The sequence below is a fragment of the Streptomyces hokutonensis genome (assembly GCF_042751305.1).
In the GTDB taxonomy this organism is placed as follows: Bacteria; Actinomycetota; Actinomycetes; order Streptomycetales; family Streptomycetaceae; genus Streptomyces; species Streptomyces hokutonensis_A.
Map to the genome: position 1 here is coordinate 1,130,379 of NZ_JBHYWD010000001.1, position 54,720 is coordinate 1,185,098.

General features: G+C 69.6%; 59 protein-coding genes and 4 pseudogenes (1 of these 63 cut by a window edge). 39 read left to right on the top strand and 24 right to left on the bottom strand.

Annotated elements, in window-relative coordinates; all coding sequences use genetic code 11:
- Positions 1-188: 188 nt before the first annotated feature.
- Together ACFXC1_RS05215 and ACFXC1_RS05220 are read right to left on the bottom strand one after the other, a co-directional pair.
- A complete protein-coding gene (locus tag ACFXC1_RS05215) occupies positions 189-1,196 on the bottom strand; it encodes a LacI family DNA-binding transcriptional regulator (protein WP_381238938.1) in 1,008 nt (335 codons plus the stop codon).
- 153 nt (positions 1,197-1,349) lie between these two features.
- Positions 1,350-2,603, bottom strand: coding sequence for an ROK family transcriptional regulator (locus ACFXC1_RS05220; protein WP_381238941.1), 1,254 nt, complete (start codon positions 2,601-2,603; stop codon positions 1,350-1,352).
- Between the two features lie 356 nt (positions 2,604-2,959).
- Between ACFXC1_RS05220 and ACFXC1_RS05225 the strand changes: the two genes are divergently transcribed.
- The 4 genes and pseudogenes from ACFXC1_RS05225 to ACFXC1_RS05240 all read left to right on the top strand — a co-directional run bounded on the left by ACFXC1_RS05225 (position 2,960) and on the right by ACFXC1_RS05240 (position 6,018).
- The gene (locus ACFXC1_RS05225; RefSeq protein WP_381238944.1) at positions 2,960-3,085 is read left to right on the top strand and encodes a hypothetical protein; all 126 of its coding nucleotides are present in this window, start codon (positions 2,960-2,962) and stop codon (positions 3,083-3,085) included.
- Positions 3,086-3,148: 63 nt separating this feature from the next.
- Positions 3,149-4,585 (top strand): carboxylesterase/lipase family protein, encoded by a 1,437-nt coding sequence (locus tag ACFXC1_RS05230; protein ID WP_381238946.1) that lies wholly within the window; start codon positions 3,149-3,151, stop codon positions 4,583-4,585.
- 192 nt (positions 4,586-4,777) lie between these two features.
- Positions 4,778-5,284 carry a hypothetical protein gene (locus tag ACFXC1_RS05235; RefSeq protein ID WP_381238949.1) on the top strand — a complete coding sequence of 169 codons (507 nt, stop codon included), beginning with the start codon at positions 4,778-4,780 and terminating at the stop codon, positions 5,282-5,284.
- Positions 5,285-5,391: 107 nt separating this feature from the next.
- Positions 5,392-6,018, top strand: a pseudogene (locus ACFXC1_RS05240) (transposase).
- 70 nt (positions 6,019-6,088) lie between these two features.
- On the opposite strand, the gene ACFXC1_RS05245 reads toward ACFXC1_RS05240, so the two are convergent.
- Complete coding sequence (locus ACFXC1_RS05245) at positions 6,089-6,397, bottom strand: MerR family DNA-binding transcriptional regulator (protein ID WP_381238952.1); 309 nt, start codon at positions 6,395-6,397, stop codon at positions 6,089-6,091.
- A gap of 91 nt (positions 6,398-6,488) precedes the next feature.
- Between ACFXC1_RS05245 and ACFXC1_RS05250 the strand changes: the two genes are divergently transcribed.
- Positions 6,489-7,199, top strand: a complete 711-nt coding sequence (locus tag ACFXC1_RS05250; RefSeq protein ID WP_381238954.1) for an SDR family oxidoreductase — start codon at positions 6,489-6,491, stop codon at positions 7,197-7,199.
- Positions 7,200-7,402: 203 nt separating this feature from the next.
- Here the strand turns inward: ACFXC1_RS05250 and ACFXC1_RS05255 are convergent, their stop codons facing one another.
- Positions 7,403-8,200 carry a HEAT repeat domain-containing protein gene (locus ACFXC1_RS05255; RefSeq protein WP_381238957.1) on the bottom strand — a complete coding sequence of 266 codons (798 nt, stop codon included), beginning with the start codon at positions 8,198-8,200 and terminating at the stop codon, positions 7,403-7,405.
- Complete coding sequence (locus ACFXC1_RS05260; protein WP_381238960.1) at positions 8,197-8,730, bottom strand: hypothetical protein; 534 nt, start codon at positions 8,728-8,730, stop codon at positions 8,197-8,199. Before ACFXC1_RS05260 ends, ACFXC1_RS05255 begins: the two co-directional genes overlap by 4 nt.
- Before the next feature lie 149 nt (positions 8,731-8,879).
- On the opposite strand from ACFXC1_RS05260, the gene ACFXC1_RS05265 reads away from it, so the two are divergent.
- Positions 8,880-9,797 carry an expansin EXLX1 family cellulose-binding protein gene (locus ACFXC1_RS05265; protein ID WP_381238962.1) on the top strand — a complete coding sequence of 306 codons (918 nt, stop codon included), beginning with the start codon at positions 8,880-8,882 and terminating at the stop codon, positions 9,795-9,797.
- Between the two features lie 12 nt (positions 9,798-9,809).
- Here ACFXC1_RS05265 and ACFXC1_RS05270 read toward each other — a convergent pair whose 3' ends face one another.
- From ACFXC1_RS05270 to ACFXC1_RS05280, 3 genes are read right to left on the bottom strand one after another with little or no spacing between them, the layout of a single operon-like run.
- Complete coding sequence (locus ACFXC1_RS05270; protein WP_381238965.1) at positions 9,810-10,460, bottom strand: hypothetical protein; 651 nt, start codon at positions 10,458-10,460, stop codon at positions 9,810-9,812.
- Positions 10,457-11,512 (bottom strand): rod shape-determining protein, encoded by a 1,056-nt coding sequence (locus ACFXC1_RS05275; protein WP_381238967.1) that lies wholly within the window; start codon positions 11,510-11,512, stop codon positions 10,457-10,459. Before ACFXC1_RS05275 ends, ACFXC1_RS05270 begins: the two co-directional genes overlap by 4 nt.
- Positions 11,513-11,547: 35 nt before the next feature.
- Positions 11,548-12,441, bottom strand: a complete 894-nt coding sequence (locus tag ACFXC1_RS05280) for a helix-turn-helix transcriptional regulator (protein WP_381238970.1) — start codon at positions 12,439-12,441, stop codon at positions 11,548-11,550.
- A gap of 96 nt (positions 12,442-12,537) precedes the next feature.
- Between ACFXC1_RS05280 and ACFXC1_RS05285 the strand changes: the two genes are divergently transcribed.
- Together ACFXC1_RS05285 and ACFXC1_RS05290 are read left to right on the top strand one after the other, a co-directional pair.
- On the top strand, positions 12,538-13,236 hold the full coding sequence (locus tag ACFXC1_RS05285; RefSeq protein WP_381238973.1) for an SDR family NAD(P)-dependent oxidoreductase: 699 nt from the start codon (positions 12,538-12,540) through the stop codon (positions 13,234-13,236).
- Positions 13,237-13,370: 134 nt separating this feature from the next.
- Positions 13,371-15,152, top strand: a complete 1,782-nt coding sequence (locus tag ACFXC1_RS05290; protein ID WP_381238976.1) for an FAD-binding dehydrogenase — start codon at positions 13,371-13,373, stop codon at positions 15,150-15,152.
- A 63-nt stretch (positions 15,153-15,215) separates the two neighbouring features.
- Here ACFXC1_RS05290 and ACFXC1_RS05295 read toward each other — a convergent pair whose 3' ends face one another.
- Positions 15,216-15,872: a maleylpyruvate isomerase N-terminal domain-containing protein gene (locus ACFXC1_RS05295; protein ID WP_381238979.1), complete on the bottom strand. Its 657-nt coding sequence runs from the start codon at positions 15,870-15,872 to the stop codon at positions 15,216-15,218.
- A gap of 37 nt (positions 15,873-15,909) precedes the next feature.
- On the opposite strand from ACFXC1_RS05295, the pseudogene ACFXC1_RS05300 reads away from it, so the two are divergent.
- The 3 genes and pseudogenes from ACFXC1_RS05300 to ACFXC1_RS05310 all read left to right on the top strand — a co-directional run.
- Positions 15,910-16,110 (top strand): annotated as a pseudogene (locus tag ACFXC1_RS05300) (hypothetical protein); the annotation flags it as partial.
- 49 nt (positions 16,111-16,159) lie between these two features.
- Positions 16,160-16,627: a MarR family winged helix-turn-helix transcriptional regulator gene (locus ACFXC1_RS05305; protein WP_381238982.1), complete on the top strand. Its 468-nt coding sequence runs from the start codon at positions 16,160-16,162 to the stop codon at positions 16,625-16,627.
- Positions 16,624-17,556 carry an NADP-dependent oxidoreductase gene (locus ACFXC1_RS05310; protein ID WP_381238985.1) on the top strand — a complete coding sequence of 311 codons (933 nt, stop codon included), beginning with the start codon at positions 16,624-16,626 and terminating at the stop codon, positions 17,554-17,556. The genes ACFXC1_RS05305 and ACFXC1_RS05310 overlap by 4 nt, the downstream gene beginning before the upstream one ends.
- An 18-nt stretch (positions 17,557-17,574) precedes the next feature.
- On the opposite strand, the gene ACFXC1_RS05315 is transcribed toward ACFXC1_RS05310, so the two are convergent.
- Positions 17,575-18,537 (bottom strand): GlxA family transcriptional regulator, encoded by a 963-nt coding sequence (locus tag ACFXC1_RS05315; RefSeq protein ID WP_381238988.1) that lies wholly within the window; start codon positions 18,535-18,537, stop codon positions 17,575-17,577.
- A gap of 115 nt (positions 18,538-18,652) precedes the next feature.
- Here ACFXC1_RS05315 and ACFXC1_RS05320 point away from each other — a divergent pair, with 115 nt between their 5' ends.
- Positions 18,653-18,946: a putative quinol monooxygenase gene (locus ACFXC1_RS05320; RefSeq protein WP_381238990.1), complete on the top strand. Its 294-nt coding sequence runs from the start codon at positions 18,653-18,655 to the stop codon at positions 18,944-18,946.
- A gap of 4 nt (positions 18,947-18,950) precedes the next feature.
- Here the strand turns inward: ACFXC1_RS05320 and eno are convergent, their stop codons facing one another.
- Positions 18,951-20,234, bottom strand: coding sequence for a phosphopyruvate hydratase (gene eno / locus ACFXC1_RS05325; protein WP_381238993.1), 1,284 nt, complete (start codon positions 20,232-20,234; stop codon positions 18,951-18,953).
- A 100-nt stretch (positions 20,235-20,334) separates the two neighbouring features.
- On the opposite strand from eno, the gene ACFXC1_RS05330 reads away from it, so the two are divergent.
- Positions 20,335-21,198, top strand: a complete 864-nt coding sequence (locus ACFXC1_RS05330) for a winged helix-turn-helix transcriptional regulator (protein ID WP_381238996.1) — start codon at positions 20,335-20,337, stop codon at positions 21,196-21,198.
- A gap of 6 nt (positions 21,199-21,204) precedes the next feature.
- On the opposite strand, the gene ACFXC1_RS05335 is transcribed toward ACFXC1_RS05330, so the two are convergent.
- Together ACFXC1_RS05335 and ACFXC1_RS05340 are read right to left on the bottom strand one after the other, a co-directional pair.
- Entirely contained in the window at positions 21,205-21,981 is a 777-nt protein-coding gene (locus ACFXC1_RS05335; RefSeq protein WP_381238998.1) for an SDR family oxidoreductase, read from the bottom strand.
- The gene (locus ACFXC1_RS05340; protein WP_381239001.1) at positions 21,978-22,781 is read right to left on the bottom strand and encodes a MerR family transcriptional regulator; all 804 of its coding nucleotides are present in this window, start codon (positions 22,779-22,781) and stop codon (positions 21,978-21,980) included. The genes ACFXC1_RS05335 and ACFXC1_RS05340 overlap by 4 nt, the downstream gene beginning before the upstream one ends.
- Positions 22,782-22,828: 47 nt before the next feature.
- Between ACFXC1_RS05340 and ACFXC1_RS05345 the strand changes: the two genes are divergently transcribed.
- The 6 genes and pseudogenes from ACFXC1_RS05345 to ACFXC1_RS05370 all read left to right on the top strand — a co-directional run bounded on the left by ACFXC1_RS05345 (position 22,829) and on the right by ACFXC1_RS05370 (position 25,722).
- The gene (locus ACFXC1_RS05345; protein WP_381239468.1) at positions 22,829-23,281 is read left to right on the top strand and encodes a DUF6194 family protein; all 453 of its coding nucleotides are present in this window, start codon (positions 22,829-22,831) and stop codon (positions 23,279-23,281) included.
- 73 nt (positions 23,282-23,354) lie between these two features.
- The gene (locus ACFXC1_RS05350) at positions 23,355-24,071 is read left to right on the top strand and encodes an alanyl-tRNA editing protein (RefSeq protein WP_381239004.1); all 717 of its coding nucleotides are present in this window, start codon (positions 23,355-23,357) and stop codon (positions 24,069-24,071) included.
- Positions 24,068-24,640: a helix-turn-helix domain-containing protein gene (locus ACFXC1_RS05355; RefSeq protein WP_381239007.1), complete on the top strand. Its 573-nt coding sequence runs from the start codon at positions 24,068-24,070 to the stop codon at positions 24,638-24,640. Before ACFXC1_RS05350 ends, ACFXC1_RS05355 begins: the two co-directional genes overlap by 4 nt.
- Positions 24,641-24,659: 19 nt before the next feature.
- Positions 24,660-24,854, top strand: a pseudogene (locus ACFXC1_RS05360) (low specificity L-threonine aldolase); the annotation flags it as partial.
- Between the two features lie 59 nt (positions 24,855-24,913).
- A pseudogene (locus tag ACFXC1_RS05365) lies at positions 24,914-25,336 on the top strand (beta-eliminating lyase-related protein); the annotation flags it as partial.
- A 143-nt stretch (positions 25,337-25,479) separates the two neighbouring features.
- The gene (locus ACFXC1_RS05370; RefSeq protein WP_381239496.1) at positions 25,480-25,722 is read left to right on the top strand and encodes a hypothetical protein; all 243 of its coding nucleotides are present in this window, start codon (positions 25,480-25,482) and stop codon (positions 25,720-25,722) included.
- Between the two features lie 47 nt (positions 25,723-25,769).
- Here the strand turns inward: ACFXC1_RS05370 and ACFXC1_RS05375 are convergent, their stop codons facing one another.
- Positions 25,770-27,167, bottom strand: coding sequence for a glutamate decarboxylase (locus ACFXC1_RS05375; protein WP_381239010.1), 1,398 nt, complete (start codon positions 27,165-27,167; stop codon positions 25,770-25,772).
- Between the two features lie 84 nt (positions 27,168-27,251).
- The gene (locus ACFXC1_RS05380) at positions 27,252-27,842 is read right to left on the bottom strand and encodes a CGNR zinc finger domain-containing protein (RefSeq protein WP_381239012.1); all 591 of its coding nucleotides are present in this window, start codon (positions 27,840-27,842) and stop codon (positions 27,252-27,254) included.
- 26 nt (positions 27,843-27,868) lie between these two features.
- Here ACFXC1_RS05380 and ACFXC1_RS05385 point away from each other — a divergent pair, with 26 nt between their 5' ends.
- From ACFXC1_RS05385 to ACFXC1_RS05400, 4 genes are all read left to right on the top strand, one after another.
- Positions 27,869-28,366, top strand: coding sequence for a GNAT family N-acetyltransferase (locus tag ACFXC1_RS05385; protein ID WP_381239014.1), 498 nt, complete (start codon positions 27,869-27,871; stop codon positions 28,364-28,366).
- A gap of 495 nt (positions 28,367-28,861) precedes the next feature.
- Positions 28,862-29,329, top strand: a complete 468-nt coding sequence (locus tag ACFXC1_RS05390) for a cupin domain-containing protein (protein ID WP_381239016.1) — start codon at positions 28,862-28,864, stop codon at positions 29,327-29,329.
- 51 nt (positions 29,330-29,380) lie between these two features.
- Positions 29,381-30,310 carry an alpha/beta hydrolase gene (locus ACFXC1_RS05395; RefSeq protein WP_381239018.1) on the top strand — a complete coding sequence of 310 codons (930 nt, stop codon included), beginning with the start codon at positions 29,381-29,383 and terminating at the stop codon, positions 30,308-30,310.
- A gap of 64 nt (positions 30,311-30,374) precedes the next feature.
- Entirely contained in the window at positions 30,375-31,244 is an 870-nt protein-coding gene (locus tag ACFXC1_RS05400) for a helix-turn-helix transcriptional regulator (protein ID WP_381239020.1), read from the top strand.
- Between the two features lie 13 nt (positions 31,245-31,257).
- On the opposite strand, the gene ACFXC1_RS05405 is transcribed toward ACFXC1_RS05400, so the two are convergent.
- Together ACFXC1_RS05405 and ACFXC1_RS05410 are read right to left on the bottom strand one after the other, a co-directional pair.
- On the bottom strand, positions 31,258-31,794 hold the full coding sequence (locus ACFXC1_RS05405) for a hypothetical protein (protein ID WP_381239022.1): 537 nt from the start codon (positions 31,792-31,794) through the stop codon (positions 31,258-31,260).
- 114 nt (positions 31,795-31,908) lie between these two features.
- The gene (locus ACFXC1_RS05410; RefSeq protein ID WP_381239024.1) at positions 31,909-32,490 is read right to left on the bottom strand and encodes a TetR/AcrR family transcriptional regulator; all 582 of its coding nucleotides are present in this window, start codon (positions 32,488-32,490) and stop codon (positions 31,909-31,911) included.
- 88 nt (positions 32,491-32,578) lie between these two features.
- Between ACFXC1_RS05410 and ACFXC1_RS05415 the strand changes: the two genes are divergently transcribed.
- The gene (locus ACFXC1_RS05415) at positions 32,579-33,070 is read left to right on the top strand and encodes an FBP domain-containing protein (RefSeq protein ID WP_381239026.1); all 492 of its coding nucleotides are present in this window, start codon (positions 32,579-32,581) and stop codon (positions 33,068-33,070) included.
- Here the strand turns inward: ACFXC1_RS05415 and ACFXC1_RS05420 are convergent.
- Entirely contained in the window at positions 33,048-33,299 is a 252-nt protein-coding gene (locus ACFXC1_RS05420) for a hypothetical protein (protein ID WP_381239027.1), read from the bottom strand. The two genes, ACFXC1_RS05415 and ACFXC1_RS05420, sit on opposite strands and share 23 nt — an antisense overlap.
- 224 nt (positions 33,300-33,523) lie before the next feature.
- On the opposite strand from ACFXC1_RS05420, the gene ACFXC1_RS05425 reads away from it, so the two are divergent.
- Genes ACFXC1_RS05425 through ACFXC1_RS05440 form a run of 4 tightly spaced genes read left to right on the top strand, consistent with a single transcriptional unit; the run spans position 33,524 to position 39,346 of the window.
- Positions 33,524-34,927, top strand: a complete 1,404-nt coding sequence (locus ACFXC1_RS05425; RefSeq protein ID WP_381239029.1) for a tyrosine-type recombinase/integrase — start codon at positions 33,524-33,526, stop codon at positions 34,925-34,927.
- The gene (locus ACFXC1_RS05430; protein ID WP_381239031.1) at positions 34,924-36,735 is read left to right on the top strand and encodes a hypothetical protein; all 1,812 of its coding nucleotides are present in this window, start codon (positions 34,924-34,926) and stop codon (positions 36,733-36,735) included. Before ACFXC1_RS05425 ends, ACFXC1_RS05430 begins: the two co-directional genes overlap by 4 nt.
- A complete protein-coding gene (locus ACFXC1_RS05435) occupies positions 36,732-38,876 on the top strand; it encodes a hypothetical protein (RefSeq protein WP_381239034.1) in 2,145 nt (714 codons plus the stop codon). Before ACFXC1_RS05430 ends, ACFXC1_RS05435 begins: the two co-directional genes overlap by 4 nt.
- Positions 38,873-39,346: a hypothetical protein gene (locus ACFXC1_RS05440; protein WP_381239037.1), complete on the top strand. Its 474-nt coding sequence runs from the start codon at positions 38,873-38,875 to the stop codon at positions 39,344-39,346. The genes ACFXC1_RS05435 and ACFXC1_RS05440 overlap by 4 nt, the downstream gene beginning before the upstream one ends.
- Positions 39,347-39,719: 373 nt before the next feature.
- Here ACFXC1_RS05440 and ACFXC1_RS05445 read toward each other — a convergent pair whose 3' ends face one another.
- Positions 39,720-40,475, bottom strand: coding sequence for a class I SAM-dependent methyltransferase (locus tag ACFXC1_RS05445; RefSeq protein WP_381239470.1), 756 nt, complete (start codon positions 40,473-40,475; stop codon positions 39,720-39,722).
- 121 nt (positions 40,476-40,596) lie between these two features.
- Here ACFXC1_RS05445 and ACFXC1_RS05450 point away from each other — a divergent pair, with 121 nt between their 5' ends.
- Complete coding sequence (locus tag ACFXC1_RS05450; RefSeq protein ID WP_381239472.1) at positions 40,597-41,109, top strand: P-loop nucleotide/nucleoside kinase family protein; 513 nt, start codon at positions 40,597-40,599, stop codon at positions 41,107-41,109.
- 10 nt (positions 41,110-41,119) lie between these two features.
- Here the strand turns inward: ACFXC1_RS05450 and ACFXC1_RS05455 are convergent, their stop codons facing one another.
- Positions 41,120-42,085, bottom strand: a complete 966-nt coding sequence (locus ACFXC1_RS05455; protein WP_381239039.1) for a helix-turn-helix transcriptional regulator — start codon at positions 42,083-42,085, stop codon at positions 41,120-41,122.
- Between the two features lie 93 nt (positions 42,086-42,178).
- Between ACFXC1_RS05455 and ACFXC1_RS05460 the strand changes: the two genes are divergently transcribed.
- Positions 42,179-42,544: a VOC family protein gene (locus tag ACFXC1_RS05460; RefSeq protein WP_381239042.1), complete on the top strand. Its 366-nt coding sequence runs from the start codon at positions 42,179-42,181 to the stop codon at positions 42,542-42,544.
- Here the strand turns inward: ACFXC1_RS05460 and ACFXC1_RS05465 are convergent.
- A complete protein-coding gene (locus ACFXC1_RS05465) occupies positions 42,447-43,040 on the bottom strand; it encodes a phosphotransferase family protein (protein WP_381239043.1) in 594 nt (197 codons plus the stop codon). The genes ACFXC1_RS05460 and ACFXC1_RS05465 overlap by 98 nt on opposite strands.
- Before the next feature lie 355 nt (positions 43,041-43,395).
- Between ACFXC1_RS05465 and ACFXC1_RS05470 the strand changes: the two genes are divergently transcribed.
- From ACFXC1_RS05470 to ACFXC1_RS05480, 3 genes are read left to right on the top strand one after another with little or no spacing between them, the layout of a single operon-like run.
- Positions 43,396-44,457, top strand: coding sequence for a FecCD family ABC transporter permease (locus ACFXC1_RS05470; protein WP_463293265.1), 1,062 nt, complete (start codon positions 43,396-43,398; stop codon positions 44,455-44,457).
- Entirely contained in the window at positions 44,457-45,224 is a 768-nt protein-coding gene (locus ACFXC1_RS05475) for an ABC transporter ATP-binding protein (RefSeq protein WP_381239046.1), read from the top strand. Before ACFXC1_RS05470 ends, ACFXC1_RS05475 begins: the two co-directional genes overlap by 1 nt.
- Positions 45,225-45,238: 14 nt before the next feature.
- On the top strand, positions 45,239-46,246 hold the full coding sequence (locus ACFXC1_RS05480) for an ABC transporter substrate-binding protein (RefSeq protein ID WP_381239048.1): 1,008 nt from the start codon (positions 45,239-45,241) through the stop codon (positions 46,244-46,246).
- A gap of 25 nt (positions 46,247-46,271) precedes the next feature.
- Here the strand turns inward: ACFXC1_RS05480 and ACFXC1_RS05485 are convergent, their stop codons facing one another.
- The 3 genes from ACFXC1_RS05485 to ACFXC1_RS05495 form a co-directional block, all read right to left on the bottom strand.
- Positions 46,272-46,829, bottom strand: a complete 558-nt coding sequence (locus tag ACFXC1_RS05485; protein WP_381239050.1) for a carboxymuconolactone decarboxylase family protein — start codon at positions 46,827-46,829, stop codon at positions 46,272-46,274.
- A 365-nt stretch (positions 46,830-47,194) separates the two neighbouring features.
- Positions 47,195-47,488 (bottom strand): hypothetical protein, encoded by a 294-nt coding sequence (locus tag ACFXC1_RS05490; RefSeq protein WP_381239052.1) that lies wholly within the window; start codon positions 47,486-47,488, stop codon positions 47,195-47,197.
- The gene (locus ACFXC1_RS05495) at positions 47,440-48,234 is read right to left on the bottom strand and encodes an HdeD family acid-resistance protein (RefSeq protein ID WP_381239478.1); all 795 of its coding nucleotides are present in this window, start codon (positions 48,232-48,234) and stop codon (positions 47,440-47,442) included. The genes ACFXC1_RS05490 and ACFXC1_RS05495 overlap by 49 nt, the downstream gene beginning before the upstream one ends.
- Positions 48,235-48,565: 331 nt before the next feature.
- Here ACFXC1_RS05495 and ACFXC1_RS05500 point away from each other — a divergent pair, with 331 nt between their 5' ends.
- The 6 genes in view from ACFXC1_RS05500 to ACFXC1_RS05525 are tightly spaced (at most 34 nt apart) and all read left to right on the top strand, a layout consistent with a single transcriptional unit that may run on beyond the window.
- Positions 48,566-49,867: an extracellular solute-binding protein gene (locus tag ACFXC1_RS05500; protein WP_381239054.1), complete on the top strand. Its 1,302-nt coding sequence runs from the start codon at positions 48,566-48,568 to the stop codon at positions 49,865-49,867.
- Positions 49,868-49,874: 7 nt separating this feature from the next.
- Positions 49,875-50,828: a carbohydrate ABC transporter permease gene (locus ACFXC1_RS05505; protein WP_381239056.1), complete on the top strand. Its 954-nt coding sequence runs from the start codon at positions 49,875-49,877 to the stop codon at positions 50,826-50,828.
- Positions 50,825-51,721 carry a carbohydrate ABC transporter permease gene (locus ACFXC1_RS05510; RefSeq protein ID WP_381239059.1) on the top strand — a complete coding sequence of 299 codons (897 nt, stop codon included), beginning with the start codon at positions 50,825-50,827 and terminating at the stop codon, positions 51,719-51,721. The genes ACFXC1_RS05505 and ACFXC1_RS05510 overlap by 4 nt, the downstream gene beginning before the upstream one ends.
- A gap of 26 nt (positions 51,722-51,747) precedes the next feature.
- Positions 51,748-52,878, top strand: a complete 1,131-nt coding sequence (locus tag ACFXC1_RS05515; RefSeq protein WP_381239480.1) for an ROK family transcriptional regulator — start codon at positions 51,748-51,750, stop codon at positions 52,876-52,878.
- Between the two features lie 34 nt (positions 52,879-52,912).
- Complete coding sequence (locus ACFXC1_RS05520; protein ID WP_381239061.1) at positions 52,913-54,454, top strand: GMC oxidoreductase; 1,542 nt, start codon at positions 52,913-52,915, stop codon at positions 54,452-54,454.
- 14 nt (positions 54,455-54,468) lie between these two features.
- Positions 54,469-54,720: the beginning of a nucleoside deaminase gene (locus ACFXC1_RS05525; RefSeq protein ID WP_381239063.1), read on the top strand. Its footprint extends 360 nt past the window's final position; the window shows 252 of its 612 coding nt (coding positions 1-252); it begins with the start codon at positions 54,469-54,471; the stop codon falls past the right edge of the window.

The window sequence follows — 54,720 nt, forward strand, 5'->3', positions numbered from 1 at the left end:
TGTATGGCGCGACGACGGGGGGTTTTTGCATACGATCTGGGGGGTGCGGGGTCCCCGGCCGGGCCCGGTGGCCGCAACCCGGGACTGCCCGTGGAGTGACCTGTTCAAGTGTGTTGCGAATGTTCGGAAGTTTGCGCTCCGGCGCGAGGGGTGTCAAGACATTCGGACCGGCTGCGCACCTGGGCGGCTCAGGCGGAGCCACTGAGCCGCAGTTCGCCCCGTACGACCAACTCGTCGGCCGCCAGCGCCTCGGTGCCAGACAGCAGCCGCGCGATCTGTTCGATGGCGAGGGCGCCGAGCCCGCGCGTGTCGAGGGCGACGCTGGTGAGCGGGGGTTCGACCAGGGCGCCGAGCTGTAGCCCGTCGAAGCCGATGACCGCCAGCTCGTTCGGGACGTTCCGCCCGAGTCGGCGGGCTTCCCGCAGGGCGCCGAGCGCGATGATGTCGTTGAACGTGAAGACCGCGGTGACATCGGGATGGGCGGCGAGCATCACCCTGAGTGCCGCCCCGCCGCCGTCGGCGGTCTGGTCCGCGCCGACCACCAGGCCCGGGTCGATTCCGTGTGCCCTCGCGGCCGTGGTGAACCACTCGTGCCGGACGCTCGGTTCGGCGCGGGTGTGGTGGTCGAGCATGCCGATCCGGATGTGCCCCCGCGCGACCAGATGCGCGACCGCCGCGTGTACTCCCTCCGAGCCGTCGATCGTGATCGCGCTGAACCGCGTCCGCTGCTCCCGGCCGATCAGCACCACCGGCATGCCTCGGGTGAACTTCTCCAACTCGCTCTCGGGGCAGCTGAAGTAGCCGATGACAGCGTCCACTTGGGAGCTGATCACCTGGAGCGTGCCGAGTTCCTCCTCGGCCCGGTCCCCGGTGTCGTACACGACGACCTGCCAGCCACGGGAGCGGGCCGCCTCCAGCGCGGCGGCGGCGACCTCGGTGAAGAACGGGTTGAGCAGGTCGGGGATGACCAGCCCGATCGTCATCGTGTCCTGGCGGACCAGACCGCGCGCGAACCGGCTGGGCCGGTACCCGAGCGCGCGAGCGGCGTCGAGCACCCGCTGCTTGGTGTCGACGTCGATCTCGTCCTTGTCGTTGAGCGCCCGTGACACGGTCTGCCGTGACACCCCGGCCGACTTGGCGACGTCATTGATCGTGATCTTCCGGGGCTCGGCCCCCGCTGTTGATGGCAGCACCATCGCCCACCTCCCGCTTCTCGCGAACGCCGGTGCGCGCGCAAGGCCCGAGTATGCCTGCACCGGGGCAGCCGGACGAAGCGACGACCACCGGCCGGAGGCGTCGGCAGGGGTGGCAGGCAGCGGCGACGGCCTTGCTGCCGTAGGGCGGCGCCGCTAAGGGGATGTCACGGCGACCGGGGTCCGGGGCACGGCCGGCACGCTGGTCGGGTCGTCGAGGAGGGCGTCGCGGCAGGTCTGGAACGCGCCGCGCAGTGTCGCCTCCGTGCCGAGGACGCCGAAGGTGATCTCCGGCTGGGTGTCCGGCGCCAGGGCGCGGCGCCCGGCCATCCGGGCGTCCAGGCCGGGCCGCAGCCACTTGCCCCAGGTGGCGAGGTAGCCGCCGAGGATGATCTCGCCGACGTCGGTGATCCCGCAGACACCGAGGACGGCCGCTCCGAGGGCGTGTCCGGCGGCGCCGAGCGCGGCGGTCGCGTCCGGGTCGCCCGCGCGCAGCCGGCGGTCCAGCTCGGCCAGCGCCGCCTCGCCTCCCCGCGCCTCGGCTTTGGCGTCCAACCCGGCCGCGTGGATGAGGGGTTCGGGCCCGATGTACGTCGCCAGGCAACCCCGTGCGCCGCACCGGCATTCGGGACCGTCGAGGGCGATCGGCAGGTGCCCGATCTCGCCCGCCATGCCGTGACTCCCGCTGTGCACACGCCCGTTGACGAGCAGCCCGCCGCCGACTCCGGTGTCGGCCTTGATGTAGGCGACGGTTTCCGGGTGTCGTACGCCATTGGCCGCGAGGGCGTGGTACTCGGCCAGGGCCGCCATGTTGGCGTCGTTGACGACATCAACTGGGCAGCCGAGACCGGGGAGTTGGGCGACAACCAGGGCGCGCAGGTCGGTGCTGTGCCAGCCGAAGTCGACGGCCGCGGCCACGAGTTGGCCGGGTCCGACGATCGGTCCGGCCATGGCGACGGTGAGTTGGGCGACATGGGCGTCCGGTGAGGCGTCCCAGACCGCGGCTTCGGCCGCCCGTGTGGCACAGCCGATGACCGAGGCCAGGGCGCGCGGATCGCCGTACGGCGCGTGGTGCGGCGCCGACTCACGGTGCAGGACGCGGCCCCGGAAGTCGGCCGCCATGACGTGCACGGACTCCAGGGTCACCTGCGCGGCGAGGATGACCACCCGCTCGGGCACCAGCCGCAGCGGCCGCCGGGGCCGGCCCCGGCCGCCGGAGGGCACCGAGCCCGCCTCGCGGACCAGACCGCGGTCGATGAGTTCCGCGACGAGCGCCGTGACGGAGGCGTGCACAAGACCGGTCCCGGCGGCGACCTCGGTACGGGCGCAGGGGCCGTGGGCGTCGAGGTGGCGCAGCACCAGGGCCAGATTGCGGCGTCGTACGTCGGCGGAGTCGGCGGGGGCTTTCACGCGGACGATTGTGCCCCGGCTCGGTGCGATCCGGTCAGGGTGGCCAGATGTATTTTTCCGATCCTTGAAATAAATAAATGGGCGAGTCCATACTCCCGACACCGGCAATGAAGCCGGTCCGTCCCCGTGGAGGTGTCCTTGTCCGCTTCGACCTCTTCCGCCCCCGCCACTGCCAAAACGGACGACACCCTGGGCCGCTCCCAGGTCACCGTCCTGATGTGGTCGAACGTACACGTCGCTGGACATGGCCCTCATGACCGAGGTCCTGCCCAAGGGCTCGACCGCGGGCAAGGACCCTCGGCATCCTCAACATCGCCACCAACATCCCCCAGGCCCTCGGCCCGATCATCGCCTCCGTGCTCATCACCTCCTTCGCCGCGGGCTCCGACAGACTGCCGGGCTACCGTGTCCTGTTCGCCTTCGCCATGACCGTCGTACTGATCAGCACGCTGGCCATCCGGCCGATCAGGAGCGTCAAGTAGCAGGCCAGGCACGAGACTTCGATCATCACCCCCAACTGCCCACCTCCACAAGGATGTTGCTCCGTGCCCCAGTCCGTGATCGCCGCCACGTCCCAGGGACCCGTCCTGGGGACGTGGCAGCATTCCACCGCCCGCTTCCTCGGCATCCCCTACGCCAAGCCCCCGGTCGGCGACCTCCGCTTCGCCGCCCCCGTCCCGCCCGAACCGTGGACCGAACCACTCGACGCCACCCGGTACGGGCCCACCGCGCAACGCCGCCCGTTCATCCTCGAGGGCCCCACCACCATCCCCGAACCCTCGATACCGGGCGACGGCGTCCTCAACCTCAACGTCTTCACCCCCGACCCGACCCCGGGCGCGGGCCTGCCCGTCCTCGTCTGGATCCACGGCGGCGGCTACGTCGCCGGATCCGCCGCCAGTCCCTGGTACGACGGCTCGGCCTTCGCCCGCGACGGAGTCGTCCTCGTGACGATCGGCTACCGGCTCGGCATTGAGGGCTTCCTGCACCTCGACGACGCACCCGACAACCGTGGCGTACTCGACTGGATCGCCGCACTGACCTGGGTACGCGACAACATCGACGCGTTCGGCGGCGACCCCGCGAAGGTCACGGTCGCCGGTCAGTCGGCGGGTGGCGGCGCCGTGCAGACGTTGATGGCCACGCCCGCCGCACACGGACTCTTCCGTGCCGCGATCTCCCAGTCCGGCGCGGTCAGGTTCCCCCAGGACCGACGCGACGCACTCGCCGACTCGGCCCGCCTGACGGAATACACCGGCGTCCCCGCGCTCGCGTCCGCGCTCCGCGACCTGACCGTCGACGAACTGCTCGCGCTCCAGGACGCCTTGGCCGCTCCGGAGGCCGGACTGACGCTCGCGCCCTTCGCGGACGGGGAGTTGATCCCGATCCCTGTGGCGGAGGCTTTCGCCGACGGCAGCGCGGCCTCCGTCCCGCTGGTACTCGGCTTCACCCAGCGGGAGTTCAACCCGCCGGTCGGCACCACTCAGACACCGGTACCGGCCGAGGCCGTACAGGCCGTGCTGGCAGCGCACGGGCTGTCCGCCGAGGCCGTAGCCGCTTACACCACCCTCCGCACCGACGAAGACCCGACGCAGCGCATGGGCCAGGCCCTGACCGACGCCATTTTCCGGGGCCCTTCCCTCGCCCTCGCCGAGGCCCGCGCACACCACGAACTCCCCACCTGGCTCTACCACTTCACCTATGGAAGTGCGGGCCACTGCGTGGAGATCCCGTTCGCGTTCGACCTCCTCGACGCCGAGCGCGTCACGGCCGCGACGGGCCCGCATCCGCCCCAGTCCCTCGCCGACGCGATGCATGGCGCCTGGGTCGCCTTCGTCCGGGACCTCGACCCGGGCCCCGAGTGGCCCCGCTACACCGACAAGCGCCGTACCACGATGACTTGGGACACCACCCCGCAGGCGCTGGACGATCCGCTGAGCGCGGAGCGCCGCATCTGGACCGGGTCACCGACCACTCCTTGAACCGGCTGACCACTGCTGCCGGCCCGGCAGCAGAGGTCCGTTGCGGAGGGGAAGGTCACCCCTATGCTGCGGAGGGGTGACGGGAGGCACGTATGTACAAGTCCGGCATGAGGGTGCCGGTCAGAGGGATGCTCTGCGGGCTCGTGACGGTGACGTTGGCGGCGGGATGCGCGCATCAGAACCCGGGCGCCGGTGAAGGAACCTTCTGGCAGTGCCTCAGCCCCACCGGAATCCACGGTCTACACCTCCGAGTTGCAGAAGAGCGACCTCCCTTGGAGCGGCAGTCCAAGCCCGTACAGCGCCGAGGTGAAACTCGGCGACGGCCGCCGGGTGGCGCTGCACTACCGCCGGGGCGAGGGGTTCGTCGAGCAGCACTACAGCCCCCGGGCGAGGGCCTGGACCGCACCGACGGTCGTCTACCGCACCACGACCGACGCCTGCCAGGGCATCCAGCTGCGCACCAGGAACGGAACCGTCGCGGCGATCGCCGACTTCGGCACCTACTGCTACGACGGCGAGCCACCCACCGAGTCCCTCGCGGTCGTCGGTGTCGGCGACCTGACGGACTGGAGCGTCCACGTCACGAAGGACTTCGACGGCTGGGAACGGGCCTCCGTCTCCGACGACGGGCAGCGGGTTGTCTTCGGAAGGGACACGATTCTCCGCTGGAGTCGGACCAAAGGGTTCGAGCGTAAGTGAGCCCGGCGGCAGGTGTGGCGAATGGCCGTGTGACGCCCCGGAGGCAAGACAGGCACGAGCCTGGGTGATCACGGAGTTCTTGACGCTCGGTGATCACCGGAGGGCTCGTGCCTGTCCTGCCGTCATGCCTGTTCGAACCCTTGTGGGACCAGTTCGCAGCGCTGCTGCCCGAGCATGTCGACCCATCCGCTCGGCTGCCACAACCCGCGCGTCCCGGACCGGATTGTCTTCGAGCGCGTCATCGCCGCCCTGGCCGAGCAGGTCCACGGGCCGGCCGTGCAGGCGTACGACCGCATGATCGGCCTCCGACTCCATGAGCTGTCCGTCGACGGGTGCATCACCAAGGCTCCCTGCGGCGGCGAGAGAGCCGGACGCTCCCCGGTCGACCGGGGCAAGCAGGGCCTGAAGCGCTCAGTGGCCACCGAAGTCCGCAGGGTCCCGATCGGTCTCGTCCCGGCCGGGGCGAACCGTCATCGCTCCCCGCTGCTCGTGCCCACCCTGGAGGCCGCGAAGAAGCAGTTCGGTGTGGTTCCCGAGCAGGTCGACGTCAACGTGGACCGGGGCTACGACAGTGACAAGACCCGAGCCGCGCTCGGGGAACCGGGCTTCACCAGTGCGCTGTGGACTTCTGCCTCTACCTGTCCGCCGCAATCGTCACGCTCCGCATGTTCATCCGCCGCGCGACCCCGCTCTACCGCTGGGACGGACGGCCCACCACCAGGAGACTCAGGTGACGCCTGCTGACCGGCGTCCGTCCGCGTCGGGCGGACAAGCACTGCCGCACGCCTGGAGAAGGGGCGCTGCTCAACGAGGGCAGGGCCGGCCCGCGCTCCTGGCTGTGGAGGCTGTGGTGATGATGGCGTCGAGCCGGTTCCGGGTTTTCACCAGGGTGCTGACCTGCGTATCGATGCGGTCCCGCTCGGCCGACTGCCGGTCGAGCAGCGCGGGGGTCACGTCACCGGTCTCGACGCACGGCAGCAGTTCCAGGATCGCCCTGCGCGCCGAGGCCAGCAGGTCCTGCTCTTCGTAGTAGCGCAGTGCCCGCACGCTCATGCCCACCCGTGAGGCCAGCGCACCGATGTGCATCAACGCCCCCTCCGTGACCTGGATCACATTCCTTGCCTCTGACGTCAACGTCAGGTTCTAGCGTTGCCCGTGAACAGCCCGGACAGGAATCACCTCACCACTGCCAGGAGACCCCCCCATGAAGATCACCGGTTCCGTCGCCCTCGTCACCGGCGCCAACCGCGGCATCGGCAGGCACTTCGCCCAACAGCTCCTGCACCGGGGCGCCACCAAGGTCTACGCGACCGCGCGCACCCCCCACCTCGTCGACCTCCCCGGTGTGGAGGTACTGCGGCTCGACCTCACCGATCCGGCTTCGGTCGCCGCCGCGGCGGGCGCGGCCTCGGACGTCACCCTCCTGATCAACAATGCCGGCGTGTTCACCCAGCAGAACCTCGTCACCGGGGACCCCGAGAAGATCCGGCTGGAGATGGACACCAACTACTTCGGCACCCTCAATGTGGTCCGGGCGTTCGCTCCCGTCCTGGCCGCAGGCGGCGGTGGGGCCATCCTCAACGTCCTGTCGGCGATGTCCTGGCTCGCCTACGACGGGGCCAACGCCTACAGCGCGTCGAAGGCGGCGGCGTGGAGCCTCACCAACGGCATCCGCCTCGAACTCGCGGGCCAGGGAACCGCGGTGACGGGCCTGCACCTGGCCAGCACCGACACCGACATGATGGCCGGGTGGGACGTGGAGAAGAACGACCCCGCCGATGTCGTGCGCGCCGCCCTCGACGGCATCGAGGCCGGGAAGATGGAGATCCTCGCCGACAACAACAGCGTCCAGCTCAAGGCGGCCCTGTCCGCCGACCCGAGCGTGCTCTATCCGCAGGCGGTTCCCGCCGCCTGACCCTTCGGCAGCCGCCCGCCCGGCCACGCTTCAGCCGACGTTCGAGGATCCAGGGATCAGCCGGGCGCGGCCATGCGTACTCGTCACGCTCCGCACGCGCGTCCGCCGCGCTACCGCTGGGACACCTACCCACCACCAGAAGACTCAAGTGACGCCTACCGCCGAGCTCTCTGAGCGAGCCCTTGCGCGGCGCTGCGCAAGAGTCAGGCGGTGAGTTTCTCTCGACTGGCGACAGCGTTCTCCCGAACGTAGGTGTCGGCGTCGCCGGCGAGGCGGTCCAGTACGGCCAAGCTCGCCGGGTCGGGTGCGGGGAACCGGCCCAGGTCGATGGCGACCCATGCCCGTACGTCGGCGCTGTCGTCCTCGGCAAGGCGGTGGATGGCCGGCAGGGTCCTGGGCTGTTGCGCGAAACCGAGAGAGCTCAGGGCGCTCACTCGTACCTGGGGACCGGGGTCCGCGAGCAAGGTCGTCAGCAGATCGACGGCCCGGGCTGTGGTCTTCGTGTGGCTTCCGATGGTTCCCATCGTCACGCTGCGGACGTGGTCGTCCGGATCCTGGGCGGCGTCGGCCAGGAGGTCGAGGTCGTCCGGTTCGGGAACGTAGCCGAGCAGCCACAGTGCTGTCCTGCGCAGGCCGGGGTCGGGGCCAGTGACCCACGGCAGGATGATGCTCCGCGCGTAGGCACGGTCCTGGCGGGCGAATTCGGTCACTGTCGCCGTGAGGGAGTCCTGGTCGTCCCCCAGATCGTGGGCGAAGGCCCGCAACAGCTCGGGCAGGGCTCGGGAGCCGGCTGTCTCGGCCAGAATGCCGCAGAGCACGTGGCGTCCGTACCCGTTCCCGGCATCGACGGCACCGACAAGGTGCTCTTGCAGGCGGGGGATCAGGGCCATGTCCCGAGCGGTCAGCAGCTCGCTTTCCAGGGCTTCGATCCGGTCGAAGTCGCAGTCGGGGTCGGCCAGTTCGGCGGCAAGGGCGTCGAGCCGCGCGGCGCTGTGGCTCATGAGGTGGATCTCCAGCGCGGGGCGTCGATGTCGGGTTCGTCGGGTCTGGCGAAGTGGAACGGCACGCCGAACCGATCGGCCAGGGCACGGCCGACCGTCTCCGCCTCCCGCGCCTCGGGCCATGGCGGGACCGCGCCGTTGAACAGTCGCAGGTCACCGCCGTGCCGGATGGTGGCGAGCCGGTGCTCGGCGACCGGGGCATCCGTGAGTACGACCAGGTCCACGCACCAGCCGTACGAGTCGCCGTCCCACAGCGCCTCGACGGCCACCGTCCGTCCGGGCAGCGTCTCGACCTGCTCCGCGAGCGTGGTGAGGGCCAAGGGCGGGGTCGGGCTGCGCTCGGAACTCCGGCCCAACTCCCGGCAGCGCTCCGCCACCACATCCAGCGTCTCGTACAGCCCCGGTCTGGCGTCAGCCGGGAACGCCTCACGCACCCGGGCGACTGCCGCGAGCCGGTGGTCCCGCTGGATCAGACCGTCCACGGCGGAACGCTCGGCGGCCGACAGCGCGGTCCATATCGGGGAGTCCATGACCGTATTCAATCCGCACCGGCCACTCCACTCGACACCCGCCCCAACCGCCCATCCGCAGAAAGGGCTTGCCGCCGTCCCCCCGAGGCTGGCACGATCGCCTCCTCCATCACTCCAGGCAAACGGAGGGTGGTCGTCGAGGAGGTCCGGTGTCCAAGCGGTGGCTGTTTCTGTCGGCGGCCGCGGTGCTGATCGTCGTGTCGCTCGCCCTGGTGCTGCTGCCCGGTGACAAGAGCGACGAGGACGTGAAGACCGAGGCGGGAAACGCCGTTTCCGCACCCGCGACGAACTCCCCGTCCGCGACCGGTACTTCGACCGCTTCCGCCACTCCGTCCGCGCACGCGACCGACGCCTCCAAGAAACCCTCGGCGACACCGTCCGCCCATCCGTCCGCCACCTCGGCCACCCCGTCGGCCACGAAGGCCCGCCAACAGGCCGCCGGTACCGCCTCGTTGGCCGGACGCATCAGGCCCGGCGTCACCTACCGAGGTGTCGCCACCTTCTACGACGCGGACGGCGGCGGCGCCTGCCTGTACGACCCGGGCGACGACGTCCTGACCGGCGCGATGAACACCACCGACTACGAGGCGTCCAAGGCCTGCGGTGCGTATGTGCTCGTGCACGCGGCCGGTGGTGCCACGGTCACCGTGCGGATCACCAACGAGTGCCCGGGGGACTGCGCGCCCGGGCAGATAGACCTCAGTGCGCAGGCCTTCGCCAAGCTCGCCAGCCCTTCGGCCGGCCGGATCCCGATCACCTGGAACCTGGTGAGCCCCAGCACCTCCGACACGATCTCGATCCGCTACAAGACCGGGTCCAGCCGCTACTGGTGCGGCATCCAGGCGATCGGCCACCGCAATCCGCTGGCCCGCCTGGAGGTCCTCTCGGGTGGCACCTGGCGTCAACTGCCGCGCGCCAGCTACAACTACTTCCTCTCCGAGAGCGGCAGCGGCTGCGGCGGCGCGATCAGGCTCACCGACATCTACGGCGAGCGACTCACCGTCCCCGCGCTCGCGGTGCGCCCCGACGTCGTACAGTCCACGAGCGTCCAGTTCGCCAAGCACTGACGGGTCTGCCGGTCACCTGGTCCGCCGCGCCCAGCGCTCTCGCTCTCTGGCCGCGCTGAAAGCGAGCGAGGCGGTGAACAGGGCCTGGACCGCGGCGATCACGGCGGACAGGTCCCAGGCCCACTCGGGAGCGGCGGGCGGCGGGCCGGCGCTGACGCCGTATCTGCCCCGGGGATCGACCGTGACGGTGAGACGGTCACCGACAGCGAGGTGTCCCGCGCCGATGACGCCGAGCCGTCGATGGTGAGCGGCGTCGGCCAGGACCGCATTCGTTCCGGCGTCGTACACGCCGGTGCTGGGCCGCAGGTCCGTCACGACCGCCCGGACGGCTCGGCCGCGCTCGTGCAGCGCCTGATCCTTCAGCGCGAGCCAGCACACCAGCATGGTCACGGCGACGCACGCGGCCACCGCGGTCTCCCGTACCGGGATCACCCAGCCCCGGGTGTCGTCCCGAAAGTCGTACAGGGCGAACGCCAGCCCGCCCAGAGCACCGGCCAGCACGAGCGCGCCGACGCCCAGAACCACCGGGTTCCGCCATCCGACGGGCGTCAGCGAAGCACCGTAGACGACGCCGAAGGCCATACCCGTCAGCACCGCGCTCACCGGCACCGCGAGTGCCGTCCACAGCAGCCGCACGCCCCATCTCCGCCCGGTGGCGCTCACCGGTCGTCGGTGTTCGGACGACCGGGCAGCAGGCGGAGCGCCTCCAGCAGCGCCAACTCCTCTGGCGTGTGGGCGTCCTGGTCCCCGACCGAGGAGGAGGCCCAGTCCGCGATGACTCGGCGGAACCGCCCGGCGCGGTCCTCGATGACAGGGGCCGGCGGATTCTCGGCGAGCAGACGGGCCACCCCGTCGCGGAGGACCCGAGGGTGTTCGAACCCGATCCTCGGTTCGGCGACCCGGCGCGCGGGCAGCCCGGTGAGTTCCGTCAGGTGGTGCTCCGCTCCGGGTGGATGCGGGCCGGTCAGGAGCAGTCCGCCGGCGGTCGCCTGCCGGGCGGTTTCCGGCGGGGCGTCTCGCAGCACCCGCGTCACGAGGTCCACCACCGGCTGGTAGGCAGGGGCCACGACGGCGCGCAGTTCGGTCGGCGACAATGTGACCTCGGCCTGCTCCCGGGGGCGGGGGCCGTCGTCGGTGATCGGTGATCCGTGGACGGACAGGGGGCCGGGCACCGTCGGCGACGGCGCGAATCCGCCGCCGTGGACGACGGCGGACCATGCCTGTTCCAGGCCGAGGTCGAGGCCGTGCTCATCACGCACATGCCCGATCACCGCGCCGGCCAGGCCTCGTGCGCCACCGGTGGCCAGACCGCTCGCGACCACCTCACGCCCGGCGACGAGGGCGACCGAGGTGTGCACCGCGTCCAGGTGCACCACGAGACACGCGGCCGGCTCCGGATCCAGGTTCGCGCCGACCAGGGCGGCCACCGTCTCGTCCACCACCCTGACTTCCGCCGCCGGCCACTGCTCCCGGACCGTGTCCACGGCGGGCCGCACCCCCGGGTGCGCGCCGGCTCCGGGTGCGACGAGAACCACCGACCCGATCGGCGCCCACAACTGCGACGCCTTCGGCACACCGACCGCCAGCAGTTCCGCCGCGAGCGACGCGTCCGAGCCCGGGTCCGGATTCCAGGCCAGCTCCAACACCAGCTCCGTGTACCGGGCGCTGCGCCCCGTCCGCTGTATTCGTATCTCTTCGAGAGCCCACCAGAGCACGCCGCCACCCCGCACCGTTGTCCTGTGCGGCGATCTTAGGTGATTGACGACATACCGGTAGTCGTGCCTGTGCGGTCCGGCAGTGGAGCGGCGACGACCCGTCGCAGTCTCGCCTCGTCCGAACTCCCGGGCGCCGCCGTCAAGATGACGATCTTCAGGTCGGAGTCGCCGTCCGTCAGGACGTCGCAGTCCACGTCCACGGGACCGACCACGGGATGCCGCACCGTCTTGCGGTCCTCGCGGTGTGCGGCCACCGTGCCGCTCGCCCACAGCCGGGCGAACGTCGCGTTGCCCGCGGTGAGTTGACGGATCAGGTCGGCCAGGCGCGCGTCGTGCGGGTAGCGGCCGGTGGCGCGGCGCAGGTCGGACACGACGGCCAGGTCCGAGTGGTCGCCGTCGGGTACCAGCACCGGCCAGGAGGCGATGCGTACGTCTTCGCCGGAGCCGATCGGGAAGCGTTCGCGGGCGAAGTTGCGGAGTTCGGGAGGCTTGGCCGACGGGTCGCCGAGCAGTGCGGCCCAGCCGGGGTTCCACCAGATCAGCTGCCAGTCGGCGGCGAACACGGCGACCGCGACCTCGCCGAGACGGTTCAGCACACGGTGCACGCCCGACGGGAGGTGGTCGGGGATCGGCTCATGGTTCGGCGGGACCAACCCCGCCATCCGGTAGAGGTGTTCGCGCTCGGTGTCGCTCAACCGCAGTGCACTCGCAAGGGAGTTGACGACCTGTGCCGAAGGCGCCGTGGACCGCCCCTGCTCCAGGCGTACGACGTAGTCGACCGACACGCCCGCGCGCTCGGCGAGTTCCTCACGGCGCAGGCCGGTCGCCCGCCGGGACCGGCCGGACGGCAGCCCCACAGCCGACGGCGACAACCGCTCCCGCCAGGCCCGGATCGTCGCGCCCAGCCCGAGCCCCTCGTTCACTGCCATGCCCCCATCCTGCCCCCAACGCACCATCCTGGTAATGCCGTTCCTACGGTCGTGCCGTCCCTGGCACAGCACGGGCGCCGCACGGACGATCGAGGCATGACCACCACGTTCATCACCGGAGCCAACAAAGGTCTCGGCCACGAGACCGCCCGACGCCTGCTCGCCCTCGGCCACACCGTGATCGTCGGGGCCCGCGACGAGGAGCGGGGTGCCGCTGCCGCCGCCGAGTTGGGCGCGCGGTTCGTCCGCATCGACGTCACCGACGACGCCTCCGTGGCCGCCGCGGCAGCCGATGTCGCCGTACACGAAGGCGTACTCGACGTCCTGATCAACAACGCCGGAGTGCACGGCCCGCACGGCGATCCCGCCGAACTGACGGGCGCCGACGCGCTCGGCGTCTTCGACGTCAACGTCTTTGGCGCGATCCGCACGACCACCGCCTTCCTCCCGTTGCTTCGCCGCTCGGCCGACCCGGTCGTCATCAACGTCAGCAGCGGCATGGGGTCCCTCGCCATCACACACGACCCGTCGCGGATCGAGTCCTCCGTCGTCGCGCCTCTCTACACCGCGTCCAAGGCGGCCCTCACCATGCTGACCACTCAATACGCCAAGGCCCTCAAGGACGTTCGCGTCAACGCCGCCGATCCCGGCTACACGGCGACCGACCTCAACGGCCACAGCGGCCCCCAGACCGTCACCGAGGGAACCGACGCGATCGTCCGGCTCGCGACCGAAGGACCCGGCGGCGGTTCGGGCCGCTTCATCGACCGCGACGGTCCGCTCGACCTGTCCTGAACCCGCCTCCGAAACACACCTGACACAGCTTGGTTTCCCTAGGTGCTACCGGCGGTAACAACAGGGGTGTCGCGGCACGCTCCACGTGTCGCGCGCACCTCCCGCACCTCCCGTACTCATTCGGAAGGCACCTCATGGAGAACCTGACGTCCCCCACGGCGATCAGCAGACGAAGAGCCCTGACGGTGGCCGGCGGCGTCGCCGCCGGCGCTGCCCTCGCGGCACACGCGGTACCGGCGTTCGCGGCAGGCACCTCGGACGCCGACGCCATCGTCGTCGGCCACGGCCTGGCCGGACTGGTTGCGACGGCCGAACTGGTCGCCGCCGGAAAGAAGGTGCTGCTCCTGGACCAGGAGCCCGAGTCCAACCTCGGCGGCCAGGCGTTCTGGTCCTTCGGCGGACTGTTCCTGGTCAACTCCGACGAACAGCGGCTCATGGGCATCAAGGACTCCCAGGAGCTGGCCTGGCAGGACTGGCAGGGCACGGCCGGTTTCGACCGAGGCATCGACGACCCGGCCGGCCAGGACTACTGGGCCCACAAGTGGGCTGAAGCGTATGTGGACTTCGCCGCCAACGAGAAGCGGTCCTGGCTCCACGGCCTCGGCATCCGCTGGTTCCCGATCGTCGGCTGGGCCGAGCGCGGCGGCGGCCTCGCCGACGGACACGGCAACTCGGTGCCCCGCTTCCACGTCACCTGGGGTACAGGACCGGCCGTGGTCGAGCCGTTCGAGAAGCAGGTGCGGGCCGGGGTCGCCAGCGGCAAGGTGGTCTTCAAGTTCCGCCACCAGGTCAACGAGATCGTCCGCACCGGCGGCGCCGTGACCGGCGTGCGCGGCTCGGTCCTCGAACCCAGCACAGCCCAGCGCGGCAAGGCCACCTCCCGCACCGTGGTGGGCGACTTCGAGCTCAAGGCCCCTGTCGTGATCGTCACTTCGGGCGGCATAGGCGCCAACCACGATCTCGTACGGCAGAACTGGCCGGCCCGGCTCGGCACCCCGCCCAAGAACATGATCACCGGTGTGCCCGCCTACGTGGACGGCCGGATGCTGGGCATCACCGCGGCGGCGGGCGGCCGTATCGTCAACCCCGACCGGATGTGGCACTACACCGAGGGCCTCAAGAACTACGACCCGATCTGGCCCAACCACGGCATCCGCATCCTCCCGGGCCCGTCCTCGATGTGGTTCGACGCCAAGGGCAAACGCTTCTCCGCCCCCGACATGCCGGGCTACGACACCCTCCACACCCTCGGCTCGATCACCGCCGGCGGCTACGACTACTCGTGGTTCGTCACCACGAGCAAGATCATCGCGAAGGAGTTCGCGCTCTCCGGGTCCGAACAGAACCCTGACCTCACCAACAAGGACATCCTGATGCTGCTCTCGCGCATCTGGCAGACGCCGGAGCCGATCGAGAAGTTCAGGAAGAACGGCGTCGACTTCATCACCGCCACCACGCTCTCCGAACTGGTCCTCGGGATGAACAAGCTCACCGGCGACGGCCTCATCCAACTCGCCGATCTCCAGCGGCAGATCGAGGCCCGGGACCGGGAGATCGACAACGCGTACTCGAAGGACGCCCAGGTGATGGGCATCCGCAACGCCCTTTCCTACCCCGGCGATTCACTCAGCCGCACCGCCGCGATCCACAAGATCCTGGACCCGGCCGCCGGACCGCTGATCGCCGTCCGCCTCAACATCCTCACCCGCAAGACCCTCGGCGGCCTCCAGACCGACCTCTCGGGCCGAGTTCTGGACGCCACCGGTACACCAATTCCCGGTCTGTACGCGGCCGGTGAGGTGTCCGGCTTCGGCGGCGGGGGAGTGCACGGCTACCGCTCGATGGAGGGCACCTTCCTCGGCGGCTGCCTGTTCTCCGGCCGCCAGGCGGGCCGAGCGGCGGCGGCAGCGATCTGAGGTGCTACGGCCGCTCGCCTCATGTCGGCAACTCGGGCGCGTCCGGCCCGAGTTGCCGACAGGTCACCCGAGGAAGAGCGGCAACTCAACGTCCAGCGCGCCGAGTTGTTGTTTCTCCATATCCGTCGGAGTACGGCGCCCGGTGCCGACGAGCAGCGCGTCCCGGTCGGCGAAGGACGCGGGGAACGCGGCTCCGGCGATCCGCTCCAGCAACTCGCGTGCCGCGGCGAGGGATTCGGTGGGCGGCCCCGCCGCGTCCGGGATCTGTGCGACCAGGTCGAGGTGGTGCAGTGTCCACTCCAGGACGTACGCGGAGAGGTAGTCGCCCGCGGTGAGCACCTGGTCCTGCGTACTCACCCGCAGTCCGGGGTCGGCGAGCCGGGCGGCGCGGCCGGCGGCCGAACCGACGTCGTCCAGATGGAACTTGAGCAGCCGCGGCTCCTCGTACGCGGCGGCCAGCCGGACGGTCAGCGCGTCGAGCGGGTCGTCACCGGTGGGCGGCGTCCGGCTGACGGCCCAGTAGGTCACCGCGTCGCGGGTCGCCTCCGTGTCGGCGGGTGTCACGAGGGTGATCAGCACGTCCTGAGCGTCGATGACCAGATGGCAGACCAGGTCCCGCACCAGCCACCCGGCACACCCCGACGGCCGTGCGAAATCGGCGTCCTCGAGGTCGGCGACCGCCGTGAGCAGAGCTGTCCAGGAGCGTGAGAAGAGATCCACCTCGGCACGCTACGGCGCCCGGGCGGACCGTGTCACGTTCGGCCTCGGCAGCGGACTGGCCATCCTCATCGACGCCGTCGCCGTACGCGGTGTCCTCGTCCCCGCCGCGATGTGGCTGCTCGGCCGCTCGGCCTGGTACGCGCCCGGCTTCCTGCGCCGCTTCCACGCACGGTTCGGCCTCAGCGAAGGCGGTGCCGCACCTGATCCGCTCGTGAGACGCGCATCCGAAGTGCATTAGAGCTAAGATGATTAGAGCTAATGCACTTCGGCTCGGAAGGAGCCCGCCCGTGGACCTGCGGCAGTTGTTCGACGACCTGGTGCGCTTCGAGACGGACCTGTGGAACGGGATCGACGCCCGGCTCCGCCAGGACTGCGGTGTGACCCTGGGCAGTCTGAACGTGCTGCTCGTCGTCGAACGCGCGGGCTCCTGCCGGGTCAACGACATCGCCGCCGCCCTCTCCATCACGGTCGGCGGCGCGAGCCAGGCCGTCGACCGGCTGGAGAAGGCGGGCCACTGCGTACGGCGGCCGCACCGCACCGACCGCCGCTCATCGATTGTGGAACTGACGGCGGCCGGGCGGGAGTTGGTGGACGAGGCCGGTCCCGTCTTCGACCAGGAACTCGCGAACTGGCTCGCCCGTCCGCTCCCGGACACGGCACTCGGCCACCTCGCGAGCACGCTCGCGGTACTTCGCGCCGCCAACCCGCACACCCCGGACCCCGCGCCAACACCCCTGACGAAGGAGACCAGATGAGCCCCGCGCAAGCACGAGCAGTCCGCTTCGACCAGTACGGCGACCGCGACGTCCTGCACGTCACCGAGGTGCCGATGCCCAGCCCCGGCGCGGGAGAAGTCCTCGTCGAGGTACGGGCGGCCGGCATCAACCCCGGTGAGGCGGCGATCCGTTCGGGCGTGATGCGCGAGATCTTCCCCGCGACCTTCCCGTCCGGCCAGGGCAGCGACCTCGCCGGAATCGTCACCGCCCTCGGCGACGGCGTCACCGACTTCGCTGTCGGCGACGAGGTCCTCGGCTTCTCCTGGCAGCGTTCAAGCCACGCCACCCACGTCGTCGTACCGGTGAGGCAACTGATCCCCAAGCCGGCCGCCCTGAGCTGGGAAGTGGCCGGTTCCCTCTACGTCGTCGGATGCACCGCGTGGGCCGCCGTCGACGCGGTGGCCCCCAAGCCCGGCGAGACCGTCGCCGTCTCGGCCGCCGCGGGCGGAGTGGGCACCGTCACGGTCCAACTCCTCGCCGTACACGGCGCGCACGTCCTCGGCATCGCCTCACCCGCCAACGCCGACTGGCTCACCGCACACGGCGCGACCCCTGTCCCGTACGGCGACGGACTCGCCGAGGCCCTCACCGCGGCGGCACCCGACGGGATCGACGCGTTCATCGACCTGTTCGGACCCGACTACGTCCAACTCGCCGTCGATCTCGGCATCCCCAGGGACCGGATCGAGACGATCATCTCCTTCCAGAAGGCTCAGGAACTCGGCACCAAGAGCGCGGGCAGCGATGGCGCCTCCACCCGAGAGGTCCTCACCGAAATGGCCGGCCACGTCGCCGCCGGCCGTATCGAGATTCCCATCGCCGCCACCTATCCGCTCGACCGTGTCCGCGACGCGTACGCCGAACTCGAACAGCGCCACACGCGCGGAAAGATCGTCCTCATCCCCTGAACTGCCCCTGAACCGAGGTCACTTGCTGTCACGGAGGGCCGACGTGGTCTTCCCGGTGCGTTCGCGAAGCAGCACGCGCAGGGTGTTGGGGTGCTCGTAGCCGACCTTCCTGGAGATGGTCTCCAGGGACAGGCCGGTGGTGCGCAGCAGATGGGAGGCGCGTTCGATCCGCAGGTCCTGGACGAACCGGATCGGCGACGTCCCGACGGTGCGCCGCACGGCACGCTGCAGCGTCCGCTCGCTGACCCCGATGGCCCTGGCCGCCTCCGGGATGCCGATGGGCTCGGTCAGATGCTCACGGGTCCAGAGTTCGAAGGCCGCGACCGTGGGATCGCTCTGGGCCAGGGCGCTGGGGATGGTGTACGCGGCCTGCGAGGGGCGTTCGTCGACCACGAGATAGCGGGCGACCAGGTCGGCGAGCGCGGGGCTGGCCGCCCTGACGATCGCCAGCGCGAGATCCACATGCCCGAAAGCCGCGCCGGCGGTGATGACGCCATCGCAGTCGATGACCATCCGGCCGTGATCCAGCTCGACCTTGGGATACCTGTCCCGGAACACGGGCGACAACCACCAGGACGTCGTGGCCCGCAGCCCGTCCAGCACCCCCGCCTCCGCCAGCAGGAAGGTACCGGCGCACGCCGAGGCGATGGTCGTACCACGGGCACGGGTCCGGGCGATCAGGTCGCGGACGGGCCGGGACGCCTCGCCGCCCACATGGTCCAGCAGCGCCGAGGGATCGCTTTCCCCGATCGCCGGTACGACCAGGAGGTCCGCCGTGTCCGCCAGTTCAAGCGGCTCGGGCGCCACGAGGAGTCCCGCCCTGGTCCGCACCTTCGGGCCGGGGCCGACCAGGGTGACGTCCCAGGTGGGTGACGACTCGTGGAGCTGCCCGCCCAGCGTGTTGGCGTTGTTCAGCACGTCCAGGACGGCCGAGAGTCCCGAGTCGAACACTCCGTCGTAGACGACGACCGCTAGTTTCATGGCGGGAACGCTATCAATGGTGTCGTTTCCGCCGCTGATGTGATCACCGATCACCGCCATAGGTTCGTGCTGTGCCGGAAGTCCGGCGCACTGGACGTACACGAGGAGTGGTGACATGAAGGTCGGTCTGCTGGTACGCATCGAGGCCAAGCCCGAGCACGCCGACGAGGTGGAGGCCCTGCTCCGCGGTGCCCAGGAGCTTGCCGAACTGGAGCAGGGCACGGTGACGTGGTTCGCGTTCCGTGAGAACGCCACCACCTTCGGGGTGTTCGACACCTTCGAGGGCGAGCAGGGGCGGCAGGCGCACCTGACCGGCCGGATCGCCGCCGCCCTGGGGGAGATCGCGGAGACGAAGCTCAGCGCGCCGCCGGTGATCGCCCCGGTCGACCTGCTGGGAGCGAAGGTCTGACGCCTCAGCGGCGCAGTCCCAGCGCGTCCCGCCCGGCGTAGCGCGCCTGGGTGCCCAAGTCCTCCTCGATACGGATGAGTTGGTTGTACTTGGCGGTGCGGTCGGCGCGGGACAGCGACCCGGTCTTGATCTGTCCGCAGCCGGTGGCGACGGCGAGATCGGCGATCGTGGTGTCCTCGGTCTCGCCGGAGCGGTGGGACATCACCACGCTGTAGCCGGCCCGGTGGGCGGTGGCGACGGTGGCCAGGGTCTCGGTGAGGGTGCCGATCTGATTCACCTTCACCAGGACGGAGTTGGCGATCCCGTCGCGGATTCCGGCACTCAACAGCGTCTCGTTGGTGCAGAAGACGTCGTCGCCGGTGAGCTGGCAGCGCTCACCCAGCCGTGCGGTCAGGTCGCGCCAACCGCTGTGGTCGTCCTCGGCCATCGGGTCCTCGATCGAGGCGATCGGGTAGCGGTCGACCAACTCGGCGAGGTAGTCGGCGTGTTCGGCGGGGGTGCGGCGGACGCCCTCGCCCGTGTAGTCGTAGACACCGTCGCGGAAGAACTCCGACGTCGCCGGGTCCATGACGAGGGTGATGTCGGTGCCGGGCTTGTAGCCGGTGCGTTCGATGGCGTGGAGGACGAAGTCGAGGGCCTCGTCGGCGGTGCGCAGGTCGGGGGCGAAGCCGCCCTCGTCGCCGACGTTGGCGCTGTGGCCGGCGGCGATGAGGTCGCGGCGCAGCGTGTGGAAGACCTCGGAGCCCATGCGGACGGCCTGGGCGAAGGTGGCCGCGCCGATCGGGGCGATCATGAACTCCTGGAAGTCCAGCGGGTTGTCGGCGTGGGCGCCGCCGTTGACGATGTTCATCATCGGCACCGGCAGCAGGCGGGCGTCGACGCCACCGATGTAGCGGTAGAGCGGGAGCCGGTGGGCGGCCGCGGCGGCCTTGGCGGTGGCGAGGGAGACGCCGAGCAGGGCGTTGGCGCCGAGGCGTGACTTGGTGTCGGTGCCGTCGAGTTCGATCATCGTGTGGTCGACGGTCGCCTGGTTCTCGGCGTCGAGTCCGGTCACGGCGTCCGCGATGGTCTCGTTGACGGCGTCCACGGCCCGCCGAACTCCCTTGCCGTGGAAGCGGGCTGGGTCGCCGTCGCGCAGTTCGACCGCTTCCCTGGCCCCGGTGGAGGCACCCGACGGTACGGCGGCGCGGCCGAGCGATCCGTCCTTGAGCTCCACGTCCACCTCGACGGTCGGGTTGCCCCGGCTGTCGATGATCTCGCGTGCGACGACCCGGCTGATGGCGGTCACGGTGCAACTCCTCACGCAGGGCCCGCGTCCCGGACGTCGGCGGGCGGTAAGTTCCGTCATGAAACAAAGTGAGTCCTGAAAGAGAACCTACTATGGGTCCATGAGGATGCACAACGCCGACGAGACCTGCGGCATCGCCCAGGCAGCCGTGGTCCTGGGGGACTGGTGGAACGTCCTGGTACTGCGGGAGATCGCCCGCGGCCATGTCCGTTTCGACGCGCTGGCCGCCGGTATCGGCCTGTCCCGCAACGTCCTGACCGAGCGGCTCGGCCGGCTCGTCACGAGTGGCGTGCTGCACCGCCGCCTCTACCAACGGCGGCCGGTACGCTACGAGTACGTGCTCACCGACGCCGGGCTCGCGCTGCTGCCCCTGCTCGTGGCGATGCAGGACTGGGGCGACCGTTGGATGCTGGGCGACGGCAGCCTCACCGCGACCGCGGCCGAGGACAGCGCCGAACACGCCCGCGTGCACGCCCTGCCCGGCACCCGGCTGCCCGACGACCTCCAACTCCCCGGCATCCAGGGCGCGGACCTCCCGGTCGTCTCACCGGAGGCCGCCGCGACCGTCCTGTTCACCTACCCGGGCACGGGCATCGAGTGGGGCGAGCCGTCGATCCCCGGGGCTGAGGGCTGCACGTTGGAGAACCGGCTCTTCCGTGACGCCTGGCCCGAATTCCGCCGGGCGGGCGTGGATGTGCGCGGGGTGAGTACTCAACTCCCGCACGAACAAGCGGAGTTCGCCCGAGTCGAGGATGTCCCGTTCCCTCTCCTGTCCGACGCCCATCACCAACTCGCCGCCGCCCTGCGGTTGCCGACGTTCCGCGCGGCGGGCCGACTGCGTCACAAACGCCTCATCCTGATCATCGACGCCGAACGGACCGTACGGCACGCGCTGTTCCCGATCACCGACATCCCGCACGCGGTCGAGGAGAGCCTGCACCTGGCCGCGGACTGCGCCAGGTGACGTCCGCTAGGCGAACCCCCCGTTGCTCATAAGGAGTTGGCCGTTGATCCACTGGCCCTCCGGTGAGCAGAGGAAGTCGACGAGGTGGGCGGCGTCCTGTGGAGTGCCGAGTCGGCTGAGCGGTGTCTGCCGCAGGACCTGGGCCCGCACCTCCTCGGTCATCCAACCGGTGTCCACCGGGCCTGGGTTGATGACGTTGGCGGTGATCCCGAGAGGGGCGAACTCGTGGGCGGCGGCCAGGGTGATGCGGTCCAGGGCGCCCTTGCTCGCGCCGTAGGGGAGGTTGTGCACGGTGTGGTCGCTGGTGAGGGCGATGATCCGGCCGCTGCCCGGAGCGGCGGCGAACCGGCGGCCGTACTCGCGGATCAGCAGCCAGGTGGCGCGCGCGTTGACCGCGAAGTGCCGGTCGAAGCTCTCGACGGTGGTGTCGAGCAGACCGGAGTCGACGGACTCGCAGTGGCACATCACCAGGGCGGTGACTCCGCCCGGCCCGCGTCCGACCTCGTCGAAGACGCGGGCCGGAGCGTCCGGGTCGGAGAGGTCCGCCTCGACAACGATGGTCGTGGCGCCGTGCTCCTTGAGCGACTCGGTGATGGCCGACGCCGCGCCGGACTCGACGCCCCAGGACATGCGCTCGTCGTAGGGAGCCCAGTAGGTGAAGGCGATGTCCCACCCCGAGGCCGCCAGGCGGCGGGCGATGCCCGCACCGATACCGACGCTGCGCCCCACTCCGGTGACGAGCGCGAGCGGGCGGGGGGACGGTTGGGCGGTGCTCGTCGTCATGGTCCGAGATCGTTCATGACGGACCCGGGATCGGCAACTGTCTTTTCGGGGAGGGCGGTTGGTGGAGTGGGGATCGCTGTGATGACGGCGGCCAGGTCGGCGCCCGCCTGGAGGAGTCCCACTGTCCGTACGGCGATCCGGTCGAGGCGTTCGCGCAGGACGCGCCGGACTTCTCCCCGGCCGTCGAGCCGGTGCAGGGAACCCATGATCTCCCGCACCGCGGGAACGCCGTGGCCGGCGGCGCGGAGCGCCGTGACGATGCGGGCCGCTCTGATGGCCGACAGGCCATAGCGCCGGGCTCGCTGTGAGGTCACGCGTTCGGGGGTGACGAGCCCCTCCTCCTCCCAGAACCGCAGAGTCGAGGAACGCACGCCGAGGGCTCTGGAGAGTTCGGTGATCGTCATCGCGTCACCGTCCCGCTCCGGATCCGGTGCGTTCGCCTCGGCCTGGATCGCACGCAACGCCTGCTGGGCGCGCAGCGTCTCCTCGCGTTCCCGTGCCAACCCGACATGGACCTCGTTGATCACCGAGGCCGCCTCCGTGAGCGTCTTCGTCCGCAGCTCCGCGAGCATCCGGCGGGCGAGAACCGGGCCCACGGCGCCTGCCAGCCCTCGATAAGCGCGCAGAGCCCGCACATGCGTAGGCGTGTACGAGCGGTAGCCGTTGTCCGACCGGGCGGCCGACGGAATGACTCCCAACCGCTCCAGATCGCGCACCTGTTGCAGCGAGTACCCCGACTCGCGTGCCACATCGGCGGTCCTGAGCGTCCCGCGCCGCGCACCATCCGCCGCCTCACCCATCGGCCAACCCCACATAAGCACTTGAAGCTGATGCTTGAACCATGACTATGGAACAGATCATCGCAGCCGTACGCGACTTCCCCGGCGCCCTCGTGCTCGCACCGGAGCCGGGCGGCGACTTCCCCGAACTTGCCTGGGGGGACGCGTTCTTCTACTACGCCCCCGACGGCCGACTGCCGCAGAACACCCAGCCGTACGGCACCGTCGTCACCAAGAACCTCCCCGGCGACACCGCGTCCGACCTCGACCCTCCAGGCCGTTGGCGCGTAAACATCCACGTCGGCCGTACGACGTTCAGCGAACTCACGGGAGAAGGGGCACATGATCACGCCGTCGCCGACACGGTGCTGCCGCACCCGGTGTACGGAGCACACGGCTGGATCTGCGTCGTCAATCCCGGTCCGAGGACGACGGACGCGGTCCTACGGCTGCTGCGTGCCGCCCATGACGACGCCAGGGCCCGGTTCGCGCGTCGTCACGCCCACCGCGGCGGGAGCTGAGCGGGCAGCCGCCAGTGTTCAGTAAAACGAACGATGCGTTTACCATCCCAGTTTAGTTCGGTATAGTGAACGCATGGTTCATTCAATCGCGGCTGCTCAGGATTGCGCGCAGATCAGCGCCTACCTCGACGACACGTACTTGGAGCAGGTCGACACGACGGTCATCGCGGTCGGCGAGAGGGACGGGGCATCCTGGGCCGCCGTAGAGGATTGTCTGTTTCATCCGCAGGGTGGGGGACAGCCCGCCGACCGGGGGTGGCTGGAGGATGCCGAGATCGTTCCGGTGCGGGACCGTGACTCGGGGCTGGTCCTGGCGACGGGCGGGGGGCTTCCCTCCCTCGCCGTGGGGGAGCGGGTGCGAGCCCGGATCGATCTTGAGGTCCGGATGGTGCACGCTGCACTGCACACGGCCGGACACCTCGTCGAGGCGGTCGGTCGGGCGCAGGGCTGGGAGATGGTCGGCAGTATCCACTTTCCCGGGCAGGCCCGCATCGAGTTCCAGGCGCCGCACGCGGACGCGCGGCTGGCCGATCCGGACGGGCGGGAAGAGGTGACGGCCCTGCTTCGCGACAGGGTGGCGGCTGCCGTCGCCGACGACCTGCCGGTCTCCGCGCGGTATCTGGCCGACGGGCGGCGCGTGGTGCATCTCGACACGTTGCACTCCGCGCCGTGCGGGGGCACGCATGTGCGCAGGCTCGGGGATCTCGCCGAGCTGGTGCTGCCGACGGTGAAGGTCAAGAAGGGCCGTATCCGCGTGTCCTACTCCGCGAGCCACCGGAGCCCTCGATGACGCCGCCGGCCGGCCGGCGGCCGGTGAGCAGTACCGCCGCGGCGGTGGGCGCGAAGATCCGGCTGCGGCGCCAGCAGCGCGGGATGAGCGCGGCGGAGATGGCCCGGCGGGCCGGGCTGAGCAAGGCCACGCTGTCTCAGCTGGAGGCCGGGAACGGCAATCCGACGATCGACACCCTGGACGCCATCGCGATCGCGCTGCGCATCCCGATCGCCGACCTCCTGGCGCGGGACGCCGACACCGGGCCGGTGTTCCGGCCGGCCACCGACATCGAACCGGGCGAGGTCTCAAGGGAGTTGCTGCGCCGGATCAGCAGCGGCAACAGCCTGGAGATCTGGCGGTTGCGTATTCCGCCCGAGACGGAGTTGGCCGGTGTGCCGCACGCAACCGGCACGATCGAGCACCTGCTCATCGCCACCGGGTACGTCACCGCCGGTCCCGTCGACGCCCCGCAGGACCTGGGCCCCGGCGACATGCTCGCCTTCGCCGGAGACGCGCCGCACTTCTACCGCACCGGCGCGGACGAGGTCGACATCACCGTCGTCTTCGCCTCCCCCATCAGCACCTGAGACCGAGGAACACCCGCTCATGAGCGCCACCACCATCGCCACCACCCCCGCCGGCCGTGCCTTCATCAGCGACAACACGGCCGGAGCCTCGCCGGAGATAGCCCGGGCCGTCGCCGACGCGGCGGCCGGACAGGTGCTGCCGTACGGCAACGACCCCTTCACCGAGCGGGCCCGCCGCAGGCTCGGTGAGATCTTCGAGCGGGACGTCGACGTGTTCCCGGTCTCCACCGGGTCGGCCGCCAACGGTCTGGGCCTGGCCGCCCTCACCCCGCCATGGGGCAGCGTGCTCTCGCATCCGGAGAGTCACATCAACACCGACGAGTGCGGGCGCCGGAGTTCTTCACGGACGGCGCCGAACTGGTCGGGGTGCCGGGTCCCGACAGCAAGATCGACCCCGAGCTGCTGCGGGTGGCGGTGCGGCGCCGGGCCGGTGACGTCCACAGCGTGCAGCCGTCCGTGGTGAGCATCAGTCAGGCCACCGAGAGCGGGAGCGTCTACACGCTGGAGGAGATCCGCCAGCTGTCCGGCATCGCCGAGGGCGCCGGACTGGGCGTCCACATGGACGGCGCGCGCTTCGCCAACGCGCTGGACCAACTCGGCGCCACCCCGGCCGAGATGACCTGGAAGGCCGGTGTCGACGTCCTGTCCTTCGGTGCCACGAAGAACGGCGCGATGACCGCCGACGCCATCGTCGCCTTCGACCCCGCACTCGCCGCCGAGCTCGCCTTCCGCGCCAAGCGCGCGGGCCAACTCACCTCCAGGATGCGGTCCAGACGGCCCAGCTCGACGCGTACCTCACTGACGGTCTGTGGCTGCGCAACGCCCGCCGGGCCAACGAGATGGCCGCCCGCCTCGGCGACGGCCTCAAGTCCATCGCCGGCGCGGGCCTGTTGGCCGCCCCGCAGGCCAACATCCCCTTCTGCCGCCTGCCCCAGCACGCCACCGAAGGACTCCTCGCCGAGGGCTACGCCTTCTACCACGACCGCTGGGAACCGGGCATCGTCCGGTTTGTCACCGCCTTCTCGCACAGCGCCGACGAAATCGACCAGCTCCTCGACGCGGTCCGCTGCCACACCCGCTGAGTCGCGGCGGCGGGACCGGTGAACTCCGCGTCCTTCAGGGCGACTTGTCAGGCGGTGACGAGTGGCTGGAGCGGCGCTGCGAATGTCGGCACGACGGTGTGCAGATTCCGGGTGACCTCGGTCAGGTCGGCGATGAACATGCCGGCGAGTTCCGCGGTGAACCCGGTGCGCACCACCAGCCGTAGCACCGAGACGTCCTGGCACGGGGCGGGGAAACTGTACGCGGGCAGATGCCAGCCGCGGGCGCGCATGCCGTTGGAGACGTCGAACACCGTGAAGCCCTGCGTGCCGGGGGCCAACCGGAAGGCGAACGCCGGGAGTTCGGACCCGTCCGTGATCAACTCGTAGGGGGCGAGGGCGCGGATGCGCGCGGCGAGGGCGCGGGCGGTGGTCCGGCTCTGGGACGCCAGCTCCCGCAGCCCCTCGAAGCCGTAGCGGAGGAAGCTGTAGTACTGCGCGACGACATGCGCCCCCGGCCGGGAGAAGTTGAGCGTGAAGCTGGGGGAGCTGCCGCCGAGGTAGTCGACCTCGAACACCAGGTCGTCCGGGAGGGCTTCGGCGTCGCGCCACAACGCCCAGCCCAGGCCTGGGAAGACGTGACCGTACTTGTGCCCCGAGGTGTTGATGGAGGCGACCCGTTCGAGCTGGAAGTCCCACAGGAGATCCGGGTCGAGGAACGGGGCGACCATGGCGCCGGACGCGCCGTCGACATGCACGGGGATGTCGGTGCCGGTGGCGGCCTGATATCCGTCCAGGGCCATGCAGATGTCCGCGACGGGCTCGTAGGAACCGTCGAACGTGGAGCCGAGGATCGCCACGACACCGATGGTGTTGTCGTCGCAGTACGCGGTGAGCGCGTCGGCGGTGAGGTGGTAGCGGCCCGGCTCCATCGGGACGTAACGCGGCTCCACCTCGAAGAAGTTGGCGAACTTCTTCCAGCACACCTGCACGTTCGCACCCATCACCAGGTTCGGGCGCGTGGTGTCCTTGCCCTGGGCGCGCCTGCGCTCCTGCCAGCGGCGCTTGAGCGCGAGTCCGCCGAGCATCGCGGCCTCGCTGGAACCGGTGGTCGAGCAGCCGCGGACCTGCTCCGGACGCGGTGCGTGCCAGAGCCTGGCGAGCATCCGTACGCAGCGCTCCTCCATGGCGGTGATCTGCGGGTACTCGGCGCGGTCGGCGAGGTTCTTCTCGGCGGTCTCCGCCATCAACTCCCTTGCCTGCGGCTCCATCCACGTCGTCACGAAGGTGGCGAGATTGAGGCGGGCGTTGCCGTCGAGCATCAGCTCGTCGCGTACGCGGCGGCAGATCAGGTCGGGTGAGGACGACGTCTCGGGCAGTTCGTCGACCGGCAGCAGGAGGTCGGCGGCCGGCTGTCCGGCGCGGCGGGAGACGGTCCGGGTGTCGAACCCTGCTTCGGGCATGACGGCGGTATGCGGGATGGGCATGAGTGTGGGAATGCCTTTCTGGTGGTCCTTGCGGCCCCGTGCATTCCGACGCTAGATCGCCGAGCGGTGCGACGTATGTGCCGATTACACCGATCCAGTGATCGATTTGCGCACTGATGAACTGGATTTTCCCTTGTACATACTGGATGCCTCCCTTTCCTGACCCCGGGCCCGGTGCCGGCGTACCGCGTCGCGGTTGGCGCAGAGTTGGGAGCAGTAGCGCTGCCGCCCGGTGCGAGAGGTGTCGGCGAAGACCGCGTCGCACTCGGTCACGGCGCAGCGCCGCAGGCGGTGCATTCCGCGTCCCGCCAGATGCAGCGCCGTACCCACCGCGATCAGGGAGAACAGCACATCGCCGAGCGGCTTCCGGTCGTCCCGGTAGTGGAGGTGCCAGCCGCTGCCCGCATGGTCGGTCATGCGTGGATGGGCGGCGGCCTCCTCCAGCATCCGGTTGACGAGTGCCGCGCGCTCGTGCTCGTCGGCGGCGTCGACGACCTGCTCCCACGACTCCAGCGCGTACCGGGCCCGGTCGAGATCCTCTGCGGTCGTCGGCCGCTCCAGCACCAGACCGGCATCGCGGCAGCGGTCCGCGAGTTCTCCGGCGTCTGCGAGGGGCCGGTTGACCAGATCTGCCGCCAGATTCACGGCATCCTCGCCGTAAGGGTTGAGATGCATAAGACCATTACAGCAGCCTGATCGCCATGCGACAACGCGACAACACAGATCCGTCCCGGGTACGGCAGGCCGTCGAGTACGACCTCGTGGAGCTCGTACGGCTACGGGCGCTGCTCTTCGAGGACTTGGGGGGCGACTTCTTCAACCCCGCGTCGGCGGACGGCGATTGGCTGGACGCCCTGGCAGTCGTGTTCAAGGAACAGCTGACGGTGGACACCGTGCGCATCCTCGTCGTGGACGGCGACGACGGCACCCTCGCGGCCTGCGGCATCGGCACCGTCGAGCAGCGACTGCCCGGCCCGCACCTGCTCAACGGCCGGATCGGGCAGGTGCTCGGCGTGGTCACCGACCCCGCCCACCGGCGACGCGGGCACAGCCGCTCGATCATGCGGGGCCTGCTCGACTGGTTCCGGGACAGCGGCGTCTCCCGGGTCGACCTGCACGCCTCCGCCGAGGGCGAACCGCTGTACCGCGGCCTCGGTTTCACCGAACACCCCGATCCGTCCCTGTACTGGCGGCCGTGATCGGCCGGGACGACGTCACGCGCTATCGGTGGACTGTCCTTGCTGTCGCCACCTTCACCCAGGCCGCGTCGGGCTTCTTCGTGCAGGGCATCGGGGCGATGGGCATCGTCCTGCGCCATGAACTCGGCCTGAACGCTCCCCAGTTGGGCCTGCTGATCTCGGCGGCCCAACTCGCCCCGCTGGTAGGCCTCACGATCGCCGGGGAGTTGCTGGACCGCTACGACGAGCGCTGGGTCGTAGGGGCCGGCGCCTGCGTGGTCGGCCTGCCGCTCGGCGCGGGAAGTCTCGCGTCCGGATACGCCTCGCTGCTGGCAGCAGAGGATGCCACAAGACCATGGCCGTCTTGGACGCGCGCGATACCCCGGGCCGGACGTGGGGGAGTGGTACTGCTGGTCCTACCCGCATGCCTGGCGGCCGGGCGGAGCCAAGAGGATCATCGAACCGACCGAGTCATCCCCGTGAGCGCGCGGCACCGGACGCAGAACGGACACCGTCATGACCCTGGCCTACCTCGCACAGCCCGAGCAGCAGCAGAAACTCGAATGGCTCGACGGCGGTGAGTTCGCAGTACTCCTGGACGCGGCGGCCACCGGCGGGCAGTTGACCGTGGGACGGTTCTCCGTCGCCAAGGGCGAGGCGCCGCCGTACCACATGCACACGCGTGAGGACGAGGTCTTCATGCTGATCAAGGGCAGTGCGCTGCTGTGGTGCGACGACGAGGAGATGGAGCTGTCGGAGGGCGGAATCGTCTTCCTCCCGCGCAACGTCCCACACGGCTACCGGATCACCTCCGACACGGCGGATCTCCTCATGATCTGCACACCCGGCGGCATCGAGGGCATGTTCCGCCACGCGGGACGCGACCTGACGACCCCGCGCCCCGAGGGCTTCGAGATCTCCCGGGACCTCCTGGCCGAGGCCGCCGACAAGTACGGCCAGATCATCGTCGGCCCGCCGCGCTGACCCGCGGCTCCCCTCACAGCTCTTTTCACCTGAACCACGAAAGGCACAGCCATGTCCCGGCAACAGCGCCAGGCCCTCGACGAACTGCTGCGGCACGGTCCGCTCGACCTCGGCGGCGATGTCGCCGAACAGCGCGCCGTCTTCAGCGAGTTGATGGCGTCCATCCCGTTGCCACCCGACGTTTCCACCACGGTGGGCGAACTGGGCGGCGTACCGGTCGTCACCGTCGAGACCCCCGCGAGCGACCCGGCGACCGTGGTCCTCTACCTGCACGGGGGTGCCTACGCCATCGGCTCGGCGGCCGACGCCGTGGGCCTGGCCGCCGAGATCGTACGGCGCACCGACGCGCGCGCCGTGTGCGTCGACTACCGGCTGGCCCCCGAACACCCCTTCCCCGCGGCCGTCGACGACGCGCTGGCGGTCTACCGGGCCCTCCTCGACGACGGACTGCCCAGCTCCGCGATCGCCTTCGTCGGCGAGTCCGCGGGCGGCGGGCTCGTCGCCGCGACGCTGGTCGCCGCCAAGGACGCGGGACTGCCCCAGCCCGCGTCGGCCGCGGTGTTCTCCCCGTGGGCCGACCTGAGCGTGTCCGGCGCGAGCGCGGTGAGCAAAGCGGCCGTCGACCCCGCGCTGACCCCGGAGGGCCTGCGCACGCGAGCCCGCGACTACCTCGGCGACACGGACCCCGCCACGCCCTACGCCAGCCCCGTCTTCGCGGACCTGACCGGCCTGCCGCCGCTGCTCATCCAGGTCGGCTCGCACGAGATCCTGCTGGACGACGCCGTACGACTGGCCGCGCGCGCCGCCGAGTGCGACGTACGGGTCGATCTGCAGGTCTGGTCCCAAGTACCGCACGTCTTCCAGGGGTTCGCGGTCATGCTCGACGAGGGCGCCGAAGCGCTCGACGCCGCCGCCGCGTTCACGCGGGCCCACTGGACGGACGTCACCGAAGGCGCCGAGGCGCCCGAAGCCGTCGGGTAAAGAATCCGTAGTGCGGAGACCGAAGGTCAGTGTGCCGTACGGCGGGTCGACGACGATGTCGTGCATGGCTACGACGAACCACTTCGGCATCGCTCTGCGGGGGTGGCGAGAGCGCGTGTCACCTCGGGACAGCGGGCTGGAGCCGGACGGGGAGCGGCGGATCCCCGGACTGCGCCGGGAGGAACTGGCCCGGCTGGCGGGCCTGTCGGTCGACTACGTGGTCCGGCTGGAGCAGGGCCGCGCCCGCAACCCCTCGGCCCAGGTGGTCACCGCGCTGGCCAGGGCGCTGCGCCTCGAACCGTCCGAACGCGACCACCTGTTCCGCTGCGCCCACCTCGCGCCGCCCGCGACCGGGAACGTGTCCAGACACATGCCGGCGCGGGTGCACCGGCTCGTGGGTCAGCTGGCCGACAACCCCACCGCGGTGTTCGCCGCCGACTGGACCCTCATCGGCTGGAACGACATGTGGTCCGCCGCCATCGGCGATCCCCGCACCTACGGCTGGGACGAACACAACCTCGTCGCCGGGATGTTCCGACCGGGCGGCGGAACCGGACGGGAGCCGATCGCGGGCTGGCCCGTGCGGTCCTGGGCGGGCGACGAGGTCGAGGAGGAGGATCTCGTCGCCGACCTGCGGGTCACGGCCGCCGCACATCCCCATGACGCGCGGCTCGTCGCCTTCGTCGACCGCATGCTGCGCGACAGCCCGCGCTTCGCCCGCCTGTGGTCCAACGGCACGGCCCGCACCCATGTCGGAGACCGAAAGACCGTGGAGCACCCCCGAGTTGGGGAGATCGACCTCGACCTGGACGTGGTGATGGCCGCCGGCACCGACCTCAGGATCGTCACGTACACGGCGGCGGCCGGGACGAACGACGCGGAGAAGCTGGACGATCTGCGCGCTGGCCGCCCCCTGCCGGCCAGGGTGCCGTGAAGGTCGCGGTACCTCAGTCCTCGTCCGCGCGCGACAGCGCGTCGGTGATCAGACGGGTCGCGGAGTCGGGGTCCTCCGTGATGCGGTTGATGTGTTCCGCGAGCAGGAAGGCGGTGGCCTCCAGCGGAGTCATCTCCTCCTTGGTCCAGTCCCCGTACTGCTCGCGCCAGAGGTTGGGGCTCAGCCCGATGCCCGCCGCGACGACCAGACCGGCCATGGTGGGGATGGCCTCGGGCGGAACGCTCCTGGGCATCATGCGCAGCGTGCCCACGAGGGTGGGCACCACGTACTCGATGACGTCCTTGCCCTGACTCTCGTGCGCTTTCCGCAGCCACGCCATGAAGATGTAGATGAGGGTGCACGTGCCGGCCAGGACGTCATCGACACCCTCCGGACCCAGCGACGCGATGAACTGCTCCATCAGCGCCTGCTGTTCGGGATCGGAGCCCGTCCTGCCGTCGTGCACGGTCTTGAGCCGGGAGTCCACGATCATGAGCGCCGCGCCCACGTCACCGACGGGAGCGTGCTGGGGGTCGAGGGGCGATGACACCGGAATCCTCCTCGGTTGGCCGCGACGATCAGCGCGTCGTGTCCGTGCGTATCCGAAGAGTATTCGTCCGGGGGTGACGCGGGACGGCCGTTTGCCATCTTCCGGAAGCGTTCGCTAGGCGGCGGTCGGCCAGGTGCGCAGCAGGGCGTCCAGTCCGTTGAGGATCTCGGTCCAGCTCGTCTGTGCGTCGGGGGCGCTGTGGTCGAAGCCGCCGGCGGTCTCCAGGCCGACGAAGCCGCTGAAGACGCTGCCCAACAGCCGTACCGCGTGCGTCTGTTGCAGTTCGGGCAGGTCGTAGCCGCGCAGGATCGCCCTGGTCATCTGCGCGTGCCGTACGCCCGCGCTCGCGGCGGCCGTCTCCGGGTCGAGCCGGAAGCGGGCCGCGACGAAACGCCCCGGGTGCTTGAGGGCGTAGTCGCGGTAGGCGTTCGCGAAGGCGGTCAGGGCGTCCTTGCCGGCTCGTCCGGCCACCGCCGCGGAGACCTGATCGGCCAGTTCCTCCAGGGCGAGCAGGGCGATCCTGGTCTTGAGGTCGTGGGCGTTCTTCACGTGCGAGTACAGGCTCGCCGTCTTGACGCCGAAACGCCGGGCGAGTTCGGCGGGCGTCGCCTGCTCGAAGCCGATCTCGTCGGCCAGGTCCGCGCCCGCCCGGACCAGGCGTTCGGTGGTCAGTCCCACCCGTCCGGTGCCTGCCATGGTCGCGTCCTCCGCATCGATTCCGTCATCTCCGGCTTCGAACATTATGCATTTGCCTAACTTGATTAGGCAAATTAGCGTGTCCGTTATGAAGCCGCTGACCGAGCAAGAGATCCGCACCGCGTTCGTGAACTGCACCAAGGGCGAGGCCAAGCGCCTGTCCGTCCCCCGCGACCTCGCCGAACGATCCTGGGACGACCTGGACTTCCTGGGCTGGCGAGATCCCCAGGCCCCCGACCGGGCCTACGTCGTGACCGAACTGGACGGCCGCCCGGTCGGCGTCCAGCTGCGCACCTCCGGCGCCGGCTCCTGGCAGCAGCGCCGCAGCATGTGCTCGGTGTGCCTGACCACCCACACCGGAGGCGTCTCCCTGATGGTCGCGCCGAGATCGGGGAAGGCCGGACAACAGGGAAACTCCGTCGGCGTCTACATGTGCAGCGACCTCGCCTGCTCCCTCTATGTACGCGGCAAGAAGGACACGGGCGTCGGCGCCCGCCTCCAGGAGTCCCTCACCCTGGAGGAGAAGATCAGGCGGACCGTGACGAACCTCGCCACGTTCATCGCGCGAGTGGGCGCGTGACCAGCAGCGCCCGCTCGAACGTGGAACGATGCGCGGAGGTGCACGCGTGCTCCCGCTCGGACCACTCAACCCGGGAGGCGATCAACTCGCCGTCATCGGGGCGCAGTTCGGGGTCGCCGAGGCGCCGCCGCCACCAACTCGCGTTGCGGGTCTGCCGGTCGAGCATCGCGTCGACCAACTCACCACGGGCGGAGGCTTCGAGACCGTAGGCGTCCGCGAGGATCCGCACCTGGGCCGCCTGCGCCGCGGTGGGCGGGGCGGTGGCGCGGGAGGAAACGCACCAGGTCCAGGCCGCGTATTACCGCGGCAGTATGAGGTGTCTCAAAGATCGTGAGGTTATGCGTACGCCTCATGTGTCTCATCTCATCTGCCGGGAGGAGGCGGATGTCCGTCATGGGGACAGCCGCAACGGAAGCTGTGGTGGCCAACCACCGCACCTCATCAGGATTGGCCGTGCTGCAAGACATCGATGCCGGTGGAGTCCTGCATCGTGCGGAAGTCCGGGAAAGACAGCGGTTCATCCTGGGCCCTGACGGCTCGTACGACGTGCACCTGAACCAGTTTCTGCGGGACCTGCCCAGTTGGGGTGTGCGATCGAAGAATGGACAAGATGCCTACTGCTCGGACCTGACCGTCGTCTGCCGCTTCCTGCACGAGGCCCGGGGCGGGAAGACGATCTGGCAGATGGACCAGGCGGATCTTCGGGCCTTCAAGAGCGCTCGCCTGTTCGGCCAGGATCCGGACGATCGGATCGCGTACGCCACCTGGCAGCGGTTCTTGGCGGCTCTGGAGAAGTGGGTGCGCTGGGCCCTGGACGCGGAACTGCTCGCGGCCGAGCCGTTTCGGTACGTCGAAAAGGTGGTGATGACGCCGAACGGCCCGAAGCAGGTCCGAGTGAACGAGGAGTCGGAGCCGGGCAAGAGCAAGGTGCCCATCTCGTTCCTGCCCTACGAGGACTTCCTGCTCTGGCGGGACGTGGGGCTGCGGGGCTTCCTTCCGAACGGCGACCGCGACCCCACGTGGCGAGGACGCAATGGCGAGCGCAACGGGCTCTTCGCCGATCTGCTGGTCTGCACCGGCATGCGGCTGGTGGAGGCGTCGTGCCTACTTCTACCGGAGATCCCGCTGCTGGCCCCGGCCCGCGGGGACTTCCACCTGTCGAAGGCGGTCACCAAGAGGAACAAGCCGCGGACGGTCTACGCACGGCTTCGGGTGCTGCGCGACGTGCACCACTACGTCACCATCGAGCGCGACGAACTGGTCCAGCGCATGAGGTTGACAGGTGCCTGCGACGCGAAGGCGGACTCGTGGCACGTCCTGCGTTCCAACCGGCACGCGCTGGTCGTGGAGGGCCAGAGACGGGCCTGGACCTACTCCGACATCGACTACGAGGACCGCCTGCGGCTGGTGTCGGTCGACGCAGGCGGCCGGGCGGTGGGACCGCTATGGCTGTGGCTGGGTGAGGACGGATCACCGCTGAAGAGCTCGACGTGGCAGTCGGCGTTCCGGCGGGCGAACGAGCGCTGCGAGCGCTTCGGCCTCGACTTCGATGTCCACCCCCACACGCTCCGGCACACATTCGCCGTGCACATGCTCGGCCTGCTTCTGCGTCAGACCGTGCGCGCGCTGGGCATGCAGGAGGACCGGCGGTTCACGCTCGCCCAGATCAAGCGCTTGCTGATCGGCAATCCGATGCGCAAGCTGCAACTGCTCCTTGGCCACACCAACGAGCAGACGGTCTACCTCTACCTGGACGTCCTGGACGAGGCCCAGGAGATCGTGCTGGCCGCGTTGCAGGAATGGGACGAGCACTCGGCGATTCTGGAGAACCTCCAGCTCAGCGAGGTGAGTCAGTGAGCCCGCGGCGTGTCAGGTTCAGTCCGACCGATGCTCCCGAGGCCGCGGAGCTGATCCCGAGCATCGGCCCCGTCGTCTTCTCGGTGCAGCTTGCCGACGGGGGTAGCGAGGAGGTGGACCTGTCGGACCTGGGCCTGCCCCGTCTGGTCCGGCCGTTGGCCCGGGGGATGGCCAGCGAAACCGCGAAGGAGAAGGGACACCGCCGGCGCGATGCTGTGCGCATGCACGTCAAGCTGCTGCGGGAGTTCGTTGCCTTCACCGGTGCGGCTCTGGCGGACATGGGCGAAACGCTGGGTCCCGACGACCTCGAGCCGGAACTGCTCGATGCGTTCGCGACACTGCTGGCCGGACGTCATCCCGAGGGCAGTGGCCGGCCGAAGGCGCTGATGCGGCATCTGACCCGCTTCCTCAAGGCGGCCGAGGAACTCGGACACGCCCAGTTCGAAACGGACTTCCGCCGCAGGCTTGAGCAGGCGTGGGAACGCGATCCCCGCAGGCCGCTGAACTCCTATCCGTTTCCGGTCTTCGATGCGCTGGAAGCCGCCGCGCGGGACGACGTGGGCCTGATCCGCGATCGCATCCTGGAAGGCGAGCGAGTGGCAGCAACCGGGCGCGACCCGGAGGTCCACGGCTGGAAGCGCTACGAAGACGTTCTTTGGTACATAGCCAACCGCGGACCGCTTCGGCCCGAGCACCTGACCGATCGAGTCAAGGATCTGGGCGGAATGGGGAGGCTCAATGCCCAGCTCTTCTTGACCACGGCGGACGTGGTGCGCTTCCAGATCCTGCTGGGCTGCCAGACCGGCCTCGAGCCGGAGTGCGTCGGGGAACTGAAGACCGACTGCCTGATCAACCCGGCGCGGGGCTACGTCAGCGTGAAGTACCTCAAGCGGCGAGCCCACAACGACTGGAACAAGACCATCCGCGTGCGCGACGGCGGCAACCTTCGCACCCCCGGCGGGGTCCTCCGCCTGGCCCTGCGCCTTGGTCAACGGGCCCGCGACACCCTCGGCACCGACGAGATGTGGGTGGTCTCGAATCTGGCGACGGGTAATCACGACCGGATCCTCGGTCTTCACAAGACCATGCCCTCCACCAGATACAGGCGGATCTTCCTGAGCGAGCACGGTCTGGACAGCCTGCTCGACCACGACGGCCAGCCCCTGCGGTCGGTGGATCTACGCAGACTGCGCAAGACCTTCAAATCCAAGCAGTACCTGCGCTCCGGGGGCGTCCTGCCGGACTTCGCGAGCGGCCACACCCCGCAGATCGCAGGTCGGCACTACGCGGACATCGAAGCCCACGAGGAGATCCACGACTCCGCGATCGAGGCCGGCCTCGGCCAGGCCCTCGCGGCGGCCCTGCCTCCTCCGGTCGTCCTGGACGACGACGGGCGGCGCCTGGACGACGGGACGGAAGAACTTCCCTCCCAAGTGGTCGCCGACGCCCTGTCCGGGGCGACCGACGTCTGGCTGTCGTCCTGCAAAAACTTCTTCAACTCCCCGTGGGCCGCCAAGAAGGGCGCCGCCTGCCCGGTCCCGCCCTGGGTATGCCTGGAGTGCCCGAACGCCGTGTTCACGACCCGCCACCTGCCCTCAGTGCTGTCCGTCCTGGACACGATCGAGCGCCAGCGCGAGGAGTTCGCGACCGCCGAGTGGCAGGTCCGCTTCGGTCTCGCACACGAGCGCATCACCACCGGGGTCCTGAACAGGTTCACCTCCCGCCAGATCGCCACCGCGCGGGCCATCGCCGAGTGCGACGGGGCCCGGCTCGCCCTGCCCAATGTCTTCCTGGAGACGATCCGATGACCGCGACCTCGACGAAGGCCGCCGCCAGCGCCGCCTTCCCCGCCGACGACTACGCCCTTCCGGAGCGGATCACCGCCGGGCATGCCAGTCGCGGCCCCCGCGTCGGTGACGAGGTGTGGGACCTGCACGAGTTCCTGCCCAGGACACAACGCGAAAGGCGGGTCATCTTCACCGACTTCACACCGGGTCTGCAGCGCCAGACCGCGCAGGAGTACCTCTACTGGCGCATGCGCCTGCGCATCAACGGTCAGCGCAAGCCCATGAAGCCGACCTGGCTCCCGCAAGAGGTCCGCAGCCTGTTCCGGACGATGGAAGCCCTGGCCAAAGTGGGTGCCCCGCGACTTCAGGACGTCCAGCGCCACCACTTGGAGGCCTTCTTGAAGAGAAGCAGGCCATCAGGTCCCAGTGCGGTCCACATCATGGTGAACACTCTCAAGTCCCTCTCGGCCGTGGGCGAGCACCTCAGTGCGGACCGACTCTCGCTGGTGCCGTGGCCCTATCGAAGCGCCCAACAGATCGCCGGGCTGACCCCACGGCGCGAGAACGGCACCCCGCGCATCCCCGAAGAGATCATGGGCCCGTTCCTGGCCGGCGCGGTGTTCTACCTGGAGAAAGCAGGCCCGGACATCCTGGCTGCCGCGCGCGAGATCAAACGCCTGGAGGCTCAGATCGCCGCTGGCCCGAAGGAGGGCCGCGGCGGCAGCGAAGCCAAAATCCAGGATTTCATCGCCCGGCGCCGGGCCGCAGGCCGAGGCATTCCCGCCCTACCGATCCAGCTGAACAAGGGCAGGCCGGGCGCTCCGGTGGTCGACGGCATCGTGCAATGGCCGAACATGCAACTGATCGGCCTCCTGGCCGGTGTCCGCTCGACGAACCGCTACACGGAGATGGTCGTGGAGGTCGGACGCAGCATCGGCTTCGAAGTGGGTGGCGTTCCGACCTCCCGGGCCCCCTGGCCGGCCTCGGGACGTCCGTGGCGGCCGGAGATGAGCCGCCACACCCTCGGGCTTGAGATGGGTTTCCTGCGGACCGCCTGCTGGATCATCATCGCCTACCTGTCCGGCATGCGCGACGTCGAAGTACGGGAACTGAGCCGGGACTGCGCAGTCGTCGAGACCGCTACGGACGGCCGCCTCCGCTACAAGATCCACGGCCGGGTCTACAAGGACCGCCGGCTCTCCGGCGACGAGGAGGAATGGGTTGTCCTGGAAATCGTGCACCGGGCCGTCGACATGCTGCTGGAGATCAACGACGACTCCACCCACCTGTTCGGCTTCACCGCCAGGGACGGCGACCTCGGCCTGATGCGCGCGATCCCCCAGCGGCTCAACAGCTTCCGCGACCACCTCAACGAGCTCTTCAGCACGGACCAGGGCCCCTACATCCCCCTTCCAGCCACCGACGCCGTCCCCGGCACCGAGGACCTGGACGAGGACACCGACCAGGCAAGCGAAGCCAGAGACGCGGCAGATGCCACGCCGATGCCCTGGGCGTTCGACACAAGGCAGTTCCGCCGCACCCTGGCCTGGCATATCGCCTTCCAGCCCTTCGGAATGGTCGCCGGCACCAGGCAGTACAAGCACGCCAGCTTCGCGGTATTCGAGGGCTATGCCGGTACCTCGGCATCGGGATTCGCCGACGAGGTCGCGGCCGACAAGGCCGTGGCCATGCTCGACTACGTTGAAGATCTCTACCACGACTGGAACGACGGGGGGCGGTCCAGCGGAGGGGCTGCCAACCGCATCGAGGCGGAATTCGACCGCATCCGAGCCGAGTTGGGCGACCTGCCGGGGACGGTGGCCAGCCCCGAGCGGGTCCGCACGATGCTTCGGCATCTGACCCACACTCTGCACCCTGGTGTCCTCAACGATTGCTTCCACCATGCCGAGACTGCGGTCTGCGAGAAGCGCTCACCCGGCCTGGGCCGTCCTCTGCCCATGCTGAACATGTGCCTGACCTGCCCGAACTCCCGCCGTTCGTCCGTCCATCTGCCCAGACTCCACCAGACCCGCGAGCAAGCCCTTCAGGAGTTCGGCGACACCACCGGCCTGCCGCCGCACCAGGCAACGGCGATCGGCGAGTTCGTCAACACTCTCGACACGCTGATCAACGAACTCGCCGAGACGGGAGCAGCCCGGTGACCAGCACACCCAGGACGGCTCAGACCGTATTCGCCCAACTCACCCGCGACCGGGACCTGGCCGACATCGACCGGGAGATCATGAGGGCCTTCGAACGGCTGCTGGACGGCCGCCCCGAGATCACCGACGGCTCGCTGAAGGTGGTGAACATCGCCGCCGAGGCCGGGGTGTCCCGGGCCTCCTACTACCGTTCCCCGGTCGCGGCGGCCATCAAGGAGATCCTGGAGGCCCCGGATCTCAAGCGCCCAGAGGTCGACGACCTCAAGGCCGAGGTCACCAGGCTCCGCAAGGAGATGCGCGAGTTGCGTCGCGAGAAGGCCGAAGAGGTGCGCGAGCTGAAGGACATGGTGGCCACCTACGCCAACCAGATCCAGGTCCTCGCTCTACGCAACGTCGAACTGGAGGCCGACTCGGAAGCACTTCGAGCGCACATCGCTGGCACTCCGGGCAACGTCAGCCCGCTGCGATAACTCGCTCGCATTCGCCGCTCTGGGTGATCAATTCCAAGGGATGCCTGCGGAGGGTGTGGGGTGGGTGGCGGCCGAAGCCACCGCGAGACGGTCAGGCGGCGGGCTGCCGGCCGTGGTTGTCGAGGTGGCAGCGGGCGGTCAGGCGTCGGGGTCGACTTCGGGGTGCGTGAACCGCACGGACTTGCCCAGCGACCGGGCGTAGGCGATTTCGGCTCGGGTGCTGTCTCCGATGTAGTCGCCGACGAAAGCGCCTGAGTTCGCGATTACGGAGCGATCGAGGACGCGAACCCAGGCAGGGGTACTGATCGGGCAGGTGCTCATCGTCGTCCCTCGAGCAACCGCGCGGTCCGGCCAGGGACCGAGAGTCCCGTGTTTATACCTTGCTCGCGACCACCATGTAGTTCTCGGCCTCAAGATCGAACGTGCTCAGTTCCGTTTGGAGTCCGACCCGGTGCAGCTCGACTTCGAGTTCCTCGTACCGGTAGGGCCAGCAGGACAGCAGTTCCGAGCGGACAAGAACCGGCCCAGTCGCATCAACTTGGGCGATCGCAATCTCGATGTGGTGCTCATCCTCCCAATGCGGCGCAATCTCCCAGCGGTAAATTACGACGGCATCGCGACCGTTTCGCCGGACGATTCGGTCCCAGATGTCCAGCCGGGAACCTCTGGCCCTCACGAGTTCCCACGTGCGGGATGTGAGCACCAAGCGCCCGCCGGGGCGCAGAAGCCGTGACATCGACTCCAGAGCAGCACCCCTGCCTGTCGCGCCCGCGGCATGGTGAAGCGAGTTGCCAACGCAGAACACCATGTCGAACGTGTTGTCCTGGAAATGGTCTGGCAACTCTTCCCAGTTCGCCCGTACGGCCCGGACGGATGCCCCGAACTCCTCGGACAACTCTGCAGTCCGGCGAACCATCGCCTCGCTGGCGTCAGTTGCGACAACCTGCATGCCACGACCGGCGAGGCCAACCGCCAACTGTCCGGTTCCGCACGAACAGTCAAGGACGTGAGCGTTCGACGGCAGGAGATTGAGGACGTCGTCGAACGACGCAGCGAACTCGGCTGGAGGCAACTTTGCATCCGAGATGAGCCATTCGTACACCTCGGCAAGCACGCCATAGCCTGTCACAACCACTACCTCCGTCACGCGGCAGAATCACGGTAGGACGTCAGTCCATCAGCGGAGCAAGCCGGGCACCAATGGTTTTCGCAAGGATGGCTCTGACGGTGTTTGTGGGTTGCTGTTCCTGATGGTCGGGCTCCCGGGAGCCGGGAAATCCACCTGGGCCAAAGAGCTCGCCGTAACGCACCGGGCCCTGAGGCTGACCCCAGATCACTGGGTGATCCCGCTGTTTGGCGATTCGATGACCGACGGCAAGCGTTGGGTGCTCGAAGGCCGGCTCATCTCGGTCGCTCTGCAGGCGCTGCGGCTGGGGACCAGCGTCGTGCTCGACTATGGGCTGTGGGGCCGCGATGAACGGTCGGAACTGCGCTGGCTGGCGCGGTCGGCCGGTGCAGCATGCCAGGTGGTCTACGTGCCCGTGGACAAGGACGCCCAGCTCGCCCGCATCGCGCATCGTCAGGCGACGACACCGCATCAGACGTTTCCGATGAGCGAGGCCGACGTAGACCAATGGCGGGAGCAGTTCCAGGTGCCTGACGCCGCTGAACTCGATGGCGGCGAGATTCCCAGCCCGCCGACGGGCTGGTCGGGCTGGTCGGAGTGGGCGGTAGACCACTGGCCCTCGTGCACCGACAGCTAGGTGTTGCGGGTCAGGACGTTGGTGACGGCGCGTAGTGGTGGGCAAGACCGATGGCGAGGTCGCGGAGGTGAGCCCTGGCTTCGGTGGGGCCGTGCACGGTGATGGCGCTCCCGAACGGGAGGAGTGCTCGCACGTCCTCCAGATGCAGGAGGCGGATCGTCACCTTGTGGCCGGTGGCGGATTCCTCCTGGTCGTCCCTGACGAGTCGTAGGCCGAAGATCCGTTGCGCTCGCTCGATCTGGGTCCGGTCGATGGTGGCGCTGACCTCTATCGCGTGGTGGTGTTCCCACTGATCGATGAGCGCGGCAGCGACGGTGGCCAGGGTCTGGCTCTCGCGGATCCGTCGTGGCTGGTCGACCTCCTTCCACGTCCTGATCCGTTCGAGTCGGTACATCCGTGGCTCTCGGGCACGGTCGGCGACGAGGTACCAGATGCCGGCCTTGGCGAACAGCCCGTAGGGATCGACGACCAGGTCGCGTGGGCCCGGTTCGCGTGTGCTGTCGTACTCGATCCTTAGTCGGCGGCCTCGCCGCACCGCGCCGATCAGCGAAGCCGGAGTCGTGCCGGAGACTCCTGTCTGATGCCAGGGCCGGCTGTCCACGTGCACGACGTCGGTGAGCGGCAGGAGTTCATGGGCGCGACGCGGCTGTGCGGCGGCGATCTTGGAGAGCGCGCGCCGGCTTTCGGCCGATGCGTCGAGCTCCGCACGTTGCTTCTCGTCCAGCCCGGTGAGCGACAGATGGTCCCGCTCGTCCGGTGTGAGTCGCGTGAGGTCGGGTCCGGACCCGGGCAGCATGGTCACGCCTCCGAGGCGGCCCCGGTGTGCGGTCACCGGCAGACCGGCGTCGCGGAGCCAGTTCAGGTCCCGGGTGATGGTGCGAAGGGATACCCCGAGCGCTGAGGCGAGCTCCTGTGTGGTCACGGCATCCCGCGATTCGAGGAGCAGCATCAGGGCGAAGAAGCGGTCCGGGGTCACCCACCCATTTTCTCAGCGAATTGCGACACGATGCGGCGCATATCCCGGTCAGGGTGGTGGATGCGTGCCCACCACCTGCGAGAAGGACCAACCATGACCACATCCGTCGTGTCCATCGTCTACGTGAACGACGCTCCCGCCGCGGCTCGTTTCTACGGCGACGTCCTCGGCATGAGCCCCTCGTTCGAGACTCCGGGCTACATCACCTTCGACCTCGGGCCGGGCGCTGACCTCGGTCTGTGGTCCGGCCAGTTCGAGGATCTGTCACCGGACGTCCCGCGCACCGGTGAGGTGTGCCTGGCCACCGACGCCGGACCCGGCGAAGTCAACGCGATCTTTGAGCAGTGGAAGTCCAAGGGAGTCACGATCCTGCGCGAGCCTCATGATGCGGGGTTCGGGCTGACCTTCCTCGCAGCCGATCCTGACGGGAACCGTATCCGCGTCGCACCGCGGGGCTGAAAGGCGGCAATGCGGCAGGCGCGCACGATAGATGTCGCGCCTGCCGCCCTCTGAGACACAGAACACTCGGACACACTTTCCGCTTGCATAACGCGTAGCCGACGTCTTCGAGGGGATCGCCGGGCGCGGCGGTGTCGAAGTCGATGAAGGCGTACGGCAGACCGTCGCGGAACACGGCGTTGTTCGGGCCGGGGTCGTGGTGGCAGACGACGGGGCACGCCCCGGCGAGCACGCAGCCACGGGTCGCGTCGTGCAGGGACCGGAGCAGCGCACCGGCCGCCGCGACCTGCGCGTCGGTCCAGCGCCGGAACCTGGCGGGCACCTCGCCGGGCAGATAGCTGAACGTGTCGCGTCCGGCAGCGTCGAGGCCGAGATGACGTGGGGCACCGGCGTAACCGCGCCGTTCGAGATGGCCGAGCAGCCGCGCCACGAAGAGCGACGCCTGAGTGACCGGTCGGCGCACCGTGTCCCCGACCCGCACAACGCCGGGAGTCACGCGCCCGCCGCGCAGCGGTACTTCGCCGTGCTGTCCCCGCGTCTACGGCCGCTCCGCTCTGCGCGTCGAAGGCGAGGCCTGGCTTCGGGCTCGGGCGCCTCCGACCTGGTCGTCCCCGTTTGTTAGGCTCCCCAAGCCTCCCGCGGGGGAAGTCCGGTGAGAATCCGGCGCTGACCCGCAACGGTATGCGTGGCGACTCCAGGTCGTCCGCGTGAGCCCGATCGCCCGTGGGTGGTGCGACCCGTTGACTGCTCGCCGTGGACTGCGAGAGGGGATCCGAGCGGCCGGCACGGTCGTACGGGCTGTCTCCTCGAACGAGGCTCACCAGGCGGCCCCAGGTGAAGGACCGCCGATCGTGCGCCGACCTCCGAGCTCCGGCTCGGCCCGAACACCCCAGTCGCTGTTGATACTTGGGCTGCTGCTCCTGCTCTGCGTCTCCCTGGTGTGCGGTGTCGCACTGGGGGCGGCCGGCATCGGACCGGCGGACGTGTTCCGCTTCCTGTGGGCCGGAGCCAGCGGCGGGACCGTGCACGCCGACGACGCCGCCGACTACACCATCGTCTGGGAGATCCGGCTGCCGAGGGTCGTTCTCGCGGCCGTCGTCGGGGCCGGGCTCTCGGCCGTCGGTGTGGCCGTCCAGGCCATGGTCCGCAACGCGCTCGCCGATCCGTTCGTCCTGGGCATCTCCTCCGGCGCGGCGGTCGGCGCCAACGCGGTCATGCTGCTGGGCGCGTTCGCCGGCCTCGGCGTCTGGGCGCTGTCCGCGTCCGCGTTCGTCTCGGCGCTCGCGGCCATGGTCCTCGTGTACGCCGTGGCCCGCTCGCCGCACGGCCTCACCCCGCTGCGGCTGGTCCTCACCGGGACCGCGCTGGCCTACGGCTTCGAAGCCGTCACCACCGTGATGGTGTTCGGCGCGGCCCGCGGCGAGGCGGCCCGCTCGGCGATGATGTGGCTGCTGGGGAGCCTGGGCGGCGCGACCTGGGCACAGGTCCCGCTGGCCGCCGTCACCGTGGCGGCCGGCTGGGCGTGGCTGCGGTGGCGGGCGGAGTCGCTCAACGCGCTCGCGATGGGGGACGAGACCTCCGCCGCGCTCGGCGTCCAACCGGCCCGACTGCGCCGGGAGTTGTTCCTCGTCACCGCGGCCGTGACCGGAACGGTGGTGGCGGTCAGCGGTGCCATCGGCTTCGTCGGGCTCATGGTTCCGCACCTCGTACGGATGCTCGTCGGCGCCGACCACCGCAGGGTCCTCGCGGTCGCACCCCTGGCCGGCGCGGTGCTGCTGGTGTGGGCCGACGTGCTCTCCCGGCTGCTGCTGGCGCCAGCCGAACTGCCGGTCGGCGTCATCACCGCCGTCGTGGGAGTGCCCGCCTTCCTGCTGCTGATGCGGCGCGGCGGCCATGCGTTCGGGGGGCGTTGATGCGCCTCGACATCGAGGGACTGTCGGTCGACGCGGGCGCGGTGCGGCTGGTCGACGACATCCGGCTCACCGTGGAATCCGGGGCCTTCGTCGGGCTCGTCGGCCCCAACGGCAGTGGAAAATCAACCCTGTTGAGGTGCGTGTACCGGGCGCTGCGGCCGGCCGGCGGCACGGTCCGGCTCGACGGGGACGACGTACACGCCATGGAACCACGCGCCGCCGCCCGGGTGTTGGCCGCGCTGCCGCAGGAGTCGTCGGCCGAGTTCGACTTCACCGTCACCGAAGTGGTCGCCATGGGGCGGCTGCCGCACCGGGACCGGACCGCCGCGTCGGACCGGGAGATCTGCGCCGAGGCCATGGAACGCACCGGCGTCTCCCACCTCGCCGACCGCGGGTTCCTCGCCCTGTCCGGCGGCGAGAGACAGCGCGTCCTGATCGCCCGCGCACTCGCCCAGCGCCCACGCGTCCTCGTCCTCGACGAACCCACCAACCACCTCGACATAGCCCACCAGTTGGACGTCCTGTCCCTGGTCCGCCGCAGCGGCCCGACCGTGCTCGCGGCCCTGCACGACCTCAACCTCGCCGCCGCACACTGCGACCTGCTGTACGTGATCGCGGACGGCCGGATCGTCGCGTCCGGTCCGCCGCGCGACGTACTCCAACCCGCGCTGCTCGCCGAGGTGTTCGGTGTCCGAGCGCACCCGGTCCGACACCCGGAGACCGGCGCACTCCAGCTTCTGTTCGACCTGCTCCCTCCCACTACCTGAGGACAACACGCCCCATGCGCAAGCTGCTTGCCGCCGCCCTCTGCCTCGCCGCGACCGCCACCGGCTGCGGTGCGAGCGTCGAGTCGACCGAGGACACTCGCTCCACCCAGGCGGTCACCCTCACCAACTGCGGTCAGAAAGTGACGTACAAGGCCGTCCCGAAGCGAGTTGTCACCAACGACGTCGGCATCACCGAGCTGATGTTCGCCCTTGGACTGGAGAACCGGATGGCCGGGTTCGCCATGCCCGACGACAAGGGCGATCTCACCGACGTGCCCTGGAAGGACGGCTACCACAAGGTCAAGTGGCTCTCCAAGGACCAACTCACCAAGGAGAACGTCCTCGACGCCCGCGCCGACCTCGTCTTCGCCGGCTGGAACTACGGCTTCCGCGACGACAGCGGCTTCACCCCCGACGCCCTCAAGAAGCTCGGCATCCCCTCGTACGTCCTCACCGAGTCCTGCCGCAACGGCCGCACCGACACCTCACGCGGCATCATGCCGCCCCTCGACGCCCTCTACACCGACCTCACCAACCTCGGAAAACTCTTCGGCGTCGAGAAGCGCGCGACCACCCTGATCGCCGACTTCAAGAAGCAAATAGCCACCGTCCACGGCAAGGCCCCCACCAAGAGCCCCACGGTCTTCCTCTACGACAGCGGTCAGGACGCCCCGTTCACCTCGGGCCGCTACGCCGCCCCCGACCAGATCATCAGCGAGGCCGGCGGGGTCAACCTCATGCACGACGTCAACGACTCCTGGACCACGGTCGGTTGGGAAACCGTAGTGCGGCGCGACCCGGACGTCATCGTGATCTGCGACTACGGCGACGTGAGCGCGGAACAGAAGAAGAAGTTCCTCCTCTCCTACGCCCCACTCCGCAACGTCTCCGCAGTCAAGCACCGCCGTATCTTCGTCCTCGACTACGCCGACCTCGTCGAAAGCCCCCGCAACCCGTCAGCCATCGCCCGCCTCGGCGCGTATCTCCGTACGGTGGCTGCGGGGGAGGAGGCCGCGCGGTGAGAAGTCCCGGTAGGACCGACACCGGTCAACGGGTAGGGAAGGCGGCCAGCGGGATCTCGCAGGCGTCGGAGTAGCCCTGCGAGGTGATGCCGTGGGCGGTGTTGCACCGGGCGGCCATGTTGGCGAAGCCGATGAACACGGTGAGTTCGACCAGCGCGGCGGGGCCGAGCCGCTCCAGCAGGCGCTGCGACAACTCGTCCGTGACGGTGGACGGCGTGGTCGTCATGGCCTCCGCGTACTCCAGCACGTCCCGCTCCAACGGCGAGAACACGTCCGCCTGCCGCCAGCGCGTCACCTGGCTCGCCTTCGTCAGGTCCAGGTTCTGGTTCAGGGCGAAGAAGTAGTTGACGTCGAGACACCAACCGCACCCGACCTGCGCCGCCACGGCCATGTGCGCGAACGTCTTCAAACTCGCGTCCACCGCGCCCCACGTGCTCACCTTCGCAGTGAACTCCTGGTTGGCCGCGGCCAGTTCGGGGTGGTTCCACAGCACCTCGACAGGCTCGGGCACGGCCCCGAGCTGCTTCATCATGCCCTCTCGAAGCTCGACGGGAGGCTCGGCCTTCGGAACGCGAATCGTCATGGTGTCCTCCTGGTATCTGCGCCTGTTTGGCGGTTCGGCATGAAGACACCGGCGGCCTCACGGATGTGACATCGGGACGATGCGGCGTGGAGACCTACAACGCTCCTCGTTCCTTCGCCCGGACCATGAAGGCACGGATCAGGCGCTCACCGACCCGTTCACGGCGGTAGACGGGCCGCACATACGGCAGCGCCTTTCCCGCCCTCACTCACGCGGAACGGGACCGGTACTTCCCGCAGTGTAAGTACCGCTCGCCCTGCTGAGGCAGGGGTGCCCAGGCCGCGACGTGACAGAGGGCACGGCGTGTCACGTCGCGGGCGCTGGATCAGGTCGGCTCGGCATTCGTGGTGATGCCGAGCCGGGTGTCACCCGGTGGTTCCCGGGTGGGAGGCGGCGAGGTCGTCGGCGTCGGCGCGGGCGAGCACGGCGTCCGCGACGGCGTATTCGGCCTGGTCCAGTACGTAGAGGACCAGGGCTATCGCGTCGGCGGGATCCTGCTCGGCGTCGTCGGCGCGGCGTTCGGCCTTCTTGAGGTCGCGTTCGGCCTTGTGCTCGGCGACCGCCGCGCGACGGTCGGCGAAGTGCTTCTCCACCGAGTCGTGCACATCGCTCAGCCGGCCCTCCGCCCGGGCCTTGGCACCGTCGGCCTTGGTTCCCACGGCATCCAGGGATGCCTTGAGGTTGGTCTTCGTGGTCTCCAGCCGCGCGCGGTTCTTCGCGCCGGCCGCCGCGGCGGTGTCCTCGACCTTCTTCGTCCGGTCCGCCAACCTGCTGAGCTGCTCCGAGAGCTATTCCATGGTGATCCCTGTCTCGTGAGGTTGGTTCGCCGGGTGTCGGATGTCGCGCGGCGCAGGTGCGTCGGCGTCGTGCCGGCCGCTACGCCGCTCTGTGGCGCGTGGAGTGAGAGGACGATGCCCGAGGTCCCGTACATCAGGCTGAACAGGCCGAACACGGTCGCCAGCGAGACCGCGCCCACGTCCGGCCGCACGAACAGCGCGAAAGCCAGCGCGACGGACACCAGCCCGGTGAGCATGAACATCGCGCGTTCCCCGGCGGACTCGCCTTCCTGAGAGGCCATGCCGATCTCGACAGCGCCGGTGACCAGTGCCCACGCGGCGACCCAGAGGGTGAGTGCGAGTGCTGTGATGCCCGGCCAGAGAATCGCGGCGGCTCCGCCCACAGCGGACAGCAGGGCCGGCAGCAGCCAGCCGAAGAGCGGCCCCGCCCGGTTGCCGCTGAACGCGCGGACGGCGTCGTTCGCCGCGGCGTAGAAGGCGTAGAAGGCGTAGAAGGCGAACAGGTAGACGAACGCACCCACGGTTTTGCCGGGCCACACCAGCGAAACCACTCCGAACCCGACCGCGAGAACGCCGCGCCACAACAGTGCGTTGGGTGAGCCGAGCATGGTGATCACCTCCCCTCTCGACCGGCCTCTTTCCCGGCTCCGAGGCCAGGGCGCGGCAGTCCGTGGCCCATCCGTCATCTGACTGCACTGCTGCAGCAATCGGGGTGCGTAGGTACGGGCGGCGCGGGCCGAGATCGGCGGTGCCCGATTTCGCTACAAGTTCCGAAATTATTCGTGACGGGTCCGGCACGCCGCCGAAATAGCTACTTCTTAGCGTTACCGCCATCGCATAGGCGTCATCGCACCCATTGGGTCTCTCAAGCCGCAAGAGGTGCTTTCTCACGAAAAAACATCACTGCCCTCAGTGGTGTCATGAGACAGGAGCCACCGAGTGTCCAACCCCTCCCGCCGCGGCGTCCTCAGACTGACCGCCGGCACAGCTCTCCTCGGCACCCTCGCCCTGACCGGCTGCGGGCGTGGTGACGAGACCACCGCCGCGAAGACCGCCGCCAAGCCGGTCGGCACCGCTCCGGCGACCGGCACCGTCAACGTCTGGGCCGCCCAGGGCGACGCCGACGTGCTCGACAAGGTGATCAAGCCGTTCAAGGCGGCGAACCCGGACGTCACCGTGAAGTTCACGCTGATACCGAACTCCGATTACTACACCAAGCTCCAGGCGGCGATCGCGGCGGGCAAGGGCCCGGACGTGGCCCAGTTCTTCCCCGAGTCGCAGGCGCAGTTCCTCGACCCGTCGATCCTGCGGCCCGTGCCGGACGGACTCGTCGACTCCGGCAGCTTCTTCAAGAGCCTGTGGGACGCCGGTGTGGCCAAGGGCGTCGCCTACACGGTGCCCTGGTACGCGTACACGTACACCCTCGTCTACCGCGCCGACCTCGCGAAGAAGGCGGGCGTCACGGCACCCACCACATGGGACGAGATGGTGCCGTTCTTCAAGGCGCTGCAGGGCGCCGGAGCCGTGCACGGGCTCGGGGCCGACAACGGCTGGGACGTCTTCAACGGCCAGGACGCCGCGATGTACGCCTGGCAGGCCGGCGGCACCCTTCTCTCCGCCGACGGCAAGTGGACGCTCGACACACCGGCGATGGTCGACGCGATCAAGTACAACGCGTCGTTCTTCACCTCGGGCGTCGCCGACACCGCCACCCCCACCTTCCTCGACTCCCAGCCGTACTTCGTCTCCGGCAAGACCGCCTGCATGATCACCGGTCCCTGGGTCGTCGGCCAGCTCGACACCGCCGCGAAGAAGACCGGCTGGACGGCGTCCCACGTCGCCACCGCGCCACTGCCGGCCGGCGCTGCCGGCAGCGCCTCCTTCTCCGGCGGGGGCAGCTGGGGCGTGCTCGCCACCGGCGGCAACACGGACGCGTCGTGGAAGTTCATCCGCTACGTCTCGGAGCCGAGCACCCAGGTCGCGCAGTTCAAGGCGTACAGCTCGTTGCCGGCGGTCGTGTCGGCCTGGGACGACCCGGCCATCAAGGGGCAGCCGCTTCTCGCCGCTTTCTTCACGCAGCTGAAGCAGACACGGGCGTTCCCGCAGGTGAGCACCTGGCAGCAGGTCGCGGCCCGGCTGGGCAAGGAGATGGAGGCCGTGGCCAAGGGCAAGGAGTCCGCGGCGAAGGCCGCCGCGAACATCCAGGCGTACGCCGAGAGCGTCGGCACGAGCACGAAGTGAGCCGTCGATGACCATCACCCTCACCTCACGAGCGCCGCGCACACAACCAGGCAGCCGACCGGTCGCGAACCCCGCACGCGCTCGCACCCGGAGCCTGCGGCGAACGGCTGTCGCCTGGCTGTTCCTCGCCCCGTTCATCGTCGTGTTCCTGCTCTACACGGCGATCCCGACCGTGGCCGCGCTCGGCTTCAGCCTCACCGACCTGCACGGCGCGGATCTGCGGCACCCCTTCGCGGTCAACTTCACCGGGCTGGAGAACTACCTCCGGCTGTTCCAGGACCAGACCTTCCTGCAGGACATCCTGAACACCGTCGTCTTCGTGGCCGTCGGCGTACCGCTCACCATGGGCGTCGGATTCGCGCTGGCCCTCGCGCTGAACTCCGGGATCCAGCGACTGCGCGGCCTCTTCCGCACCGTGTTCTTCGCACCGGTCGTCACCAACGTCGTCGCGGCCGCCCTGATCTGGCAGTACGCCTTCAATCCGAGCGGCACCGTCAACAAGGTCCTCGGCGCGGTCGGTTTCGCCGGACCGAACTGGCTGGACGACCAGCACCTCGCCATGCCCGTGGTCATCCTGCTCGGCGTCTGGCGCAACTTCGGCACCGCGATGGTCCTCTTCCTCGCCGGACTCCAGTCGATCCCGCAGGACGTCTACGAGGCCGCCGCGCTCGACGGGGCGGGAAAATGGCGGCAGTTGAGGCATATCACCGTCCCCCTGCTGCTGCCCACCACCCTCATGGTGTCGGTGCTGCTCACCGTCTTCTACCTCCAGGTCTTCGACGAGCCCTACCTGCTCACCAACGGCGGTCCACTCGGCTCCACCGAGTCCGTGGCGCTGTACACCTACCACCAGTTCGGGGTCGGCGAGTTCGGGGTGTCCTCGGCCGCCTCCTTCGTGACCCTGGTGCTCGTGGCCCTGGTGAGCATCGTCCAGTTCCGATTGCTGAGGCCCCGCGCATGACCGCCGTCACCGCGTCGGAGAACACCGACATGACCGCACTCACCACCGCCACCGCCCGAAGTGCCGTACGGACGCGGCCCGTTGCCCAACCCCTGCTCTACGGCACACTCGTCCTGTGCGCGCTGCTCACCCTGCTCCCGTTCCTCTGGGGGATCAGCGGCTCGCTGCGCAGTCTCGACGAGATCCGCTCGGACCCCGGTTCGTTGTTCCCCCACCACGTCACTCTCGACAACTTCAGCCGGCTGTTCAGGACCCAGGGCTTCGGCCGGTTCATGGTCAACAGCATCGTCGTCGCGGCCATGGTGGTGGCCGGCAACATCGTGGCGGCGTCGGCCGCCGGCTACGCGCTCGCGAAACTCGAATTCGCGGGCAGGCGGCTCGCGTTCGGCGCGGTCATGGCCTCGATGATGGTGCCGTTCACGGCGGTGTTCGTCCCCCAGTTCGTGCTCACCGTGGACATGGGCCTGGCCGACACCCTCGCCGGTATCGCGCTGCCCAGCCTGGCGATGCCGATGTCGGTGTTCATCATGCGGCAGTACGCGTCGTCGATCCCCGACGAGTTGCTGGAGGCGGCCCGTATCGACGGCGCCGGTGAGTTCAGGATCTTCTTCCGGATCTTCCTCCCGCTGGCCGGCCCGGCGGTCGCGACGATCACGATCATGTCGTTCCTCAACTCGTGGAACTTCTTCATCTGGCCGCTCATCGTCGCCCAGAGCACCTCCAGCTACACCCTGCCAGTGGGCCTCGCGGCAACCAGTCAGGCGGCCGCGCACGTCACCGACTACGGCCTGATGCTGGCCGGTGCCGTCGTCGTCATGCTGCCGGTGCTCGTACTCTTCCTGTTCCTGCAGCGGTACTTCGTGCAGGGCATCGCCGGAACGGGAATGAGGTGAGCCGGCTGAAGTCCACGGCCAACGGGATGAACCAGAGCGCCGTCCGCCGCGTCAACACGTCAGTCATTCTGCGCACGTTGGCGGTGTCGGCCGGTCCGATGACCCTGACCGAACTCGCCGAACAGGCCGGACTCTCCCGCCGTACCAACGAGTTGATCCTGGACTCGCTCATCGATGCGGGCTGGGTGACCGAGCTCGACCGAGTGCCGACCAGCGGCTGCGCCGGCCGCCCCGCCCGCCGGTATCAACTGCGCGCGGAACACGCCCTGTTGGCGGCCGTACGCATCAGCACCCTGGACGTGTCCGCGGTGGTGGCCGACGTCCGCGGCCGTATCCTCGGCCGGGCGCAGCGCCCACTGCGCGCCTACCAGAACCCGCAGGCCACGCTCGACGACGCGGCGGCCCTCGTGCGGGAGGCACTCGACGACGCGGGCGGCTCGCCGGACCGGCTGCGCGCCGGTGCGGTCGCGGCCGGTGGCGCCATCGACGACGAGGGCGTCGTACGACGCCTGGTGCACACCACGCGCTGGGAGGGCGTGCGTCTGCCCGACGAACTCGGGCGGCGCGTCCGGATGCCCTGGTTCGCCGACAACGACTCCAACCTCGGTGCGCTGGCCGAGCGTTGGCGGGGTGTGGCCGACGACCACGACAACGTCGTCTGGGCGGTCCTCGGCAACCGGACCGGCCTCGGCATCCTCATCCGGGGCGCCGTGCACCGGGGCCTGGACGGGGCCGCCGGCGAGATCATCGAGGCGCACTCGATACCGGTCGGCTCGGTCGAGAACCGCCCGGTCGCCTGGCTCACCTCACCCGAACCGGACCGACGCCGGGTCGCACTGGCCCGGTTCGACGCGGCCCGCACGGGGGACAAGGAAGCGCTCACCGAGGTGGACGAGCTCGTCGAGAACATCACCTCGATCCTCACCACCCTGTCCTGGACGGTCGCGCCCTCGCTCATCGTGCTCGGCGGCGGCCTGGAGGACGCGGCCGACGTGCTGCTGCCCCGCGTCCGCGAGGCGATGCGCCTCGCCCGCACCCCCGCGATCGAACTGCGCGCCACCAGCCTGGGCCGCGACGCCGCACTGATCGGCGCCGTGAAGATGGCGCTCGACCGCATGGACACCGAGCTGTTCGGCCCGCTCGTCCCCGGCGCGTAACTCCCCCCACACGAAACGACTTTGGAGTTCCCCTGTGACCGACATCCCGCACACCGACGTCCTCATCGTGGGCAGCGGCATCATGGGATCCGTGGTGGCCCGACTGCTGCGGGACAACGATCCGGGGCTGGGCATCACGATGGTGGAGGGCGGCAGCGCGATCGGCGGGACGCCCGGGCTGCATCTGCACGACGTCGACGACCCGGTTCTCTGGGCGCGCTACAACGAACAGGTCGTCAGCGGTATCCAGGGCATGTACACCGGCGCCGAGGTGGTGCGCGAGGCAGCGGACAGCCTCACCGGCCTGACCCCCGGCATGTTCCACGCGCTGGCCTTCGGCGAGGACGCCGAGGCGATGCCCGCGACGGCACTCGCCTGGAACGCGGGCGGCATGGGCGTGCACTGGACCGCCGCGACCCCCTGGCCCGCCGGAGACGAGGTGTTCGACTTCGGCGACCCGGCCGGATGGGCGGCGGACCTGGACACCGCGCGCCGACTGCTCGCCGTCACACCTTCCCCCATCGGCCCGACCGAGGCCGGCCGCCTGGTCCTCGACGTCCTGCGAAGGCGCTACGACGCCACCGCGCCGGCCGACCGGCGCCCGCAGCCGATGCCCATGGCCGTCACGACGACGACAGCCGGCCCCATGCCGCGCACCGCGCCAGGGACGATCTTCCCGCCGGTCGCGTCCGGCGGAGACCCGGCTTTCACCCTGCTGACCGGCACACTCGCCACCCGCCTGCTCCTCTCGGACGGCCGGGCCACCGGCGCCCGACTGCGCCGCGTCGCCGACGGCACGGAGACCGAACTCCACGCGGACACCGTCATCGTGTGCGCCGACGCGCTGCGCACCCCGCAGCTGCTGTTCGCCTCGGGCATCCGCCCCGAAGCCCTGGGCCGCCACCTGAACGAGCACGCGTTCATCACCGCCCGGGTGCTGCTCGACCGGGACCGGTTCGGCATCGCCCTCGACGACCTGCCCCTCCCGCGCACCGGCGAGTTCAGCACGGACTCGCTCTGGCTGCCGCAGAACGGGACGGCCCAGCCCTTCCACGGACAGATCATGAACCGGACGTACGTCGACGACGACGGCCGCCCGCTCGCGCACGCCGTGGGCCTCACCTTGTACGCCCCTGTCGAGTCGCGCCCCGAGAACCGCCTCGTCTTCTCGGAGTCGGAGACCGACCTCGCCGGACTGCCGCGCATCCGCGTCCAGTTCGACTACTCCGACACCGACCGCGCGCTCATCGACCGGGCGTTGGCCGAAGTCCGGTCACTGGCCGAGGAGTTCGGTTCGTTCGACCCCGCGACCGAACTCGCACTGCTGCCGCCCGGCTCCTCCCTGCACCTGACCGGCACGGTCCGGGCGGGCACCGCCGACGACGGCACCACCGTCTGCGATCCGGAAGGCCGGGTATGGGGCTACGACAACCTGTACGTCGCCGGCAACGGCGTGATCCCCACGGCGATGGCCGCCAACGTCACCCTGACCGGCGCGGTGACCGCCGTACGGGCCGCCCGAGCCGTCGCCACCCGAGCTGTCACCACCCGCACCGCGCCGCTCGCCGCGCGCTGAAAGGAAGTTCGACCGTGATCAGCACAGTCAAGGAATACCGCGTTGCGCTGCCCGCCTGGATCGACGACGAGCTGGCCGACGTGCCCGCCGTGATCCCCGACCGCGCCGACCGGATGCGGCTCGTGCACCGCCTCGCCGACCGCAACTGGCGGGAGGGCAACGGCGGTCCGTTCGCGGCCCTCGTCGCCGAACGCGACACCGGCCGGATCGTGTCGGTGGGCGTGAACGTCGTCCTCACCTCTGGCGTCTCCAGCGCCCACGCGGAG

Coding starts and splice junctions, on each gene's coding strand:
- ACFXC1_RS05350 (WP_381239004.1), top strand. CDS start 23,355: ATGGTTCATTCAATCGCGGCTGCTCAGGATTGCGCGCAGATCAGCGCC.
- ACFXC1_RS05315 (WP_381238988.1), bottom strand. CDS start 18,537: ATGAAACTAGCGGTCGTCGTCTACGACGGAGTGTTCGACTCGGGACTC.
- ACFXC1_RS05285 (WP_381238973.1), top strand. CDS start 12,538: ATGACCACCACGTTCATCACCGGAGCCAACAAAGGTCTCGGCCACGAG.
- ACFXC1_RS05290 (WP_381238976.1), top strand. CDS start 13,371: ATGGAGAACCTGACGTCCCCCACGGCGATCAGCAGACGAAGAGCCCTG.
- ACFXC1_RS05375 (WP_381239010.1), bottom strand. CDS start 27,167: ATGCCCATCCCGCATACCGCCGTCATGCCCGAAGCAGGGTTCGACACC.
- ACFXC1_RS05215 (WP_381238938.1), bottom strand. CDS start 1,196: ATGGTGCTGCCATCAACAGCGGGGGCCGAGCCCCGGAAGATCACGATC.
- ACFXC1_RS05370 (WP_381239496.1), top strand. CDS start 25,480: ATGGCCGCCCGCCTCGGCGACGGCCTCAAGTCCATCGCCGGCGCGGGC.
- ACFXC1_RS05485 (WP_381239050.1), bottom strand. CDS start 46,829: ATGACGATTCGCGTTCCGAAGGCCGAGCCTCCCGTCGAGCTTCGAGAG.
- ACFXC1_RS05475 (WP_381239046.1), top strand. CDS start 44,457: ATGCGCCTCGACATCGAGGGACTGTCGGTCGACGCGGGCGCGGTGCGG.
- ACFXC1_RS05255 (WP_381238957.1), bottom strand. CDS start 8,200: ATGAGCCACAGCGCCGCGCGGCTCGACGCCCTTGCCGCCGAACTGGCC.
- ACFXC1_RS05435 (WP_381239034.1), top strand. CDS start 36,732: ATGACCGCGACCTCGACGAAGGCCGCCGCCAGCGCCGCCTTCCCCGCC.
- ACFXC1_RS05510 (WP_381239059.1), top strand. CDS start 50,825: ATGACCGCCGTCACCGCGTCGGAGAACACCGACATGACCGCACTCACC.
- ACFXC1_RS05515 (WP_381239480.1), top strand. CDS start 51,748: ATGAACCAGAGCGCCGTCCGCCGCGTCAACACGTCAGTCATTCTGCGC.
- ACFXC1_RS05480 (WP_381239048.1), top strand. CDS start 45,239: ATGCGCAAGCTGCTTGCCGCCGCCCTCTGCCTCGCCGCGACCGCCACC.
- ACFXC1_RS05250 (WP_381238954.1), top strand. CDS start 6,489: ATGAAGATCACCGGTTCCGTCGCCCTCGTCACCGGCGCCAACCGCGGC.
- ACFXC1_RS05330 (WP_381238996.1), top strand. CDS start 20,335: ATGAGGATGCACAACGCCGACGAGACCTGCGGCATCGCCCAGGCAGCC.
- ACFXC1_RS05380 (WP_381239012.1), bottom strand. CDS start 27,842: ATGCATCTCAACCCTTACGGCGAGGATGCCGTGAATCTGGCGGCAGAT.
- ACFXC1_RS05320 (WP_381238990.1), top strand. CDS start 18,653: ATGAAGGTCGGTCTGCTGGTACGCATCGAGGCCAAGCCCGAGCACGCC.
- ACFXC1_RS05355 (WP_381239007.1), top strand. CDS start 24,068: ATGACGCCGCCGGCCGGCCGGCGGCCGGTGAGCAGTACCGCCGCGGCG.
- ACFXC1_RS05495 (WP_381239478.1), bottom strand. CDS start 48,234: ATGCTCGGCTCACCCAACGCACTGTTGTGGCGCGGCGTTCTCGCGGTC.
- ACFXC1_RS05450 (WP_381239472.1), top strand. CDS start 40,597: ATGGTCGGGCTCCCGGGAGCCGGGAAATCCACCTGGGCCAAAGAGCTC.
- ACFXC1_RS05505 (WP_381239056.1), top strand. CDS start 49,875: ATGACCATCACCCTCACCTCACGAGCGCCGCGCACACAACCAGGCAGC.
- ACFXC1_RS05345 (WP_381239468.1), top strand. CDS start 22,829: ATGGAACAGATCATCGCAGCCGTACGCGACTTCCCCGGCGCCCTCGTG.
- ACFXC1_RS05260 (WP_381238960.1), bottom strand. CDS start 8,730: ATGGACTCCCCGATATGGACCGCGCTGTCGGCCGCCGAGCGTTCCGCC.
- ACFXC1_RS05400 (WP_381239020.1), top strand. CDS start 30,375: ATGGCTACGACGAACCACTTCGGCATCGCTCTGCGGGGGTGGCGAGAG.
- ACFXC1_RS05340 (WP_381239001.1), bottom strand. CDS start 22,781: ATGGGTGAGGCGGCGGATGGTGCGCGGCGCGGGACGCTCAGGACCGCC.
- ACFXC1_RS05280 (WP_381238970.1), bottom strand. CDS start 12,441: ATGGCAGTGAACGAGGGGCTCGGGCTGGGCGCGACGATCCGGGCCTGG.
- ACFXC1_RS05385 (WP_381239014.1), top strand. CDS start 27,869: ATGCGACAACGCGACAACACAGATCCGTCCCGGGTACGGCAGGCCGTC.
- ACFXC1_RS05335 (WP_381238998.1), bottom strand. CDS start 21,981: ATGACGACGAGCACCGCCCAACCGTCCCCCCGCCCGCTCGCGCTCGTC.
- ACFXC1_RS05410 (WP_381239024.1), bottom strand. CDS start 32,490: ATGGCAGGCACCGGACGGGTGGGACTGACCACCGAACGCCTGGTCCGG.
- ACFXC1_RS05395 (WP_381239018.1), top strand. CDS start 29,381: ATGTCCCGGCAACAGCGCCAGGCCCTCGACGAACTGCTGCGGCACGGT.
- ACFXC1_RS05310 (WP_381238985.1), top strand. CDS start 16,624: ATGAGCCCCGCGCAAGCACGAGCAGTCCGCTTCGACCAGTACGGCGAC.
- ACFXC1_RS05390 (WP_381239016.1), top strand. CDS start 28,862: ATGACCCTGGCCTACCTCGCACAGCCCGAGCAGCAGCAGAAACTCGAA.
- ACFXC1_RS05460 (WP_381239042.1), top strand. CDS start 42,179: ATGACCACATCCGTCGTGTCCATCGTCTACGTGAACGACGCTCCCGCC.
- ACFXC1_RS05415 (WP_381239026.1), top strand. CDS start 32,579: ATGAAGCCGCTGACCGAGCAAGAGATCCGCACCGCGTTCGTGAACTGC.